General features: G+C 48.9%; 54 protein-coding genes, 1 pseudogene and 1 other annotated feature (3 of these 56 cut by a window edge). Of the genes and pseudogenes, 41 read left to right on the top strand and 14 right to left on the bottom strand.

All coding sequences use genetic code 11. The features are described 5' to 3' along the window. From wzc to ugd, 29 genes are all read left to right on the top strand, one after another. Positions 1-1,338 carry the 3' portion of a tyrosine-protein kinase Wzc gene (gene wzc / locus SK34_RS03075; RefSeq protein ID WP_048232343.1) on the top strand. 825 nt of this gene lie to the left of the window's left edge, so 1,338 of the gene's 2,163 nt are visible here — the last part of the coding sequence; its start codon lies beyond the left edge, outside the window; the stop codon is at positions 1,336-1,338. A 72-nt stretch (positions 1,339-1,410) separates the two neighbouring features. Beyond that, entirely contained in the window at positions 1,411-2,253 is an 843-nt protein-coding gene (wcaA, locus tag SK34_RS03070; protein WP_048233759.1) for a colanic acid biosynthesis glycosyltransferase WcaA, read from the top strand. A gap of 2 nt (positions 2,254-2,255) precedes the next feature. Beyond that, entirely contained in the window at positions 2,256-2,744 is a 489-nt protein-coding gene (wcaB, locus tag SK34_RS03065) for a colanic acid biosynthesis acetyltransferase WcaB (RefSeq protein ID WP_048232341.1), read from the top strand. Then, positions 2,741-3,958 carry a colanic acid biosynthesis glycosyltransferase WcaC gene (gene wcaC / locus SK34_RS03060; RefSeq protein WP_003844325.1) on the top strand — a complete coding sequence of 406 codons (1,218 nt, stop codon included), beginning with the start codon at positions 2,741-2,743 and terminating at the stop codon, positions 3,956-3,958. The genes wcaB and wcaC overlap by 4 nt, the downstream gene beginning before the upstream one ends. Next, positions 3,933-5,150: a colanic acid polymerase WcaD gene (gene wcaD, locus SK34_RS03055; RefSeq protein WP_048232340.1), complete on the top strand. Its 1,218-nt coding sequence runs from the start codon at positions 3,933-3,935 to the stop codon at positions 5,148-5,150. Before wcaC ends, wcaD begins: the two co-directional genes overlap by 26 nt. Positions 5,151-5,155: 5 nt before the next feature. Continuing rightward, the gene (wcaE, locus tag SK34_RS03050; protein ID WP_048232338.1) at positions 5,156-5,902 is read left to right on the top strand and encodes a colanic acid biosynthesis glycosyltransferase WcaE; all 747 of its coding nucleotides are present in this window, start codon (positions 5,156-5,158) and stop codon (positions 5,900-5,902) included. Between the two features lie 9 nt (positions 5,903-5,911). Next, the gene (wcaF, locus tag SK34_RS03045) at positions 5,912-6,466 is read left to right on the top strand and encodes a colanic acid biosynthesis acetyltransferase WcaF (RefSeq protein WP_003036750.1); all 555 of its coding nucleotides are present in this window, start codon (positions 5,912-5,914) and stop codon (positions 6,464-6,466) included. Positions 6,467-6,490: 24 nt separating this feature from the next. Further along, a complete protein-coding gene (gene gmd, locus SK34_RS03040; RefSeq protein WP_003036748.1) occupies positions 6,491-7,612 on the top strand; it encodes a GDP-mannose 4,6-dehydratase in 1,122 nt (373 codons plus the stop codon). A 2-nt stretch (positions 7,613-7,614) separates the two neighbouring features. After that, positions 7,615-8,580 (top strand): GDP-L-fucose synthase, encoded by a 966-nt coding sequence (fcl, locus tag SK34_RS03035; RefSeq protein WP_003841801.1) that lies wholly within the window; start codon positions 7,615-7,617, stop codon positions 8,578-8,580. Positions 8,581-8,582: 2 nt separating this feature from the next. Further along, positions 8,583-9,062 (top strand): GDP-mannose mannosyl hydrolase, encoded by a 480-nt coding sequence (locus SK34_RS03030; protein ID WP_048232336.1) that lies wholly within the window; start codon positions 8,583-8,585, stop codon positions 9,060-9,062. Then, positions 9,059-10,282 carry a colanic acid biosynthesis fucosyltransferase WcaI gene (gene wcaI / locus SK34_RS03025; protein WP_003844321.1) on the top strand — a complete coding sequence of 408 codons (1,224 nt, stop codon included), beginning with the start codon at positions 9,059-9,061 and terminating at the stop codon, positions 10,280-10,282. Before SK34_RS03030 ends, wcaI begins: the two co-directional genes overlap by 4 nt. 2 nt (positions 10,283-10,284) lie before the next feature. Then, positions 10,285-11,721 carry a mannose-1-phosphate guanyltransferase gene (gene cpsB, locus SK34_RS03020; RefSeq protein ID WP_003841806.1) on the top strand — a complete coding sequence of 479 codons (1,437 nt, stop codon included), beginning with the start codon at positions 10,285-10,287 and terminating at the stop codon, positions 11,719-11,721. A gap of 135 nt (positions 11,722-11,856) precedes the next feature. After that, complete coding sequence (gene cpsG, locus SK34_RS03015) at positions 11,857-13,227, top strand: colanic acid biosynthesis phosphomannomutase CpsG (RefSeq protein ID WP_048232334.1); 1,371 nt, start codon at positions 11,857-11,859, stop codon at positions 13,225-13,227. 54 nt (positions 13,228-13,281) lie between these two features. After that, the gene (gene wcaJ, locus SK34_RS03010) at positions 13,282-14,676 is read left to right on the top strand and encodes an undecaprenyl-phosphate glucose phosphotransferase (protein WP_048232331.1); all 1,395 of its coding nucleotides are present in this window, start codon (positions 13,282-13,284) and stop codon (positions 14,674-14,676) included. A 1-nt stretch (position 14,677) separates the two neighbouring features. Continuing rightward, entirely contained in the window at positions 14,678-16,156 is a 1,479-nt protein-coding gene (gene wzxC / locus SK34_RS03005) for a colanic acid undecaprenyl disphosphate flippase WzxC (RefSeq protein ID WP_048232329.1), read from the top strand. A gap of 23 nt (positions 16,157-16,179) precedes the next feature. Beyond that, positions 16,180-17,460, top strand: coding sequence for a colanic acid biosynthesis pyruvyl transferase WcaK (gene wcaK / locus SK34_RS03000; protein ID WP_048232327.1), 1,281 nt, complete (start codon positions 16,180-16,182; stop codon positions 17,458-17,460). After that, positions 17,457-18,677 carry a colanic acid biosynthesis glycosyltransferase WcaL gene (gene wcaL, locus SK34_RS02995; protein WP_048232325.1) on the top strand — a complete coding sequence of 407 codons (1,221 nt, stop codon included), beginning with the start codon at positions 17,457-17,459 and terminating at the stop codon, positions 18,675-18,677. The genes wcaK and wcaL overlap by 4 nt, the downstream gene beginning before the upstream one ends. An 11-nt stretch (positions 18,678-18,688) precedes the next feature. After that, the gene (wcaM, locus tag SK34_RS02990; protein WP_048232323.1) at positions 18,689-20,083 is read left to right on the top strand and encodes a colanic acid biosynthesis protein WcaM; all 1,395 of its coding nucleotides are present in this window, start codon (positions 18,689-18,691) and stop codon (positions 20,081-20,083) included. A 148-nt stretch (positions 20,084-20,231) separates the two neighbouring features. Continuing rightward, positions 20,232-21,227, top strand: a complete 996-nt coding sequence (locus tag SK34_RS02985; RefSeq protein WP_048232321.1) for an SDR family oxidoreductase — start codon at positions 20,232-20,234, stop codon at positions 21,225-21,227. A 236-nt stretch (positions 21,228-21,463) separates the two neighbouring features. Beyond that, complete coding sequence (gene galF / locus SK34_RS02980) at positions 21,464-22,357, top strand: UTP--glucose-1-phosphate uridylyltransferase GalF (RefSeq protein WP_048232319.1); 894 nt, start codon at positions 21,464-21,466, stop codon at positions 22,355-22,357. Between the two features lie 363 nt (positions 22,358-22,720). Then, positions 22,721-23,737, top strand: coding sequence for a glycosyltransferase (locus SK34_RS02975; protein WP_048232318.1), 1,017 nt, complete (start codon positions 22,721-22,723; stop codon positions 23,735-23,737). A gap of 174 nt (positions 23,738-23,911) precedes the next feature. Then, a complete protein-coding gene (locus tag SK34_RS02970; protein ID WP_048232316.1) occupies positions 23,912-25,168 on the top strand; it encodes a lipopolysaccharide biosynthesis protein in 1,257 nt (418 codons plus the stop codon). An 11-nt stretch (positions 25,169-25,179) separates the two neighbouring features. After that, complete coding sequence (locus SK34_RS02965; RefSeq protein WP_048232314.1) at positions 25,180-26,205, top strand: EpsG family protein; 1,026 nt, start codon at positions 25,180-25,182, stop codon at positions 26,203-26,205. 36 nt (positions 26,206-26,241) lie between these two features. Next, positions 26,242-27,033, top strand: a complete 792-nt coding sequence (locus tag SK34_RS02960) for a glycosyltransferase family 2 protein (protein ID WP_048232312.1) — start codon at positions 26,242-26,244, stop codon at positions 27,031-27,033. Further along, positions 27,030-28,127 carry a glycosyltransferase gene (locus SK34_RS02955; RefSeq protein ID WP_048232311.1) on the top strand — a complete coding sequence of 366 codons (1,098 nt, stop codon included), beginning with the start codon at positions 27,030-27,032 and terminating at the stop codon, positions 28,125-28,127. Before SK34_RS02960 ends, SK34_RS02955 begins: the two co-directional genes overlap by 4 nt. An 87-nt stretch (positions 28,128-28,214) precedes the next feature. Further along, complete coding sequence (locus tag SK34_RS02950) at positions 28,215-29,114, top strand: GNAT family N-acetyltransferase (protein ID WP_048232309.1); 900 nt, start codon at positions 28,215-28,217, stop codon at positions 29,112-29,114. 2 nt (positions 29,115-29,116) lie between these two features. Further along, complete coding sequence (locus tag SK34_RS02945) at positions 29,117-30,022, top strand: glucosamine inositolphosphorylceramide transferase family protein (RefSeq protein ID WP_048232307.1); 906 nt, start codon at positions 29,117-29,119, stop codon at positions 30,020-30,022. Between the two features lie 175 nt (positions 30,023-30,197). Beyond that, positions 30,198-31,604: an NADP-dependent phosphogluconate dehydrogenase gene (gene gndA, locus SK34_RS02940; protein WP_048232306.1), complete on the top strand. Its 1,407-nt coding sequence runs from the start codon at positions 30,198-30,200 to the stop codon at positions 31,602-31,604. Between the two features lie 197 nt (positions 31,605-31,801). After that, complete coding sequence (ugd, locus tag SK34_RS02935; RefSeq protein ID WP_048232304.1) at positions 31,802-32,968, top strand: UDP-glucose 6-dehydrogenase; 1,167 nt, start codon at positions 31,802-31,804, stop codon at positions 32,966-32,968. 58 nt (positions 32,969-33,026) lie between these two features. On the opposite strand, the gene SK34_RS02930 is transcribed toward ugd, so the two are convergent. Next, positions 33,027-34,031: an NAD-dependent epimerase gene (locus SK34_RS02930; RefSeq protein ID WP_032936743.1), complete on the bottom strand. Its 1,005-nt coding sequence runs from the start codon at positions 34,029-34,031 to the stop codon at positions 33,027-33,029. 399 nt (positions 34,032-34,430) lie between these two features. On the opposite strand from SK34_RS02930, the gene wzzB reads away from it, so the two are divergent. Continuing rightward, a complete protein-coding gene (wzzB, locus tag SK34_RS02925) occupies positions 34,431-35,414 on the top strand; it encodes an LPS O-antigen chain length determinant protein WzzB (protein WP_048232302.1) in 984 nt (327 codons plus the stop codon). Between the two features lie 60 nt (positions 35,415-35,474). On the opposite strand, the gene hisIE is transcribed toward wzzB, so the two are convergent. The 9 genes from hisIE to hisL all read right to left on the bottom strand — a co-directional run bounded on the left by hisIE (position 35,475) and on the right by hisL (position 42,705). Then, positions 35,475-36,086, bottom strand: a complete 612-nt coding sequence (gene hisIE, locus SK34_RS02920; protein ID WP_003838954.1) for a bifunctional phosphoribosyl-AMP cyclohydrolase/phosphoribosyl-ATP diphosphatase HisIE — start codon at positions 36,084-36,086, stop codon at positions 35,475-35,477. Further along, on the bottom strand, positions 36,080-36,856 hold the full coding sequence (gene hisF, locus SK34_RS02915; protein WP_019077116.1) for an imidazole glycerol phosphate synthase subunit HisF: 777 nt from the start codon (positions 36,854-36,856) through the stop codon (positions 36,080-36,082). Before hisF ends, hisIE begins: the two co-directional genes overlap by 7 nt. Next, on the bottom strand, positions 36,838-37,575 hold the full coding sequence (gene hisA, locus SK34_RS02910) for a 1-(5-phosphoribosyl)-5-[(5-phosphoribosylamino)methylideneamino]imidazole-4-carboxamide isomerase (RefSeq protein ID WP_003838958.1): 738 nt from the start codon (positions 37,573-37,575) through the stop codon (positions 36,838-36,840). The genes hisF and hisA overlap by 19 nt, the downstream gene beginning before the upstream one ends. Beyond that, positions 37,575-38,165 carry an imidazole glycerol phosphate synthase subunit HisH gene (gene hisH / locus SK34_RS02905; RefSeq protein WP_003030129.1) on the bottom strand — a complete coding sequence of 197 codons (591 nt, stop codon included), beginning with the start codon at positions 38,163-38,165 and terminating at the stop codon, positions 37,575-37,577. Before hisH ends, hisA begins: the two co-directional genes overlap by 1 nt. Beyond that, entirely contained in the window at positions 38,165-39,232 is a 1,068-nt protein-coding gene (hisB, locus tag SK34_RS02900) for a bifunctional histidinol-phosphatase/imidazoleglycerol-phosphate dehydratase HisB (protein WP_048232300.1), read from the bottom strand. Before hisB ends, hisH begins: the two co-directional genes overlap by 1 nt. Further along, a complete protein-coding gene (gene hisC / locus SK34_RS02895) occupies positions 39,229-40,308 on the bottom strand; it encodes a histidinol-phosphate transaminase (protein ID WP_048232298.1) in 1,080 nt (359 codons plus the stop codon). The genes hisB and hisC overlap by 4 nt, the downstream gene beginning before the upstream one ends. Continuing rightward, positions 40,305-41,609, bottom strand: coding sequence for a histidinol dehydrogenase (gene hisD, locus SK34_RS02890; RefSeq protein WP_032936752.1), 1,305 nt, complete (start codon positions 41,607-41,609; stop codon positions 40,305-40,307). Before hisD ends, hisC begins: the two co-directional genes overlap by 4 nt. Positions 41,610-41,614: 5 nt before the next feature. Next, positions 41,615-42,514 carry an ATP phosphoribosyltransferase gene (gene hisG, locus SK34_RS02885; RefSeq protein WP_003030161.1) on the bottom strand — a complete coding sequence of 300 codons (900 nt, stop codon included), beginning with the start codon at positions 42,512-42,514 and terminating at the stop codon, positions 41,615-41,617. 45 nt (positions 42,515-42,559) lie between these two features. Further along, positions 42,560-42,682 (bottom strand) — a sequence feature (His leader region). Beyond that, positions 42,658-42,705, bottom strand: a complete 48-nt coding sequence (gene hisL, locus SK34_RS24610) for a his operon leader peptide (RefSeq protein WP_100250077.1) — start codon at positions 42,703-42,705, stop codon at positions 42,658-42,660. Its footprint overlaps the feature before it by 25 nt. Before the next feature lie 174 nt (positions 42,706-42,879). Between hisL and SK34_RS02880 the strand changes: the two genes are divergently transcribed. From SK34_RS02880 to plaP, 4 genes and pseudogenes are all read left to right on the top strand, one after another. Next, entirely contained in the window at positions 42,880-43,704 is an 825-nt protein-coding gene (locus SK34_RS02880; RefSeq protein WP_003838968.1) for an SDR family oxidoreductase, read from the top strand. A 41-nt stretch (positions 43,705-43,745) separates the two neighbouring features. Next, positions 43,746-44,730 (top strand): annotated as a pseudogene (locus tag SK34_RS02875) (LysR family transcriptional regulator). A 162-nt stretch (positions 44,731-44,892) separates the two neighbouring features. Beyond that, positions 44,893-44,955, top strand: a complete 63-nt coding sequence (gene yoeI, locus SK34_RS25155; protein WP_099045591.1) for a membrane protein YoeI — start codon at positions 44,893-44,895, stop codon at positions 44,953-44,955. Then, on the top strand, positions 44,945-46,306 hold the full coding sequence (plaP, locus tag SK34_RS02870; protein ID WP_003030167.1) for a putrescine/proton symporter PlaP: 1,362 nt from the start codon (positions 44,945-44,947) through the stop codon (positions 46,304-46,306). The genes yoeI and plaP overlap by 11 nt, the downstream gene beginning before the upstream one ends. Positions 46,307-46,365: 59 nt before the next feature. Here plaP and sbcB read toward each other — a convergent pair whose 3' ends face one another. Beyond that, positions 46,366-47,790, bottom strand: a complete 1,425-nt coding sequence (sbcB, locus tag SK34_RS02865; protein ID WP_003838973.1) for an exodeoxyribonuclease I — start codon at positions 47,788-47,790, stop codon at positions 46,366-46,368. 400 nt (positions 47,791-48,190) lie between these two features. Here sbcB and phsA point away from each other — a divergent pair, with 400 nt between their 5' ends. The 7 genes from phsA (at position 48,191) to SK34_RS02830 (ending at position 55,464) form a co-directional block, all read left to right on the top strand. Then, positions 48,191-50,464, top strand: a complete 2,274-nt coding sequence (gene phsA, locus SK34_RS02860; RefSeq protein ID WP_048232295.1) for a thiosulfate reductase PhsA — start codon at positions 48,191-48,193, stop codon at positions 50,462-50,464. A 14-nt stretch (positions 50,465-50,478) separates the two neighbouring features. Further along, positions 50,479-51,057, top strand: a complete 579-nt coding sequence (phsB, locus tag SK34_RS02855) for a thiosulfate reductase electron transport protein PhsB (protein WP_003838976.1) — start codon at positions 50,479-50,481, stop codon at positions 51,055-51,057. Further along, positions 51,054-51,821 carry a thiosulfate reductase cytochrome B subunit gene (gene phsC / locus SK34_RS02850; RefSeq protein ID WP_003838979.1) on the top strand — a complete coding sequence of 256 codons (768 nt, stop codon included), beginning with the start codon at positions 51,054-51,056 and terminating at the stop codon, positions 51,819-51,821. Before phsB ends, phsC begins: the two co-directional genes overlap by 4 nt. A gap of 139 nt (positions 51,822-51,960) precedes the next feature. Beyond that, positions 51,961-53,133: a serine-type D-Ala-D-Ala carboxypeptidase DacD gene (gene dacD, locus SK34_RS02845; protein ID WP_032936755.1), complete on the top strand. Its 1,173-nt coding sequence runs from the start codon at positions 51,961-51,963 to the stop codon at positions 53,131-53,133. A 123-nt stretch (positions 53,134-53,256) separates the two neighbouring features. Beyond that, complete coding sequence (gene sbmC, locus SK34_RS02840) at positions 53,257-53,724, top strand: DNA gyrase inhibitor SbmC (protein WP_003838984.1); 468 nt, start codon at positions 53,257-53,259, stop codon at positions 53,722-53,724. 107 nt (positions 53,725-53,831) lie between these two features. Beyond that, positions 53,832-54,890 (top strand): FUSC family protein, encoded by a 1,059-nt coding sequence (locus tag SK34_RS02835; protein ID WP_003844262.1) that lies wholly within the window; start codon positions 53,832-53,834, stop codon positions 54,888-54,890. A gap of 238 nt (positions 54,891-55,128) precedes the next feature. Continuing rightward, the gene (locus SK34_RS02830; protein ID WP_003030187.1) at positions 55,129-55,464 is read left to right on the top strand and encodes a DUF496 family protein; all 336 of its coding nucleotides are present in this window, start codon (positions 55,129-55,131) and stop codon (positions 55,462-55,464) included. A 40-nt stretch (positions 55,465-55,504) separates the two neighbouring features. On the opposite strand, the gene SK34_RS02825 is transcribed toward SK34_RS02830, so the two are convergent. After that, entirely contained in the window at positions 55,505-56,371 is an 867-nt protein-coding gene (locus SK34_RS02825) for a GHMP family kinase ATP-binding protein (protein ID WP_048232292.1), read from the bottom strand. 92 nt (positions 56,372-56,463) lie between these two features. Beyond that, on the bottom strand, positions 56,464-57,671 hold the 3' portion of the coding sequence (locus SK34_RS02820) for an acetate/propionate family kinase (RefSeq protein ID WP_003030191.1). 7 nt of this gene lie beyond the right edge of the window; 1,208 of the gene's 1,215 nt are visible here — the last part of the coding sequence; its start codon lies off the right edge, out of view — the gene reads right to left on this strand; its stop codon occupies positions 56,464-56,466. Further along, positions 57,663-57,671: the 3' end of a propanediol utilization protein PduV gene (pduV, locus tag SK34_RS02815; RefSeq protein WP_003030195.1), read on the bottom strand. 444 nt of this gene lie beyond the right edge of the window; 9 of the gene's 453 nt are visible here — the last part of the coding sequence; its start codon lies beyond the right edge, outside the window; it ends in the stop codon at positions 57,663-57,665. The genes SK34_RS02820 and pduV overlap by 16 nt, the downstream gene beginning before the upstream one ends.

Genomic DNA, 57,671 nt, shown 5'->3' with positions numbered 1-57,671 from the left:
TTGCCCGAAGTGCGTAACCACCTGGATGTTGCTGAAAACAAGCTGAACGCCTTCCGTCAGGATAAAGACTCCGTGGATTTGCCGCTGGAAGCCAAAGCGGTGCTGGATTCGATGGTGAATATCGACGCGCAGTTGAATGAACTGACCTTTAAAGAAGCGGAGATTTCCAAGCTGTTCACCAAAGCGCACCCGGCGTACCGCACGCTGCTGGAAAAACGCCAGGCGCTGGAAGATGAGAAAAGTAAGCTGAACGGGCGTGTAACGGCGATGCCGAAAACACAGCAGGAAATTGTTCGCCTGACGCGTGATGTGGAGTCCGGTCAGCAGGTCTATATGCAGTTGCTGAACAAGCAACAGGAACTGAAGATTACCGAGGCCAGTACGGTCGGTGATGTGCGCATTGTCGATCCCGCGATTGCTCAGCCTGGCGTGCTGAAGCCGAAAACGGCGCTGATTATTCTCGGCAGTATCATTCTCGGTTTAATGCTTTCCGTGGTGGGCGTACTGCTGCGTTCTCTGTTTAATCGCGGTATTGAAAGCCCCCAGGCGCTGGAAGAGCATGGTATCAGCGTGTATGCCAGTATTCCGCTGTCTGAATGGCAAAAAGCGCGTGATAACGTTCAGACCATTAAAGGTGTGAAACGCTACAAGCAAAGCCAACTGCTGGCCGTTGGGAATCCAACGGATCTCGCCATAGAAGCGGTCCGTAGCCTGCGTACCAGCCTGCACTTTGCCATGATGCAGGCGCGTAACAACGTATTGATGCTGACCGGCGTCAGTCCGTCGATTGGGAAAACATTTGTCTGCGCTAACCTGGCGGCAGTTATTAGCCAGACTAACAAACGCGTGCTATTGATCGACTGCGACATGCGCAAAGGCTATACCCACGAACTGCTGGGGACCAATAATGTTAACGGCCTGTCTGAGATCCTCATTGGCAAAGGGGATATTTCATCCAGCGCTAAACCGACATCGATTCCGCATTTTGATCTGATCCCTCGCGGTCAAATTCCTCCCAATCCTTCCGAACTGTTGATGAGCGAGCGCTTCGGCGAACTGATTGCCTGGGCCAGTTCGCACTATGACCTGGTGTTGATTGACACCCCACCAATTCTGGCGGTGACCGATGCGGCTATCGTAGGGCGCCACGTCGGAACCACGCTGATGGTAGCGCGTTATGCGGTCAACACGCTGAAAGAGGTGGAAACCAGCCTGGGCCGCTTCGAGCAAAATGGCATTCAGGTGAAAGGGGTGATCCTCAACTCGATCTTCCGCCGCGCCAGCGGGTATCAGGATTACGGCTACTACGAATACGAATACACGTCGGATTCGAAATAACTAACAGCAACGCATATCGAATGTAGGCCTGATAAGCGTAGTGCCATCAGGCAACTTTTTTTGGAAACGAAAATGACCACAGAAAACCCGCTAATTTCAATTTACATGCCAACCTGGAACCGCCAGCAGCTGGCCATTCGGGCGATTAAATCGGTGTTGCGCCAGGACTATCCTCACTGGGAGATGATCATTGTGGATGATTGCTCTTCCTCCTATGAGCAGTTGCAGCAGTTTGTTGAGGAACTCAACGATCCGCGAGTGTCGTATACGCATAATTCCACCAACACCGGGGCCTGCGCGGTACGTAATCAGGCCATTATGCAGGCCAACGGGCAATACATTACGGGGATTGATGATGATGATGAATGGACGCCGAACCGACTGAGTGTATTTCTCAACTATCGCCATCATTTGGTCACGCGGGCGTTTCTGTATGCCAATGACTATGTCTGTGAGGGCGAAGTGTATTCGCAGCCGACCAGTCTGCCGCTCTATCCGAAGTCCGTTTATTCACGCCGCAGGTTTTATAAGCGCAACATCATTGGTAATCAGGTATTTACCTGGGCATGGCGGTTTAAAGCTTGTCTGTTCGATACCACGCTGAAAGCGGCGCAGGATTACGACATCTTCCTGCGCATGGTGGTGGCGTATGGCAAACCGTGGAAGGTCAAAGAGGCAACGCAGATCCTGCATGTAAATCACGGTGAGATGCGCATTACCTCATCGCCGAATAAATTCTCCGGCTACTTTCAGTTTTACCGCAAGCACAAAGGCAAATTTGACCGGGCCAGCAAGAAGTATCAGCTGTTTACCCTCTATCAGATCCGCAACAAACGGATGAACTGGCGCACGCTGCTGACGCTGCTTTCTGTTCGCAACAGTAAGCGTCTGGCCGACGGACTGCGAGGACGCTAATTATGCTGGAAGATTTACGCGTGAACGGCTGGAGTCTGCGCCCCTGCTGCATGGTGGTGGCCTATCGGATTGCCCATTTTTGCTCCGTCTGGCGTAAAAAAAACATCTTAAACAACCTGTGGGCCGCACCGGTACTGGTGATGTACCGCCTTATCACCGAATGCCTGTTTGGCTATGAAATTCAGGCAGCTGCATCAATCGGTCGTCGTTTCACCATCCATCATGGCTATGGGGTGGTTATCAATAAACACGTGGTTGTGGGGGATGATTTTACCCTACGTCACGGCGTCACCATCGGCAATCTTGGCACCAACGATTTGTCCTGCCCGGTAATCGGTAACAGCGTTGAGCTGGGGGCCAACGTCACTCTGCTTGGCGACGTTGCTATTGGCGATAACGTGACGATTGGTGCCGGGAGCGTCGTGGTGGATAGCGTTCCGGACAATGCGCAGGTTGTGGGCGAGAAGGCACGGGTGAAGGTAATAAAATGAAGATATTACAATTTAATGTGCGACTCGCAGAAGGTGGGGCGGCAGGCGTGGCGTTAGATTTGCATCTGAGGTCGCTGGAAAAAGGACTGTCGTCGCGTTTTGTCTATGGCTATGGCAAAGGCGGTAAAAAAAGCGCCAGCCATGCGAAATACCCGCAGGTTATCAAATATACGCCGCGCCTGACGTCGGCGGCGAACATTGCGCTGTTTCGTTTCGCGAACCGCGACATGTTCGGCAATCTCGACAAGCTATATCGTACGGTTACCCGCACTAACGGCCCGCTGGTACTGCATTTTCATGTGTTGCACAGCTACTGGTTGAACCTGGAAGAGGTAGTCTCCTTTTGCCAAAAAGTGAAAGCGCATAAACCGGATATCACCTTCGTCTGGACGCTGCACGATCACTGGAGTGTGACCGGGCGCTGTGCCTTTACCGATGGCTGCGAAGGCTGGAAAACTGGCTGTCTGCAATGCCCAACGCTTAGCAACTATCCGCCGGTAAAAATCGATAAAGCACATCAGCAGTTACCCGGTAAGCGGCAGATGTTTCGTGCGATGCTGGCGCTGGGTTGCCAGTTTATCTCGCCCAGTCAGCATGTGGCCGACGCATTCAACAGCCTGTATGGCGCGGGACGCTGCCGCATTATCAATAATGGCATTGATGTGGCAACTGAAACCATTCTTGCCGAACTACCCGCGATGCCTGAGGAGAGCGGTCGGCCGAAAATTGCCGTGGTGGCTCATGACCTGCGCTATGACGGCAAAACCAGTCAGCAACTGGTGCGAGCGATTACCGCGCTCGGAGACAAAATTGAGTTGCATACCTTCGGCAAATTTTCGCCATTTGCGGGAGATAACGTCATCAATCACGGTTTTGAGAGCGATAAGCGCACGTTGATGAGTGCGCTTAATCAGATGGATGGACTGGTGTTCAGCTCCCGTGTCGATAACTACCCGCTGATTCTGTGCGAAGCGCTGTCCATCGGCGTACCGGTAATAGCCACGCACAGCGATGCCGCGCAGGAAGTGCTGGCTAAATCAGGCGGAAAAACGTTCAGCGAAGCTGAAGTGTTGCAACTGGTGCAACTGAAAAAATCAGACATTGCGCAGGCGGTTTTTGACACGTCGCTTGCCGCATTTAGCCAGCGCAGCCGGTTGGCATACAGTGGACAACAGATGCTGGAGGAATATGTCTCGTTCTATCAGAATCTGTAGCTATCTGGTGCTACCGCTGCTTTATCTGCTGGTTAACGTCAAACTTGCTCAGCTTGGCGAGAGCTTCCCGATAACCCTCGTCACATTCTTACCTGTTCTGCTGTTGCTGTTTGTTGAACGCATCAATATCAAAAAGCTAATGATAGCGCTGGGTTTGGGGGGGGGGCTGACGGTATTTAACTATTTGTTTGGTCAGTCACTGGATGCCAGCAAGTATGTAACGTCCGCTATGCTGTTTATCTACACCGTGGTGATCATTGGCATGGTATGGAGTATTCGCTTCAAAACCATTTCGCCGCATAACTACATTAAAATCTTGCGCTTTTTCTGGCTGGTCGTGGGACTGGTGGTGGGGTTAGCTGCAGCTGAAATGGCACAGATAATTCTCAGCGGCGGCAGCAGTTTAATGGAAGTTATTTCGAAATATCTTATTTACAGTAACAGCTATGTTCTGAACTTTATTAAGTTTGGTGGGAAACGAACCACCGCGCTCTATTTCGAACCGGCATTCTTCGCTCTGGCGTTAATCTCAATTTGGCTCAGTATCAAACAGTTTGGTATCAAAACACCTAAGTCCGATGCTATGATTCTGGTAGGGATAATATTATCGGGATCGTTTTCAGGAGTAATGACGTTTATTTTGTTTTACCTCCTGGAATGGGCGTTTCAGTACCTAAATAAGGATGCGATAAAAAAGAAGCTACCTCTGGCGATAATCTCATTGAGCGTGTTTTTAGTTGGTGTGATATTTGCTTTTCCGTACATCGCAACGCGGCTTGGTGATTTAGGAACTGAAGGTTCGTCATCGTATTATCGTATCGTAGGACCATTAGTGATGGTCGGTTATTCATTACTGAACGTTGATGGCGTAGTGAGATTTGGCTCACTTTATGAATACGTCGCGTCATTCGGAATTTTTAACGGTGCAGATGTCGGTAAAACAATAGACAATGGCTTGTATCTGCTGATTATTTATTTTTCATGGTTCGCGGTGATATTAGCCCTATGGTACATGGGGAAGGTCATGAAAATGATGATCAATGCGTTTGGCGATAATCAGAATTATCGGGTTCAGCTTTATCTTTTTACACCATTGTCACTGTTTTTTACAGGTTCAGTATTTAGTCCGGAATACGCATTTTTAATTGTGTGTCCGTTTATTTTGCGCAAGGCGCTGAATATCGCGAGGTAACTCACATGCTGCTCAGTATCATTACCGTCGCCTTTCGCAATCTGGAAGGGATCGTCAAAACTCACGCGTCGCTGGCACATCTGGCGCAAGCGGGTGATATCAGTTTTGAGTGGATTGTTGTTGATGGCGGCTCCTCGGATGGTACGTCGGCGTTTCTTGAAGGACTCAGTGGGGAGCACCGGTTACGGTTTGTCAGCGAGCCGGATAACGGCATCTATGATGCGATGAACAAAGGCATCGCCATGGCGCGCGGGCGGTTTGCACTGTTCCTCAACTCCGGGGATATTCTGCACGCGAATGCGGCTTGTTTTATCCGCCAGCTAAAAATGCAGAGTGACCAAACTATGGTCATTGGCGATGCGTTGCTGGATTTCGGCAATGGCAACAAAATTAAGCGTCGGGCAAAACCGGGTTGGTATATTTATCACAGCCTGCCCGCCAGCCATCAGGCAATATTTTTTCCGCTCTCGGGACTGAATGTCTGGCATTATGATTTGCAATATAAAATATCGTCAGATTACGCGTTGGCAGCCAAATTATACAAGTCCGGTTACGCTTTTAAAAAGCTGCGCGGGTTGGTGTCGGAATTTTCTATGGGCGGAGTGTCAACGACGAATAATCTGGAATTGTGCCGGGATGCCAAAAAAGTACAGCGCCAGATATTACACATGCCAGGTTTTTGGACCGGTTTGTCAGAATGTTTACGTCTGCGCACAACCGATAAAACAAAAACCTTATATGGAAAAACGTAAGGGCACAGTATGCAAGACTTAAGCGGATTTAAAGTGCCTGGAGGTTTTCGCGGCGGCGGCGCTATTAAAGTGCAATTATGGTGGGCGGTGCAAGCAACATTATTTCGCTGGTCTCCACAGGTCATGTATCGCTGGCGTGCTTTTTTATTACGGATGTTTGGCGCAAAAATAGGAAAAAACGTAGTCATTCGGCCTTCAGTAAAAATTACTTATCCGTGGAAACTAACTCTGGGAGATTATGCCTGGGTGGGTGATGACGCGGTTTTATATACGTTAGGTGATATTACGATTGGGGCACACGCAGTTATTTCGCAAAAAAGTTATTTATGCACCGGGAGTCATGATTATGCCAGCCAACATTTTGATATTAACGCCACACCGATAGTGGTTGGCGATAAATGCTGGCTGGCGACAGATGTCTTTGTCGCGCCTGGCGTGACGATTGGCGATGGCACCGTCGTCGGGGCACGAAGCAGCGTATTTAAATCGCTGCCAGCAAATGTCATTTGTCGGGGAAATCCCGCAGTAGTCACGCGCGAACGCGTCGAGAAAGTTACTCCCTGAGGGGATCACTGAAGAGGTTATAACATGTCAAAAGTCGCTCTCATTACTGGCGTAACCGGGCAGGATGGTTCTTACCTGGCAGAACTCCTGCTGGAAAAAGGGTACGAAGTACACGGTATTAAGCGTCGCGCTTCATCATTCAACACCGAACGTGTGGACCACATCTACCAGGATCCGCATTCAGGCAATCCCAAATTTCATCTGCACTATGGCGATTTGACGGACTCCTCCAATCTGACCCGTATTTTACAGGAAGTCCAACCGGATGAAGTCTATAACCTGGGTGCCATGAGCCACGTTGCGGTGTCGTTTGATTCACCGGAATACACCGCAGACGTTGATGCGATCGGCACCTTGCGCTTGCTGGAGGCGATCCGCTTCCTTGGTCTGGAAAAAAAGACCCGTTTTTATCAGGCGTCCACCTCTGAGCTGTACGGTCTGGTTCAGGAAATCCCGCAGAAAGAGAGCACGCCGTTCTATCCGCGTTCACCGTATGCCGTTGCTAAGCTGTATGCCTACTGGATAACCGTCAACTACCGTGAGTCTTACGGGATGTATGCCTGTAACGGCATTCTGTTTAACCACGAGTCTCCGCGCCGCGGCGAAACCTTTGTCACTCGCAAAATTACCCGGGCGATCGCCAACATCGCTCAGGGGCTGGAGTCTTGCCTGTACCTGGGCAACATGGATTCACTGCGCGACTGGGGGCATGCCAAAGATTACGTCAGGATGCAGTGGATGATGCTGCAGCAGGATAAGCCAGAAGATTTCGTGATTGCCACCGGCGTGCAGTATTCCGTGCGCCAGTTTGTAGAAATGGCGGCAGCTCAACTGGGGATTAAATTGCGCTTTGAAGGTGAGGGCGTGAATGAAAAAGGCATCGTGGTTTCCGTGACCGGACATGATGCGCCGGGCGTGAAGCCAGGCGATGTCATGATTGCCGTTGACCCGCGCTACTTCCGTCCGGCTGAGGTGGAAACGCTGCTGGGCGATCCGGCCAAAGCACATGAAAAACTGGGCTGGAAACCGGAAATCACGCTGCGCCAGATGATCTCGGAAATGGTTGCTAACGATCTTGATGCGGCGAAGAAACATTCCCTGCTCAAGTCGCACGGTTACGAGGTTGCCATCGCGCTGGAGTACTGAGGATGAAGACACAACGTATTTTTGTGGCGGGCCATCGCGGGATGGTGGGGTCCGCCATCGTCAGACAATTGTCGCAGCGAAATAATGTGGAGCTGGTGCTGCGTACCCGCGACCAGCTTAATCTGCTGGACGCCAGTGCGGTGCAGGCGTTTTTTGCCGCTGAACGTATTGACCAGGTTTATCTGGCGGCGGCAAAAGTAGGAGGGATTGTGGCAAACAATACTTATCCTGCTGATTTTATTTATGAAAACATGATGATTGAGAGCAACATTATTCATGCTGCACATCTGCATAACGTGAATAAACTGTTGTTTCTCGGGTCATCCTGTATTTATCCCAAGCAAGCTACCCAGCCAATCGCCGAGAGTGAACTGTTGCAGGGGACACTTGAACCGACCAATGAGCCGTATGCGATTGCCAAAATTGCCGGTATCAAGCTGTGTGAATCGTATAACCGACAGTATGGCCGTGATTATCGCTCGGTGATGCCGACCAATCTGTATGGGCCGCATGACAACTTTCATCCGAGTAATTCGCATGTGATCCCGGCGCTGCTGCGCCGCTTTCATGAAGCTCGCGGGCAAAATGCGCCGGATGTGGTGGTATGGGGCAGCGGGACGCCAATGCGTGAATTTCTGCATGTCGACGATATGGCGGCGGCCAGTATCCACGTGATGGAGTTGGCTCAGGAAGTGTTGCAGGAATATACCCAGCCTATGCTGTCGCATATCAACGTGGGTACCGGCGTGGACTGCACCATCCGTGAACTGGCGCAGACTATTGCGGAGGTCGTGGGTTACAAGGGGCGCGTGGTGTTTGACGCCAGCAAACCGGACGGCACGCCGCGCAAATTGCTTGACGTTACGCGTCTGCATCAGTTGGGCTGGTATCACGAGATATCTCTGCAAGCGGGACTTGCCAGTACATATCAGTGGTTTCTTGAAAACCAGCAGCGTTACCGGGGGTAAGCATGTTTTTACGTCATGAGGATTTTTCCACCGTTGTACGTTCAACTCCGCTGATTTCCATCGATTTGATCGTGGAAAACGCCCACGGTGAATTTCTGCTTGGCAAGCGCCTCAATCGTCCTGCGCAGGGGTACTGGTTTGTGCCCGGCGGTCGGGTGCAAAAAGATGAACCGTTGCACGCGGCCTTTGAGCGGCTTACTGAAGCTGAGCTGGGGTTACGTTTACTGCTGTCCGCTGCGCAGTTTTACGGTGTCTGGCAGCACTTCTATGACGACAACTTTTCCGGGGAAGATTTCTCAACGCATTACATCGTGCTGGGATTTCGTCTGCGGGTGTCGGAAAACGACCTGCAACTGCCTGACCTTCAACATGACGCGTACCGCTGGCTGGCAATTGAAGAGATTCTGGCCACTGACCGCGTGCACGACAACAGCCGGGCTTACTTCTGTGAGAAGAGTCAGGCCGGAGCACCCGGGCTATGAAGATCCTTGTGTATGGCATCAACTATTCGCCGGAGTTGACCGGTATCGGTAAATACACCGGTGAAATGGTGGCGTGGATGGCGCAACAGGGGCATGACGTACGGGTGATCACTGCGCCGCCTTATTATCCGCAGTGGAAAGTCAACGGTCGCTATTCATCCTGGCGCTACCGTCGTGAAGAGGGCGATGCCATCGTCTGGCGTTGCCCGCTGTATGTGCCTGAGCAGCCCTCCACGCTCAAGCGTCTACTGCATTTAGGCAGTTTCGCCCTGAGCAGTTTCTTCCCGCTGCTGGCGCAGCGCCGCTGGAAGCCGGATCGCATCATTGGGGTAGTACCGACGCTGTTTTGTACGCCGGGAATGCGCCTGCTGGCGAAGCTGTCCGGGGCGCGCACGCTGCTGCATATTCAGGATTACGAAGTTGATGCCATGTTGGGACTTGGCATGGCGGGCAAAGGCAAGCGCGGTATGGTGGCAAAACTGGCCAGCGCTTTTGAGCGCAGTGGGCTGTTGAATATGGATCATATTTCGACCATTTCTCGCTCAATGATGAATAAAGCACAGGAAAAGGGCGTTGATGCACAGAAGGTTATTTTCTTTCCGAACTGGTCAGAAGTAGCGCGTTTTCGCGATGTGGACGCCGCCGATGCTCTGGCGTTGCGCCAGCAGCTGGGCTTGCCTGATGGAAAAAAAATCATTCTCTACTCTGGCAATATTGGTGAAAAGCAAGGACTGGAGAGTGTAATCGACGCAGCGGCCCTGTTGAGCGAGCGGCCCTGGCTGTTTGTGATTGTCGGGCAGGGCGGGGGTAAAGCGCGGCTGGAGAACATGACCAGCGAACGCGGCCTGAACAATGTGATGTTCTTTCCGCTGCAATCTTATGACGCGCTGCCTGCACTGCTCAAAATGGCGGACTGTCATCTGGTGGTACAAAAGCGCGGTGCGGCGGATGCCGTACTGCCCTCCAAACTGACCAATATCCTCGCCGTTGGTGGTAACGCTGTGATTACCGCCGAGCCGGAAACCGAGCTGGGGCAGCTCTGTAACATTGTTCCAGGCATCGCTGTATGCGTGGAGCCGGAATCGGTAAATGCGCTGGTTTGCGGTATCCAACAAGCGTTGAGGATGCCAAAAGTCAATACGGTGGCACGTGACTATGCCGAACGCACGCTGGATAAAGATAACGTGCTTAGCCAATTTATTGCTGATATTCGGGGTTAATGATGAGTCAAAGCAAACTCTTTCCGGTAGTGATGGCCGGTGGCTCGGGTAGCCGTTTATGGCCTCTGTCCCGCGTATTGTATCCAAAGCAGTTCCTGTGCCTGAAAGGTGATCTCACCATGCTGCAGACAACGATCTGTCGTCTGAATGGCGTGGAGTGTGAAAGCCCGGTGGTTATCTGTAATGAACAACACCGTTTCATCGTCGCGGAACAGCTACGGCAACTGCACAAGCTGACTGAGAACATTATTCTCGAACCCGCCGGACGTAACACGGCACCGGCGATAGCGCTGGCCGCACTGGCGGCAAAACGTCAAAGCCCGGAGGAAGATCCGCTGCTGCTGGTATTGGCGGCCGATCACATGATTGCCGACGAAGAGGCATTTCGCGAGGCGGTTCGCAATGCTATGCCCTATGCCAGTGCGGGTAAGCTGGTGACGTTTGGTATCGTGCCGGACCAGCCGGAAACGGGCTATGGCTATATCCGCCGTGGCGTGGTTTCGCCAACGAATACCGACGCCGTGGCGTTCGAAGTGGCGCAGTTTGTTGAAAAACCCAATCTGGAAACCGCGCAGGCTTATGTGGCGAACGGCGATTACTACTGGAACAGCGGCATGTTCTTGTTCCGCGCCGGACGTTACCTGGAAGAACTGGAAAAGTACCGCCCCGACATTCTTGAGGCTTGTGTGAATGCCATGAGTACGGTCGACCCCGATCTCGATTTTATCCGCGTTGATGAACAGGCGTTTCTCGCCTGTCCGGAAGAGTCTGTGGACTATGCGGTAATGGAACGTACGGCCGATGCGGTGGTAATGCCCATGAACGCAGGCTGGAGCGATGTTGGCTCCTGGTCATCGCTGTGGGAAATCAGCGCCCATACTGCTGAAGGCAATGTGCATCATGGCGACGTCATTAGCCACAAAACGGAGAACAGCTACGTGTATGCCGAATCTGGCCTGGTGACGACCGTCGGGGTGAAGGATCTGGTGGTGGTGCAGACCAAAGATGCGGTGCTGATAGCCGATCGCAACGCGGTGCAGGACGTCAAAAAAGTGGTGGAGCAAATTAAAGCTGACGGACGACATGAACACCATATTCACCGTGAAGTTTACCGTCCGTGGGGCAAGTACGACTCCATTGATGCCGGAGACCGTTACCAGGTGAAGCGAATTACCGTTAAACCCGGTGAAGGATTGTCCGTGCAGATGCATCATCACCGGGCTGAACACTGGGTGGTGGTGGCCGGTACCGCGAAAGTGACGATCAATGATGACATCAAACTGCTCGCTGAAAACGAGTCTGTCTATATTCCGCTTGGGGCGACCCATTGTCTGGAGAATCCCGGGAAAATCCCGCTCGATCTGATTGAAGTGCGCTCCGGATCTTACCTCGATGAGGATGATGTGGTGCGGTTTGCGGACAGATACGGGCGCGCCTGATGCAGGATGCGCCGCGCTTATCCGGCCTACAACACCGTAGGCCCGGTAAGCGAAGCGCGCCAGGAAATGCATTTAACACTCATTAAAAGGCTCATTAAGAGTCAGGGCCTCCTGTTGCCTGAAGAAGGGTAAATCATGACGAAATTAACCTGTTTCAAAGCCTACGATATTCGCGGCAGGCTGGGCGAAGAGCTGAATGAAGATATCGCGTGGCGTATTGGCCGCGCTTACGGCGAGTTCCTGAAGCCAAAAACGATTGTCCTCGGCGGTGATGTGCGCCTGACCAGCAAGACGCTAAAGCTGGCGCTGGCGAAAGGACTTCAGGATGCGGGGGTGGATGTGCTGGATATTGGCATGTCGGGTACCGAAGAGATTTATTTTGCCACCTTCCACCTGGGTATTGACGGCGGTATTGAAGTGACCGCCAGCCATAATCCGATGGATTACAACGGCATGAAGCTGGTGCGGGAAGGGGCACGGCCCATCAGCGGTGATACCGGTCTGCGCGACGTACAGCGCCTGGCGGAAGCCAACGACTTCCCGGCGGTTGATGAGACAAAACGTGGCCGCTACCAGCGTATTACTACCCGTGATGCCTACATTGACCACCTGCTGGGTTACATCAATCCCGCCAAACTGAAACCGATGAAGCTGGTGCTCAATTCCGGCAACGGCGCGGCAGGTCCGGTGGTTGACGCCATTGAAGCCCGTTTTAAAACATTGGGCGTGCCGGTCGAGTTCATCAAAATCCACAATACGCCGGATGGCAACTTCCCCAACGGTATTCCCAATCCTCTGCTGCCGGAATGCCGGGCTGACACGCGCAACGCGGTGATTGAACACGGCGCCGATATGGGGATTGCCTTCGACGGTGATTTTGACCGCTGCTTCCTGTTCGATGAAAAAGGTCAGTTCATTGAGGGCTACTACATTGTCGGCCTGCTGGCGGAGGCGTTTCTGGAGAAGAATCCGGGGGCGAAGATTATCCACGACCCGCGTCTGTCCTGGAACACAGTGGACGTGGTGACGGCGGCAGGCGGTAAACCGGTGATGTCAAAAACCGGACACGCGTTTATCAAAGAGCGGATGCGCCACGAAGATGCCGTCTACGGCGGTGAGATGAGTGCGCATCACTATTTCCGTGACTTTGCCTATTGTGACAGCGGCATGATCCCGTGGCTGCTGGTGGCGGAGCTGCTGTGTCTGAAAGGGCAGTCGCTGGGCGAACTGGTCCGCGACCGGATGGTGGCCTACCCGGCGAGTGGTGAAATAAACAGCACGCTGGCAGAGCCGGCTGCAGCGATTGCGCGCGTGGAGCAGCATTTTTCCCGTGAGGCGCTGACGGTGGACAGAACGGACGGTATCAGCATGTCGTTTGTCGACTGGCGCTTCAATTTACGCTCTTCCAATACCGAACCGGTGGTGCGCCTGAACGTGGAATCGCGCGGAGATATTCCGTTGATGGAAGCGCGAACGCGCACTCTTCTGGCGTTACTGAATCAGTAATGCTGGTGCTTCCTTTGCCCGATTCTGGGCAAAGGGTGACTAACAGGAACCACGATGACACATCTAAAGAAGCGCGAGCGCGCCAAAACCAATGCGTCGTTAATTTCGATGGTGCAACGCTTTTCAGATATCACCATCATGTTTGGCGGGTTGTGGGTAATCTGCGAATTAAGCGGTTTGCCTTTCCTGTACATGCACCTGCTGGTGGCGCTGATCACTCTGGTCGTTTTTCAGATGCTCGGTGGCATAACGGATTTTTATCGCTCCTGGCGTGGTGTCAAAATTACCACTGAGCTGGTGCTGTTGCTGCAAAACTGGACGCTAAGCCTGATTTTTTGCGCAGGTCTGATCGCCTTTAATAATGATTTTGATAACCGTCTCGCCGTCTGGCTGGCGTGGTATCTGCTATCCAGCGTTGGCCTGGTGTTGAGTCGTTCGTTTATTCGCTACGGCGCGGGATGGCTGCGTAATCGCGGTTACAACACTCGCCGGGTGGCAGTGGCAGGGGACCTGCCAGCTGGACAAATGCTACTGGACAGTTTTCGCCATGAACCGTGGCTGGGGCTTGAAGTAGCAGGTATCTATCACGACCCTATCCCTGGAAAAAACTCCCGCGACTGGGCCGGTAATCTGCAACAACTGGTGGATGACGCCAAAGCCTCACGCATTCATAACGTTTATATCGCCATGTCGATGAGCGATGGTGCCAGCGTCAAAAAATTAGTGCGCGAGCTGGCCGATACCACCTGTTCAGTGATCCTTATTCCTGATGTCTTTACCTTCAACATTCTGCATTCACGGATTGAAGAGATGAACGGCATTCCGGTGGTGCCGCTGTATGACACGCCACTCTCGGGAATTAATCGTCTGTTGAAGCGCGCGGAAGATATCGTGCTGGCTTCACTGATCCTGCTACTTATTTCCCCGGTGCTGTGTGGCATAGCACTACTGGTAAAACTGACCTCCAAAGGACCGGTGATTTTCCGCCAGACTCGCTATGGCATGGATGGGAAGCCGATCAAAGTCTGGAAGTTTCGCTCAATGAAAGTGATGGAAAACGATGCGGTGGTGACGCAGGCCACGCAAAACGATCCGCGCGTTACTCCTGTGGGGAATTTCCTGCGTCGGACGTCGCTTGATGAACTGCCGCAGTTTATTAACGTGCTCACCGGGGGGATGTCTATCGTCGGACCACGTCCGCATGCGGTGGCGCATAACGAACAGTACCGCCAACTGATTGAGGGATACATGTTACGCCATAAGGTGAAACCGGGTATTACCGGCTGGGCGCAAATCAACGGCTGGCGCGGTGAAACCGATACGCTGGAAAAAATGGAGAAACGTGTGGAGTTTGACCTCGAATACATTCGCGAGTGGAGCGTGTGGTTCGATATCAAAATTGTTTTTCTGACGATATTCAAAGGCTTTGTTAACAAAGCGGCGTATTAACATGAGCTTACGAGAAAAAACGCTTAATGGTGCAAAGTGGTCGGCGATTGCCACGGTGATCATTATTGGCCTCGGACTTATTCAGATGACTGTCCTGGCGCGAATTATTGATAACCACCAGTTCGGGTTGTTAACCGTGTCGCTGGTGATCATAGCGCTGGCCGATACGCTGTCGGATTTCGGTATCGCCAACTCAATTATTCAACGCAAAGAGATTGGTTATCTGGAGCTGACAACGCTGTACTGGCTCAACGTTGGGCTGGGGATCGTGGTCTGTGTGGCGATGTTTCTGCTTAGCGAGACGATTGCCAGCGTGCTCAATAATCCCGAACTGGCGCCGCTCATCAAAACCTTATCACTGGCGTTTGTGGTGATACCGCACGGGCAGCAGTTTCGCGCGCTGATGCAAAAAGAGCTGGCCTTCAACAAAATTGGCATGATTGAAACCAGTTCGGTGCTGGCTGGATTTACCTTTACCGTGGTCAGCGCCCATTTCTGGCCGCTCGCGCTGACGGCCATTCTTGGGTATCTGGTGAATAGTACGCTACGTACGCTGCTGTTCGGCTATTTTGGCCGCCGGATTTACCGTCCGGGGCTACATTTTTCGCTGGCATCCGTTTCGTCGAACCTGCGTTTTGGCGCATGGCTGACGGCAGACAGCATCATCAATTACATCAATACCAACCTTTCCACGCTGGTTTTAGCTCGCACGTTGGGAGCTGGCGTGGCGGGCGGATTCAATCTCGCCTGGAACGTGGCGGTTGTCCCGCCGATCAAACTGAACCCGATTATCACCCGCGTGCTGTTTCCGGCGTTTGCCAAAATCCAGGACGACAGCGAAAAACTACGGGTGAATTTTTACAAGCTGCTGTCAGTGGTTGGGATTATCAACTTCCCAGCGCTACTGGGACTGATGGTGGTGTCGAATAACGTGGTGCCGCTGGTATTCGGCGATAAGTGGAACGGCATTATTCCAGTCCTGCAATTGTTGTGCATTGTGGGTTTGCTGCGATCCGTGGGGAATCCAATAGGATCGCTCTTGATGGCGAAAGCCCGGGTCGATATCAGCTTCAAATTCAATGTTTTCAAAACCTTTTTGTTTATTCCTGCCATTTTCATTGGCGGTCATCTGGCGGGGGCGATTGGCGTGACGCTGGGCTTTTTGCTGGTTCAGGTGATTAATACGATCCTCAGCTACTTCGTGATGATCAAACCTGTTCTTGGCTCCAGCTACCGTCAGTACATGCTCAGCCTGTGGCTGCCGTTGTATCTCTCCTTACCAACCCTTGTGGTGAGCTATGCGTTGGGCTTAACCCTGCGTAACCAGGTGCCATTAAGCGCGCTGCTGGGGATCCAGATAGCGGCAGGAGCACTGGTGTTTGCGCTAATGATTGTGCTGTCGCGCCATCCGCTGGTGGTGGAAATAAAACGCCAACTCTGTCGCAGTGAAAAAATGAAAACCTTGCTCCGTGCGGGATAAGAACAACGTTTTAAGAGGTCATAATGAAATTACTAATTTTAGGCAACCATACCTGCGGGAACCGAGGGGATAGCGCGATCCTGCGCGGTTTGCTGGATGCCATTAACGCGTTGCGTCCCGAGACCGAAGTGGATGTGATGAGCCGTTACCCGGTGAGCTCTTCGTGGTTGCTAAACCGCCCGGTGATGGGCGACCCGCTGTATTTGCAGATGAAGCAACACAACAACGCAGCGGGTGTTATGGGGCGCGTGAAGAAAGTGCTGCGTCGTCGCTATCAGCATCAGGTACTGCTCTCGCGTGTTACCGATTCCGGTAATCTGCGCAATATCGCTATCGCCCAGGGCTTTACCGATTTTGTCCGTCTGCTGTCGCGCTATGACGCCATCATCCAGGTCGGCGGATCGTTCTTTGTCGATCTGTATGGCGTGCCGCAGTTTGAACATGCCCTGTGTTCGTTTATGGCGAAAAAACCGCTGTACATGATTGGTCACAGCGTGGGGCCATTCCAGGATGGGCAGTTTAATCAACTGGCGAACTACGTGTTTGGTCACTGTAATGCGTTGATTTTACGTGAATCCGTCAGTCTGGATCTGATGAAGCGCAGCGCAATTACCACGGATAAAGTCGAAACTGGCGTGGATACGGCCTGGCTGGTTGACAACCATCATGAGGATTTTGAGCCAGGTTATGCGGTACAGCACTGGTTAGACATGGCGGCTAAACAGAAGACCGTTGCCATTACATTGCGTGAGCTGGCTCCTTTTGATAAGCGTCTGGGGACAACGCAGCAGGCCTATGAGCAAGCCTTTTCCGGGGTGGTGAACCGCATCCTCGACGAAGGTTACCAGGTGATAGTGCTGTCAACTTGCACCGGTATTGATAGTTACAACAAAGATGACCGCATGGTGGCGTTAAACCTGCGCCAGTATGTTAACGATCCGGCCCGATATCACGTGGTGATGGATGAACTTAACGATCTGGAGATGGGGAAGATTCTGGGCGCATGCGATCTGACGGTGGGGACTCGCTTGCATTCTGCCATCATCTCGATGAATTTTATGACGCCTGCCATCGCCATTAACTACGAGCACAAATCGGCCGGGATCATGCAACAACTGGGGTTACCGGAGATGGCTGTTGATATTCGTCATCTTCTCGATGGCAGTCTCGAAGGGAAGGTTGCCGATACTCTCGGACAGTTACCTGAGCTGCGCATACGTCTCGGCGACGCGGTTATGCGCGAACGCGAACGTGGGGTACGCATGGTGCAGTCGGTTTTAACGCGTATTGAGGGGGAAAAATGAAGATTGGTTTTTTCCTGCTTAAATTTCCGCTCTCCTCCGAGACATTTGTACTCAATCAGATAACCGCATTTATCGATATGGGCTACGACGTGGAGATTGTCGCTTTGCAGAAGGGCGATCTTGAAAATACTCATGCCTCCTTTAATACCTACCGTCTGGGTGAAAAAACGCGCTGGTTGCTGAATGAACCGGAAAGCAAACTGGCGAAACTGAAATATAGGGCAGCGGCGGCTCTGCACGGTATTACCCGCGCAGCGACCTGGAAAGCGCTTAATGTTGCACGCTATGGTGAGGAGGCGCGCAATCTGATTTTGGCAGCTATTTGCGGCGGGAATCCGCGAGCGTTTGAGGCGGATGTTTTTATTGCTCATTTTGGGCCCGCAGGCGTAACGGCCGCCAAGCTGCGTGAGCTTGGGATGATCCGCGGAAAAATCGCCACGGTATTTCATGGGGTTGATGTTTCGCACCGGGGCGTTTTGGCCCGCTATACCCCTGAGTATCAGCAACTGTTTCAACGTGGAGATTTGATGTTACCCATCAGCAATCTCTGGGCCGGACGTTTAAAAAACATGGGATGTCCGCCGCAAAAAATTGCCGTCTCGCGTATGGGCATTGATATGACGCGTTTTACCCCTCGCCAACTAAAAGCACCAGCCGCACCGCTGGAAATAATCTCTGTCGCCCGGTTAACCGAGAAAAAAGGACTGCACCTCGCCATCGAAGCTTGTCGTCAGTTAAAAGAGCAAGGCATCTCATTTCGCTATCGCATTCTGGGGATTGGCCCGTGGGAGCGTCGATTGCGGACGCTGACCGAGCAATATCAGCTTGATGATGTGATTGAGATGCCCGGCTTTAAACCCAGTCATCAGGTAAAGGAGATGCTTGAACAGGCGGATGTATTTTTGCTGCCTTCGATCACCGGAAGAGACGGCGATATGGAAGGGATCCCGGTGGCATTGATGGAGGCGATGGCGGTGGGTATTCCGGTGATTTCCACCGTTCACAGCGGGATCCCGGAGCTGGTCGAGTCGGGTAAATCAGGCTGGCTGGCACCGGAAAACGACGCGCGGGCACTGGCAGAACGTTTAGCGGCATTTAGCCTGCTCGAAAGTAAGCAGGTACAGTCGATTGTGCAGTGTGCGCGCGAAAAAATTGAAAATGAATTTAATCAGTTAGCTATCAATAAACAGTTAGCCAGTCTGCTGCAAACGATGTAAATCGAGGTTGTATGTCAGAGAACAAACTCTCACGCCGTACTTTTCTGACGGCGGGCTCTGCGCTTGTCGTACTGCATACTCCCGTTGTTCGCGCGCTTGAATCATCGGGGAGCGTCAATATTCAGGATTACAACCCACAGGATTGGGTGGCCTCTTTCAGGCAGGCGTTCAAAGAAGGACAAACGGTAGTCGTACCATATGGACTGGAATGTGAGGATCTCAATACCGCTATCGTTATTCCTCCTGGCAAAACGCTCTTCATACAAGGGCGAATAAGTGGCAATGGCCGTGGGCGCTTTATTCTGCAGGATGGATGCAAAGTGGTGGGCGAGCAGGGCGGGAGCCTGAAGAATGTTACCCTGGATGTACGTGGTTCGGACTGTGTAATAAAAGGGATTGCCATGAGCGGTTTCGGTCCGGTGACGCAAATCTATATCGGCGGTAAAACTTCAAGGCTGATGCGTAATCTGATTATTGATGATATTACTGTCACACGCGCTAACTATGGGATTTTGCGTCAGGGTTTTCATAACCGAATGGATGGCGTAAAGATTACAAACTGCCGTTTTAGCGATCTACAGGGAGATGCCATTGAGTGGAATGTGGCTATCAACGACAGCAACATCCTCATTTCTGACCATGTCATTGAACGTATTAACTGTACCAATGGCAATGTGAACTGGGGCATCGGTATCGGGCTGGCGGGCAGTACCTATGACAATAGCTATCCCGATGAACTGGCGGTAAAAAACTTCGTGGTGGCGAACATCACCGGTACCGACTGTCGGCAGTTAGTTCATGTTGAGAACGGCAAACACTTTATCATTCGTAATATTACCGCGCGAAATATCACCCCGGATTTTAGTAAGAAAGCAGGCATTGATAATGCGACGGTTGCTATTTATGGATGTGATAACTTCGTAATTGATAATATCAATATGGAGAACAGCGCAGGTATGCTCATTGGTTATGGCGTCATCAAAGGTCGATATTTATCCATTCCACAAAACTTTAAGCTAAATAATATCCATCTCGATAACACCAAACGTGAATACAAATTACGCGGAATTCAGATCTCCTCTGGTAATGCAACGTCATTCGTGGCCATCACCAACGTGGAGATGAAGTGTGCCACGCTTGAGTTGCATAACCAACCGCAACACCTTTTTTTACGTAACGTCAGGGTGATGCAGCAATCGGGCACGGGGCCCGCACTTAAGATGCACTTCGATCTGCGCCAGGACGTACGCGGTAAGTTTATGGCTAAACAGGACACGCTACTCTCGCTGGCCAGTGTTCATGCAGTAAATGAAGTCGGGCAAAGTTCAGTTGACATTGACCGTATAAACCATCAGGTAGTGAATGTAGAAGCGGTGAATTTTCGACTACCGGGGCAGGGGAGGTAAGCCTGCTATAATCTTACTGGATATCATTGGCTAAAAGATTATAATCACTCAATTACTGTTAAAGCTGGGGCTGGGCAGCATTGACTACTCAGGGAAGACGCTCATCTTTATCATATGTTTCTTGTGTTACGAACAGACAAAGTGATTTATGAACGATAAAGTTTTGCTCATCGGTGCCTCCGGATTCGTGGGGACCAGACTCCTGGAAACGGCTGTAGCGGATTTTGATATTAAGAATCTGGATAAACAGCAAAGTCATTTCTATCCGCAAATCACGCAAATCGGTGATGTTCGCGACCAACAAGTTCTGGATCAGGCGCTGTCAGGCTATGACACAGTCGTGTTGTTAGCGGCTGAACACCGTGATGATGTCAGTCCTACTTCACTCTACTATGATGTGAATGTTCAGGGGACGCGCAATGTATTGGCCGCTATGGAGAAAAATGATGTTAAGAACATCATTTTCACCAGCTCTGTCGCCGTTTATGGTCTGAACAAAACCAACCCCGATGAAAATCATCCTCACGATCCCTTTAACCACTACGGTAAAAGTAAGTGGCAAGCTGAAGAAGTCCTGCGTGAATGGCATGCCAAAGCTCCAAATGAACGCTCGCTGACCATTATCCGCCCGACGGTTATCTTTGGCGAACGCAACCGCGGCAACGTTTATAATCTGCTGAAGCAAATCGCTGGCGGTAAGTTTATGATGGTTGGGGCGGGTACGAATTATAAATCAATGGCTTATGTGGGTAATATTGTTGAGTTTATCAAGTATAAACTGAAGAATGTGACTACTGGTTATGAGGTTTATAATTACGTTGATAAACCTGATCTGAGTATGAATCAACTGGTTACCGAAGTTGAACAGAGCTTAAGTAAAAAAATCCCCTCAGCACACTTACCTTACGCTTTAGGCATGTTAGGCGGTTATTGCTTTGATATTTTGGGCAAAGTGATGGGTAAAAAATATGCTGTTAGCTCTGTGCGCGTGAAGAAGTTCTGTGCCACGACACAGTTTGATGCAACCAAAGTTCATTCATCTGGTTTTGTTGCACCCTACACGCTGTCTCAGGGACTGGATCGCACTTTAAAATACGAATTTTTACATGATAAGAAAGATGACATCACGTTTGTCTCTGAGTGAATTTTGTTTATAGAGTATCAAGGCTCAGTTAACTATGATTCTTCGGAAATGATATAAAAACGACTCTATCTGTACGTTTCCGAGGAATCTGAGTTCACCTCGATGCTGGTGAAGTGTAGTGTTTGCACTCGGTTTACCTTAACCTGGTTATTTCGTGTTAAGGATGGAGCCAGCAATACTGGCTAACGTACGGCTAAAGTCTATACTTTATCAGCCGTTAAGAGGTAGGAGAGAGAATGACTAATTTGAAAGCAGTTATCCCGGTAGCGGGCCTGGGGATGCACATGTTGCCAGCCACAAAGGCAATCCCTAAAGAGATGCTGCCGATCGTAGACAAGCCGATGATTCAATACATTGTCGACGAAATTGTAGCTGCAGGTATCAAAGAAATCGTTCTGGTAACTCATGCGTCTAAGAATGCGGTTGAGAACCATTTCGACACATCTTACGAACTCGAATCATTACTTGAGCAGCGTGTTAAGCGCCAGCTATTGGCTGAGGTGCAGTCTATCTGTCCTCCTGGCGTGACTATTATGAACGTTCGCCAGGCTCAGTTACTGGGTCTGGGTCATTCAATTCTTTGTGCGCGCCCGATTATCGGGGATAACCCGTTTGTCGTCGTATTACCGGACGTCGTGCTGGATACTGCGAGCGCAGATCCACTGCGCTACAATTTGGCTGCGATGGTTGCTCGTTTTAATGAAACCGGGCGTAGTCAGGTGCTGGCAAAACGCATGGAAGGCGATCTTTCCGAGTACTCGGTTATTCAGACTAAAGAGCCTTTAGACAACGAAGGCAAAGTCAGCCGTATCGTTGAATTTATTGAAAAACCTGATCAGCCGCAGACGCTGGATTCCGATTTGATGGCAGTAGGGCGTTATGTGTTGTCTGCTGATATTTGGGCCGATTTAGAGCATACCCAACCTGGTGCATGGGGGCGTATTCAGTTGACGGATGCCATCGCGGAGCTGGCTAAAAAACAGTCTGTTGATGCCATGTTGATGACGGGTGACAGCTACGACTGCGGTAAAAAAATGGGCTACATGCAGGCGTTCGTTAAGTATGGTCTGCGTAACCTGAAAGAAGGTCCGAAGTTTCGTAAGAGTATTGAGAAATTGTTAAGCGAATAGGTCATCAAATATCTGCTTGATAATAAATTGTTAAACAAACGGTAGTGAACACCCTGAATATTAGTCTGGTTGCATATGGGGAGGCGCTGCCGTTTTTGTTTTGTACAATTTACTTAAAAGAGTAAGCTTAGGAAATATTCTTCGGAATGTAGTATTCTTTCTCTGTAGCGCTGTATTTGGTAAGAAAATTATTAAAAGGTTCTGTGTGAGGGCCGAACATCGAAGAGCAATGTGTGAAGTACTCTGGTAGCTTGTGAGCCAGGGGCGGTAGCGTGCAATAAGTTAAATAATTAAAGTCTGCAATAGATTTCAGCCACATACAGATACTATATAATCAACTAACCTTGATATTTAAAATAACACATGAAAAAAATAGCTTTTATTGTTACCAAGTCTGAAATCGGTGGAGCTCAGACTTGGACAAATGAGATGATGAAATTAGTAAAAAATGAAGGTTCTGTTTATTTGATAACCTCAGAGGATGGTTGGTTAACTGAACAAAATAACTTTGAGAAGGTCTTGATTTTACCTCAGCTTAAAAAACATTTCAGTTTCTCTGGATATATTTCCTTACTTAAATTTATAAGAAAGGAAAATATTGACGTTATGATCGCCAGTTCAGCAAATGCTGGTATTTATTCCAGAATGGCAAGGTTAATTTCCAAGTTTAAATGTATCTATGTATCACATGGATGGTCATGTATATACAATGGAGGGATGCTGAAATCTGTCTTTATAAAAATAGAAAAGTATCTATCATACATAACGGATGTTATTTGGTGTGTATCCAGAAGCGATGAAGATAAAGCTATAAGAATTATTGGTATTAACAAATGTAAGATCAAGACATTAACAAATTCAGTAGTGCAGATGAAAGAAAAAGAAGGTAATGATTGTCAGAAGAGAATTATCTTTGTGGGGCGTCTTACTTACCCCAAAAGACCTGATTTGCTTATTAATGTAGTAGCGAAGCATCCAGATATGAAGTTGGATATAGTAGGTGGGGGTGAATACCTAAAGACCCTAAAAGAAACTAACAAAGATATTTCTAATATCAATTTTGTGGGGGAAGTTAAAGGATTTAATAATTATTCTAATTATGACTTGTTTGTTTTGGTATCTGATAGTGAAGGATTACCGATGTCAGGTTTAGAAGCGCATACTGCAGGAATCCCACTTGTCTTAAGTAACGTTGGTGGATGTACTGAGTTAATAGAAGGCAATGGTCTCCTTGTTAACAATACCGAACAAGATGTTGAACGTAGTATCATTAGTATATTTGATAATTATGATGATTATTTACTTAAGTCACGAGAGGTAAAAGGGAAGTTTGTCTTTGACTCATATGCTGATGATTATAAGAAGCTGATATTAAATTAATGTATTCAATCTACTGTCTACTGTATTAATGATTTTCATGTAATATATTGTTGAGTGCTTTTGACAGTTTAATTCTGTTGTGGTTTTATTTAGAACCACATCCTTTAGCTGCTTTTATGAAAACAATACTATTATTAGAATGATTATTATATCCAAATAATAGGTTGCTAGTTTATGCTTAAGCGTATTTTCTTTTCTTCAGATATTTTTAAAAATATCATATGGCTTATTATTGAGAAAATGTACTTCGTTATTCTTGTTTTTCTTAGTGAGGCAATGATAAGCCGAAGTCTTGGTGTTACAGATTATGGTAAATGGGTTTACTCAGTAAATTGGGTTGTGGTTGTATCATCCGTAGCTCTTGTTGCTGGTAGTGAAGTTCTAATTCCAGCATTGAGCCGTCATAAAAAGATAGTCAATGAGCTTATTAGTGCTGCTTTTCTCATAAGGATGATAGGAGCCTTATTGGCTTTCATCTTTATATGGACATATGCTGTGTTTTTCGTTACAGACGAAGAAATAAAACGAATATTATATTGTTTGTCATTTGTTCTCCTGTTAAATGAACCATTTGGTGTCGTTACCAATTATTTACAATCGATTATAAAAATAAAAAGAGCAGTAATTTGTCGTTGTGTAGCTTTGGCTATCCGTGTGTTCTGTGTGATGCTCGCATTTCACACAGCGAATAATTACTATATATATTTCTCTCGAAGTGCCGAAACATTGGCCCTCGCTGTATTTTTAGGTGGCCTTTTTTTATTTTCAAAGCTAAAAATAACCCTCAATGCAACAGTGTTAAAAATAGTATTCTTCAGAGGCATTAAGCTATGGGTGCCTTTGGTAACTATGATGATTTATCTTAGGGTTGATCGTTTTTTTATCGAACATTATTTAACTTATGATTATCTTGCAATATATGGCGTATCTGTGCAGTTTTTGGAGCAGGCTTTTTTACTTTTAAGCATAATTGTCCAGTCTGTAGCTCCGAGATATTTATTTGCGACAGTCGATCGTATGACATTACAGCTTAATGTGAAAAAGTGTATATGGACAGTTGTTGCTGTTTCAACAGTAATTCAATTAGGCTGTTTATTAATCTTGAGTAAACTAATATTGCTGATCTTTGGTATGAAGTTTCAAATGTCAGGACAGATGGCGTTGATGTTACTACCAGCTATTACTTTCTATGGCATTGATTTAGTACTGATGCAAATCATGTATAGGTTTAGAGAAAACGGATTTATACTCTTCAAATGGACTTTTATGATGATTTTATCATGTACCTCGTATTATATTTGGCTTGGTCTTATGGGCCAGAAAAGTGTCTATCTCATTTATAATTTAAACTATTTAGTTATGGTTTTATTGACTTCTATTTATTATCTTGTTTTGATGAGAAGATCAAGTAAAGGTCATAAAAAGGAATAATGGTTGATTAAATGATTGTTAATGCTATATTTATACTGGTCGTTTTTTTTTCACTTCTGGAACTATTCTGTAGTAGAAAAAACTTCTTTATATTTTTAATTCCACTAGTCGCTATGGTCATCTTTGTTGGTATTAGAAGCGTTGGCGGAACTGATTACGATGTGTATAAGTTGTATTTTGAATCGATACCTGATGCTATATACTCTTATGGACTTGGCTATTTTGGATTAAACTATGTTGTTAAATTGTTCTGTGATGACTTTAATCTTTTAATTGCTGTTTCTGGTATGTCTGCAGTACTCATGCAAGGTTGGTATTTTTATAAAAACTCGAATAAACCAACTTTATGCTTGATGATGTTTTATGCAGTTAGTTTTATCTGGCTCGATATGGTTTTGATTAGACAGTCGATAGCTGCAGGTTTGCTATTGATTGCAGCAGATTTTTTCTTTAGAAGGAAAAATCTGCTGGCTCTTATATTTTTAACTTTTGCCACTATGTTTCACGAGGTTACAGTTGTAATAGCAATCGCTGGTGTTATTTTATATAAAACAAACTCAAGGCATTATATTAAAATTCTACTAGTTAGTGTAGTTTCATTATGGTGGATAAAGATAATTGTCGTTTATCTGAATCAAACCATTCTTCATAATGGTAATATTGAAGCATATTTGAGTGAGCCACCTTTTATTAGCGGTTCTTTACTAATCGATTTTTTGTTTGCTTGTTTTATATATTTCCTTTCAACAAATCAAAGAACGTTAATACATGAAAAAGAAAAGAAAATCTATCAGGTAATAATGGTTCTTGGAGTTGGTATTTTACTTGTTTCATACTTGCTGCCTGTTATGGCAAGGTTAAGCGAATATATTAAATTCTTTTATATACTAATGACCGTCAGTTATATATCAAGACAAGAAAAGATAGCAAATAAAGTGCTTTTGTTCGTTGCATTATTTATCTACTGTGCTGTTAGATTGAATGTCTTCTTAACTCATTTCGACGGTGGGTTTATCTATAGTACCTATATGGTTTAGATAGATAATAATTTGAAATTTTTATAGGTATCATTAATGGTTACGGTATTAACACCCGCATACAACAGAGCAAACACACTTGATAATTTGTATTATTCACTACAACAGCAAACCAATAAGAATTTTGAGTGGATAATTATTGATGATGGTAGTAGTGATGCGACTTCAGATAAAATTGAAGAATACAAGAAAAACTCCGATTTCGATATAGTAACTGCTTTTCAGGTCAATCAAGGAAAACCCAGTGCTATTAATCATGGATGCAGACTTTCAAGATGTGATTATATTTTAATTGTTGATAGTGATGATTGCTTAACTAATGATGCAATTGAATGGGTACTTAAAGGTATTAAAGAAGCTGAGGCTGAAGGAATTGAGTATTCTGGCGTTGGCTTCCGAAAAAGCGAATTTAATGGAACTTTATCAGGGATAGCATTCGATAATCATTCTCTTGATCATGCCTTGTATCTTAATGCGACTGATGCTTCAAATTTGCTAAAAGGTGAAATGGCATTTTGTTTCAAAAGAGATTTAATGCTGAAGATCCCATTTCCATTGCATGCTGGTGAAAAATTTGTACCGGAAGGCTTAATTTGGACGCAAATCACAGATTTTGCCTGTGTGAGATTTTATATCAATAAGGTTATCTATCTTTATGGTTATCTTGATGATGGTCTTACCATGAATTTTAAAAAACACCTTAAAAATAATTATAGAGGTTTTTCTGAGTATTACCGAAACCAATTTTATCGTGAAAGTAATTTGCTGAAAAAAGGAAAAATGCTCGTGCGATATATTCAGTGCAAATATTATGGGATGCTGAAATGAAAATTATTCAGATTATCACTGGACTGGGTATTGGCGGCGCTGAAAAAATCGTTAGTGATCTTTCAGAAAAACTAGTAAATAATCAACATGAAGTTTTAATTATCTCCTTGACTGGGGATAAGTTAATGAAAACTCCCTCAGAAGTAAACGTCATTGAAATGAATATGACCAAGGGAATAGTTTCAATTATAAAAACATACTGGGGTGTTCGTAAAATAATAAAGGAATTCAACCCTGATGTTGTGCATAGTCACATGTTTCATGCGAATATCTTTGCTCGATTAATTCGTCTGACGTTACCATTTAAAAAGTTGATATCTACCGCTCATAGCAATAATGAAGGTGGCTCCTTAAGGATGTTGGCATACAGACTTACTGATTCATTGGCTGAGATATCTACTAATGTTAGTGAAAAAGCAGTCAATGAATTTATTGCTAAGAAAGCTTCTAAGCTTGGACGAATGATACCGATCTATAATGGAGTGGATACTCATAAGTTTTGTTATAGTAGTAAAAACCGTAGAGTAATGAGGGAATTACTGAATATTCCTGATGATGCTCGCTTGATTATGACAGTTGGGAGACTGACAGAGGCAAAAGACTACCCGAATTTAATCAATGCTTTTGCATCGCTTGAATGCAAAAGTTCCACTTATCTTGCAATAATAGGTGATGGCGAACTAAATTCTAGCTTGAAGGAATTAGCGATAAACCTGAAAGTTGACAGTAATATTTTTTGGTTAGGTAAACAAAATAATATTGAAGAGTGGTTATCAGCATGCGATTTGTTTGTTTTGAGTTCTGTATGGGAAGGTTTTGGAATTGTACTCGCTGAAGCAATGGCATGTGAAAGGATTGTTATTGCTACAAACGTTGGTGGGGTGGAAGAGGTAGTTGGTGATGCTAATTTCTTAGTTCCGCCATCCCGATCTGACTTACTAATGCATAAAATAAAATCAATTTTAAATTTAAATAATGAAGAATTGTTGCACATTGGTACGCTGAATAGGGATAGAGTACAGCGGAATTTTTCCATTGATAATATAGTGGTGCAATGGGAGTCTATCTACATTAATACTAAAGGCATAAGCTGATTTTTTAAATATATGTGAGTAAATAATATAATCGCTTGGCTGTTTCTATCATTATTTATTTTTTAATTCATGTATTGGAGGAGGGGTATGATAATTGCTTTAGAAAAAGTTGACTTAAAACTAATTACTGAACTTAAAGTTTTTTATAAATGTTATTATACTGCAGATAATAAGATTTTTAATGAGATGTATTTGCCATGGCTCTTGCATAACAATCCGCATGGAGAAGGTATTAGCGTAAATATCAAAATTGACAATGAGCTTGTTGCAAATATGTTCTTGATTCCTGTGAGGCTAATTCAGGATGGCAATGAAAAATATGCTTACTATGCTACTGATGTTTTGACTCATCCACACCATCGTGATAAAAACCTTTTTGTGAAATTGATCCGTCGAAGCATTGAGTATTTGAAAGAGCAAAGTGCTTGTCTTATTGGTCATCCAAATAGTAATGCGCTACCGGGATGGAAAAGGACGAAAATGAATTTTCAGCCTATTATAAATTCTTTTTTATCTAAACCATCGCTATGCAATAAAAGAAAAGTCATTACAGACGTTGCACAAGTCAGAACGTCTGAAAAACAAGATATAATTAATATACTTTGTAGCAGTAGCAATTTAATAGTTGCTAGTGACATGGATTTTTTAACATGGCGCTATATAAATCATCCGGTTAAAAAGTATAATGTTGAATTTATTTACGATAAATTTAAACTTGTTGGTGTGATCGTTTCTGTAAAATTTAAAGGTATTATCGATAGGGTTATCCATTATATCGTAAATCCTGGCTCTGAAGGTAAAGTTTTCAATTCAAAAATTTGTCCAAGAATTTTTTCTTTCAGTGGGCTAGAAGAGGATGACAATTATAAGCAGTATTTTTATGACAGACGAATTGGCTCCAATATAAATTACTTTATGACAGATTTCAGTTCTGAATCTCCTTGTGCTGACGGTCGTCACATTTCATTTGCTGCTTGTGATAATTGATTATGAGTTTGTTAAATAAAATTTTCTATAAGTTATTCGGACAAGATATTTGGCGTATAGGTATCGCATCTTGCGACTTGTCGCTTGTTTTAGATGGAGAACTATCAAAACAGAAAGTTAAATGGCTTGATATTAATGTTAAAAGCGATTATGAAGCAGATCCATTCATATTTAAAATTTCTGAAGTATATTATGTTGCGTACGAAGATTTTAACTACATATCAGGTAATGCGAAGCTAAAGTGTATAGATCTAAATGGGAATGAGTATCCTTTTTTTGATGAGATAAATAAGAACTTAGGCCATAAGTCTTTTCCATATATATTTGAGGCCGAAGACGGTTTATATTGTATCCCGGAAGAAGGAGACCGTAATGGCATTTATCTATATAAATTTAATAGTGAATTAAAATGTTTTGAATTTGTTAGAAAGATATTGTGTGATGATATGTATGTTGACTCCTTTATTCATAATGTAAATGGCGTCTATTATTTATTTACTTCGACTATAAACGAGCCTTTCAAACAAAGATTGTTCTACTCTGATTCACTTCTAAATGATTTTGTCGAGCATAAAATGTCCCCTATTGTAAAAAACAGTAGGGTTGGGCGAAATGGAGGGGGTATGCTTTGCTTTGATGATAAGCTATACAGAGTATCTCAAAACTGTTCTAAAACATATGGCGGTAGTCTTGTTGTAAGTAAAATACTGTATATTAACCCAAGTGATTATAAAGAAAAAGAGCATATGGAGATTCTTCCATTGTCGCCTTACAATAATGGAATTCATACCCTATCAGTAAAAGATGAATATATTGTTTTCGACGGGAAAATAGTCAAATACAGATTTAGTAACGTATTTAGAAAATTAGCTTATAAGCTCAAAATTAGATTGCCGTTCAGGAATTGAGTTTTTGTCGTAGAAAATATGCGATATTCAACCTGCCAAACAATAATTATTTTTAAGTCAAAAAGAACCATAAGTGAACCTATCTCTATTCAGTGACATTAACCTGAGTTAACATCTAGAACACATTCAAGCCGCGCATACGTCGCGCGGTGACCACACCTGACAGGAGTATGTAATGTCCAAGCAACAGATCGGCGTCGTCGGTATGGCAGTGATGGGGCGCAACCTGGCGCTCAACATCGAAAGCCGTGGTTATACCGTCTCCATCTTCAACCGCTCCCGCGAGAAAACTGAAGAAGTTGTTGCCGAGAACCCGAGTAAGAAACTGGTTCCTTATTACACGGTGAAAGAGTTCGTCGAGTCTCTTGAAACCCCACGTCGTATCCTGTTAATGGTAAAAGCGGGTGCTGGCACCGATGCTGCCATTGATTCCCTGAAGCCGTATCTGGATAAAGGCGACATCATCATTGATGGTGGTAACACCTTCTTCCAGGACACTATTCGTCGTAACCGCGAACTGTCAGCCGAAGGCTTCAACTTCATCGGTACCGGTGTTTCCGGCGGTGAAGAGGGCGCACTGAAAGGCCCATCCATCATGCCAGGTGGTCAGAAAGAAGCGTACGAACTGGTTGCTCCTATCCTGACCAAGATTGCCGCGGTTGCTGAAGATGGCGAGCCGTGCGTGACCTATATCGGTGCCGATGGCGCGGGTCATTACGTGAAGATGGTGCACAACGGGATTGAATACGGCGATATGCAGCTGATTGCGGAAGCCTATTCTCTGCTGAAAGGCGGTCTGAACCTGTCTAACGAAGAGCTGGCAACTACTTTCACCGAGTGGAATGAAGGTGAGTTGAGCAGTTATCTGATCGACATCACCAAAGATATCTTCACCAAGAAAGACGAAGAGGGTAAATACCTTGTTGATGTGATCCTGGACGAAGCGGCGAACAAAGGCACCGGTAAATGGACCAGCCAGAGCTCTCTGGATCTGGGCGAACCGCTGTCGCTGATCACCGAATCCGTATTCGCTCGCTACATCTCTTCTCTGAAAGACCAGCGCGTTGCGGCATCTAAAGTGCTGTCTGGCCCGCAGGCTAAACTGGCTGGTGATAAAGCAGAGTTTGTTGAGAAGGTCCGTCGCGCGCTGTATTTGGGCAAAATCGTCTCTTATGCTCAGGGCTTCTCTCAACTGCGTGCCGCATCTGACGAATACAACTGGGATCTGAACTACGGCGAAATTGCGAAGATCTTCCGCGCGGGCTGCATCATTCGTGCGCAATTCCTGCAGAAAATCACCGACGCCTATGCTGAAAACAAAGGTATCGCGAACCTGCTGCTGGCTCCGTATTTCAAAAATATCGCTGACGAATATCAGCAAGCGCTACGTGATGTAGTGGCTTATGCTGTGCAGAACGGTATTCCGGTACCGACCTTCTCTGCAGCGATAGCCTACTACGACAGCTACCGCTCTGCGGTACTGCCGGCTAACCTGATCCAGGCCCAGCGCGACTACTTTGGTGCACATACGTATAAACGCACCGATAAAGAAGGCGTGTTCCATACCGAATGGCTGGATTAATCTGATTTAGTCAAACTGTGAATCCAGGCCCGGAGCGCTCCTCCGGGCTTTTTTATTGCCAAAAAATGGGATTCAGTCAGGTCTGATATCCGGTGTTGTAGCAAATCACGATATACTGGTGCGATGCAGAGCGATGCGCCACGTTATTGGCAGCGTGTTCACCCTCAAATGTTCAACCGGAAGAAGTTACACAGCGAATGAAGATAACTATCTCAGGAACAGGTTATGTAGGTTTGTCGAACGGTATTCTGATTGCCCAGCACCACGAAGTGGTCGCTCTGGATATCGTTCCGACGAAGGTCGAGATGCTGAATCAGAAAAAATCGCCGATCGTTGATAAGGAGATCGAAGAATATCTGGCGACAAAACAGCTGAATTTCCGTGCAACGACCGATAAGTATGATGCTTACCGCGACGCGGACTACGTTATCATCGCGACACCGACTGATTACGATCCGACAACTAACTACTTTAACACTTCGAGCGTCGAGTCAGTGATCCGCGATGTGGTCGAAATCAACCCAAATGCGGTGATGGTAATTAAATCAACGATTCCGGTTGGCTTTACGAACTCTATTAAAGAACAGTTGGGTATCGACAATATTTTCTTTTCGCCAGAATTCCTGCGTGAAGGTCGTGCGCTACACGACAACTTGCATCCGTCCCGTATCGTTATTGGTGAACGTTCCGAACGAGCCGAGCGTTTTGCCGCGTTGCTGCAGGAAGGTGCGGTTAAAAAAGACATTCCGACGCTGTTTACCGACTCTACTGAAGCCGAAGCCATCAAGTTGTTCGCTAACACCTATCTGGCGTTACGTGTGGCCTACTTTAACGAGCTGGATAGCTATGCAGAAAGTCTTGGCTTGAACTCACGGCAGATTATTGAAGGTGTGTGCCTGGATCCGCGTATCGGTAATCACTACAACAATCCATCATTCGGCTATGGCGGCTACTGTCTGCCGAAAGATACTAAGCAGTTGCTGGCTAACTACGCGTCTGTACCGAATAACATTATTGGCGCGATCGTTGATGCTAACCGTACGCGTAAGGACTTCATTGCAGATTCTATTCTTGCGCGTAAGCCTAAGGTGGTCGGCGTGTACCGTTTGATCATGAAAAGTGGTTCCGATAATTTTCGGGCATCATCTATTCAGGGCATCATGAAGCGCATTAAAGCCAAGGGTGTGCCCGTTATTATTTATGAACCCGTGATGGAGGAAGATGAATTTTTCCACTCTCGGGTAGTGCGTGATCTTAATTCGTTCAAAAATGAAGCGGATATTATTATTTCTAACCGCATGACGTCAGAATTAGCTGATGTTGCCGATAAAGTTTATACCCGCGATTTGTTTGGTAGTGATTAATCTCGTCTCCATAAAAAAGGCCTTATAAAAGGCCTTTTTATTTTAATCAGGTCAGTAATTAAACTTTGTAGAAATTACGATACCAGTCAACAAAGTTCTTCACCCCATCTTTTACCGTGGTTTCAGGTTTAAAACCAATTACCTCATACAGTGCTTTAGTGTCTGCGCTGGTTTCCAGTACATCACCTGGCTGTAGTGGTAGCATGTTTTTCTTCGCTTCAATACCCAGAGCATCTTCCAAAGCCTGGATATAGTCCATTAGCTCAACCGGTGAACTATTGCCGATATTGTAGACGCGCCAGGGCGCAATGCTGGCTGCTGGCGTGCCTGTTTCAACGGTCCATTGTGTGTCTGCGTGTGGAATGACATCCTGCAGGCGAATGATCGCTTCTGCGATATCATCGATATAGGTAAAGTCACGCTTCATTTTGCCGTAGTTATAGACGTCAATACTTTTCCCTTCCAGCATCGCTTTGGTGAACTTGAACAGCGCCATATCCGGTCGACCCCATGGGCCGTACACGGTGAAAAAACGCAACCCGGTGGTGGGCAATCCGTACAGGTGGGAATAAGTATGAGCCATCAGCTCGTTGGCTTTTTTGGTTGCTGCATACAGCGACACGGGATGATCGACGGAATCATCCGTAGAGAAAGGCATTTTGCGATTCAGGCCGTAAACTGAACTGGATGAGGCATAGAGTAAATGCTGAATTTTATTATGGCGACACCCTTCCAGTATGTTCAGAAAGCCTGTGAGATTTGAGTCTGCATAGGCATGCGGGTTTTCGAGTGAATAACGTACGCCAGCCTGGGCGGCGAGATGAATTACGCGTTCAAAATGCCCGGATGCGAAGAGTTCAGTCATGCCTTCGCGGTCGGCTAAATCAATTTTATTAAACTGGAAACCAGGCTGCGCAAGTAATTCCAGACGAGCTTGTTTAAGACTGACGTCGTAGTAATCGTTCAGATTATCAATACCGACTACTTGATGGCCAGCCTCAAGGAGGCGTTTGCTAACGTGGAAGCCGATGAAACCAGCGGCACCCGTAACCAGGTATTTCATGTTTATTCCTCTTTTTGGCTAAATAATAGCCAGGCACCAACAGGCGCTACTAAAAAGTGGAATGATACCGTTAGATGGTAAAAAAGCTAATTGTTATATTTTTTACGCTTACCATCTTTACTGGTTAGACGGTAAGTATTCACGACATGAATTCATTAAAATGAATTGTAAAGTGCAACGATTGGCGGGCATGAAATTTGATTATTGCTGTTTTTTTGCTCATGAAAGTGTTCTTTGAGTATTTACACTTTTGTTTAATCGTATTGATTTTCAGTAGTGATTGAAATACCAATCAAAATCCCTCAAACAATTTGATTTTTTTATCATTAATCCTATGGCATTGCCTCAATTTATAGCTAAACTAATCCCAGTTTAAGTCTTTCCTTATCTAGGGTTTCTATGTCTGTAAGTGATAACAACATGTCCGGGAGCAGTCATGATCCGGAACAGATTGATCTGATTGATTTACTAGTACAGTTGTGGCGCGGGAAAGTAACAATCGTTATTGCGATTGTTATTGCCATAGTGCTTGCTGTGGGCTATCTGGCAGTTGCTAAGGAGAAATGGACCTCTACAGCAATTATCACTCAACCGGATGTTGGTCAGATAGCCACATATAACAACGCCCTCAACGTGTTGTATGGTGTCAGCGCCCCTAAGGTTACTGAGTTACAGGCAAACGTGATTGGCCGTTTTAGCACGTCATTTTCTGCATTGGCGGAAACGCTGGATAATCAGGAAAAGCCTGAAAAACTATCGATTGAGCAGTCTGTAAAAGGGCAACCATTACCGTTGGCGGTTTCTTATGTGGGTGGCTCACCAGAAGACGCTCAGCGTCAACTCGCCATATACATTCAACAAACAGATGAAAAGGTTGCCAAAGAGCTGGAACTTGACCTGGTTGATAACATCAAATTGCAAACAACTACGTTGCAAGACTCTCTGAAAACTCAGGAAGTGGTCGCTCAGGAGCAAAAAGATCTGCGAATCAAGCAAATCCAGGAAGCGCTGCGGTATGCAGTGCAGGCGGGTGTGACCAAGCCGCAGATTCAGCAAACTCAGGATGTTACGCAGGACAGCATGTTCCTGTTGGGTAGCGATGCCCTGAAGTCCATGATTGAGCACGAATCTACGCGTCCGTTGATATTATCTGACAATTATTTCCAGACAAAACAAAAACTGTTGGATATTGAAAGCCTTAAGCTTGATGGGGCTGAGTTACACGCCTACCGCTACGTGATGAAACCAACGTTACCGGTTCGTCGTGACAGTCCGAAAAAAGCGATTACCCTGGTGCTGGCGGTTCTGCTCGGCGGGATGATTGGGGCTGGCGTGGTGCTGGGGCGAAATGCTCTGCGTGGTTACAACGCAAAAGCAGAGTAAACCTGAACCTGACAACAAAAAACCGGGCAGTGCCCGGTTTTTTCATATCTGCTCTGCAACTTACTGATGACGCTTACGTAAATTCTCAATCACCGTCGTCAGGTCAAGGTCCTGATCCTGCAGCAGCACCAGCAGGTGATACATCAGATCAGAGGCTTCGTTTGTCAGCTCAAAGCGGTCGTTCACCGTCGCAGCCAGCGCGGTTTCTACGCCTTCTTCACCCACTTTCTGTGCGATGCGTTTGGTGCCGCTGGCATACAGTTTCGCGGTGTAGGAACTGGCTGGGTCAGCGGTTTTACGTTCGGCCAGCAGTTGCTCAAGCTGATACAAGAACAGCCACTGGTGGCTGGCGTCGCCAAAGCAGCTTGAAGTCCCTTTATGGCAGGTCGGGCCAATCGGGTTAACCAGCACTAGCAGAGTGTCGTTGTCGCAGTCAGGCGCAATGCTCACCACATTCAGGAAGTGACCGGATGTTTCTCCTTTGGTCCACAGGCGCTGCTTAGTCCGCGAGAAAAAGGTCACTTTGCCGCTTTCGAGCGTTTTATCCAGCGCTTCCGGGTTCATATAACCCAGCATCAGCACCTCACCGGAAACCGCATGCTGCACGACGACTGGCATCAGCCCGTCGGTTTTTTCCCAGTCCAGCTCGCGGCATTGTTGCTTCGTTAACATATCCTGATCTCCACGCCCTGTGTTGCCAGGTACGCTTTTAATTCGCCAATATTGATAATTTGTTTGTGGAAGACGGAGGCGGCAAGCGCGCCGTCAACGTCGGCATCCCGGAAGGCTTCGAGAAAGTGTTCCATGGTGCCCGCGCCGCCGGAGGCAATCAGCGGGACGTGGCAAACGTCACGTACTTTTTTCAACTGTTCCAGGTCATAACCGTTACGTACGCCGTCCTGATTCATCATGTTCAGGACGATTTCGCCCGCGCCGCGTTTTTGGACTTCCTGCACCCAGTCCAGTGTTTCCCACTGCGTGACGCGGGTACGGCTTTCATCCCCGGTATACTGATTAACGTGATATTTGCCGGTTTCGGCGTCATACCAGGTATCAATGCCCACCACGATGCACTGCACGCCAAAGCGATCCGCCAGACGGGTGATAAGTTCCGGTTCGGCCAGCGCCGGGGAGTTGATGGAGATTTTGTCCGCCCCGAAAGAGAGGATACGTGCCGCATCGTCGATGGATTTAATGCCACCGGCAACACAGAACGGAATATCGATCACTTCCGCCACGCGTGATACCCAGCTTTTATCCACTACGCGGCCATCGCTGGAAGCGGTGATATCGTAGAACACCAGTTCATCTGCGCCTTCATCGGCATAGCGTTTTGCCAGTGGGACAATGTCGCCAATAATCTCGTGATTGCGGAACTGAACGCCTTTTACTACCTGCCCATCGCGGACGTCCAGACAAGGAATTATGCGTTTTGCCAGCATTGTATGGCCTCCTCAACGGTGAACTTTCCTTCCAGCAAGGCTCGTCCGACGATAACACCACGAACACCGGTCCCGCGCAGGGCCGCTACGTCCTCGATTCCACCAATACCACCAGATGACTGAAACGCCACCTGCGGATATTTGGCGCACACTTCTTCATAAAGCGCGACGTTTGAACCTGCCAGCGTACCGTCGCGGGAAATATCGGTGCACAGCACGTGTTTCAGGCCGACGGGTAAATAGGTCTCAACCAGTTCTTCCAGTGAAACCCCGGAATCTTCCTGCCAGCCGCTAACCGCCACCTGTTTGTTCCCGCGCTCGTCAATACGAACGTCCAGTGCCAGCACCAGCGCGTCGGCACCAAAACGAGCAAACCAGCTTTTGACGACTTCGGGAGATTTTACCGCCGTCGAACCCACCACTACACGCGCAACACCAGCGTTAAGCAGCGCTTCAACATCCGCTTCGGTACGCACGCCGCCGCCAACCTGCACTGGAACGTTGACGCCAGCGACCAGCGTTTTAATCAGCGGGATCTGGCGCTGCGCCGGGTCTTTCGCGCCGGTTAAATCAACCAGGTGCAGTACTTCGGCCCCCTGAGCGGCGTAATCTTGCAAACGGGGGAGCGGATCGTTGCCGTAATCACGTTGCGTTGCGTAATCGCCCTGATGAAGACGCACTACCGTGCCGTCGATTAAATCTAATGCCGGAATAATCATTACATCTCCAGAAAGTTTTTCAGCAACTGCGCCCCAGCCGCGCCCGAACGTTCAGGGTGGAACTGCACGCCAAAGAAATTGTCCTTTTGTACTGCCGCGGTAAACGGTTCACCGTAATGACACTGGGCGATGGTCCACGGGTTTACCGGCATAGCATAGCTGTGAACAAAGTAGAAATACGCGCCATCTTCAATGCCCTGGAACAGACGATTTCCCGCCTGCGGATAGACGCGATTCCAGCCCATGTGCGGCAGCGGCAGACCGAAATCGGTCATCTTCGGGACATCCTGCTCAATAATGCCCAGCAGGGATACGCCGTTACTCTCTTCGCTGCGACGGCCCAGCAGTTGCATGCCTAAGCAGATCCCCAGCACTGGTTGCGTACAGGCTTTGATCAGCTCAATCAGTTCACGCTCGTGCAACTGGTCCATCGCCGCCTGGGCGGTACCGACGCCCGGCAGAAACAGTTTATCGGCGCGCAGCACCACGTCCGGGTCACGGCTGACAACCGGGTCGTATCCGTGGCGTGCGACGGCGGATTTTACCGAATGCAGGTTGGCGCAACCGGTGTCCAGAATCACCACATTCATTACAGCACTCCTTTTGAGGAGGGCAGCGTGTCGCCTTCTACACGAATTGCCTGACGCAGAGTACGGCCAAAGGCTTTAAACAGGCTCTCCACACGGTGGTGGTCATTTTTGCCTTTGGTTTTCAGGTGCAGGGTGACGCCCATGGTGTAAGAGAGTGAGCGGAAGAAGTGTTCGATCATCTCTGTGCTCAGATCGCCAACGCGCTGGTAGGTAAACTCCGCGCGGTATTCCAGGTGCGGGCGGCCGGAGATATCCAGTGCGCAACGCGCCAGGCACTCGTCCATCGGCAGCACAAAACCAAAACGATTGATGCCGCGTTTATCGCCTAATGCCAGCTTTAAAGCTTCACCCAGCGCCAGACCGGTATCTTCAACGGTGTGGTGATCGTCTATATACAGATCGCCCTTGACGGCAATCTCCATGCGAAAACCGCCATGGGTGGCGATTTGATCCAGCATATGGTCAAAGAATCCCACGCCTGTGTTGATTTTGCTTTGGCCTTCACGGTCCAGCCAGACTTTGACGTCAATCTGCGTTTCTTTAGTATTACGCTCAACGTGTGCGTAGCGGTCACGTTTGGTCAGCTGCTCGCCGATCATCGCCCAGTTCAGGGTGTCGCGATGGTAACGCAATCCGCTAATGCCCATGTTTTCAGCGAGCTGAATATCGGTCGCCCGGTCGCCAATGACGTAGCTGTTCGCCATATCCATGGCCTGTTCAACCAGAAACGGTTCAACCAGCTTCACTTTTGGCTTACGGCAATCGCACTCGTCCGCTGGCAGGTGCGGGCAAATCAGTACCTCATCAAATGTCACACCCTGAGAGGTGAAAATTTGCATCATCAGGTTATGCGGACCGTCAAAATCAGCCTGTGGGAAACTCTGCGTTCCGAGTCCATCCTGGTTAGTGATCATAACCAGCTTAAAACCTGCTTTTTGCAGTTTCAGCAAAACGGGAACAACTTCCGGCTCGAAGGCGAGTTTGTCAAAGCGATCGACCTGAAAGTCACTTGGCGGTTCGGAAATCAGGGTTCCATCACGGTCAATAAAAAGATACTTCTGGCTCATACTTGCTCCGCACGTAAGGCGTCAATGACGCGCTGGCTCTCTTCACGGGTTCCGACAGTAATTCGCAGGCAGCCGCTTAACGAAGGTTGTTTATTCTGATCTCGTAAGATAATGCCCTGATCCCACAAAGATTTAAATACGCTACTTGATGCGGTGAAGCGCGCCAGAACATAGTTGGTTTCAGAGTCGAAAACCTGTTCTACACAGCGAATCGTTTTCAGGTTATCTACCAGATACTGACGCTCTTCCAGGATCTGCTCTACGCGTTTACGCATGGCGGAAATCCCTTGCGGCGTCAGGGCCTGGGCGGCGATATCTGCTACCGGCGTAGAGAGTGGGTAAGGGGCAATCACCTTTAACAGCAGATTGATAACCTCTGCATTCGCCAGCGTAAACCCGCAGCGTAAACCGGCGAGAGCAAACGCTTTTGACAACGTGCGTAATATCACCAGATGCGGATACTCAGACAGCCAGCCTGCGAGCGTGGCCTGCGGGCAAAACTCAATATAGGCCTCATCAGCGACCACAATAGCTTTACCCTGCGTCATTTCGAGCAGTGAACGCAGATCCTGCGGGTTAATCAACTGGCCGGTTGGGTTATTAGGGCTGCAAACGTAGACCACCTTCACGCCATCAATCTTGTCCGCGATGCCTTGCAAATCCAGCTGCCAGTTATCAAGGGTCGGAACGGTGCGGCATTCGACGCCAATCGTTTCGGCGCTGACGCTGTACATGCCGTAAGTCGGCGGGCAGTAGAGAATGGCATCTTTACCGGGTTCGCAAAACGCGCGCACCAGCAGCTCGATCCCTTCATCTGCGCCGCGGCTGACCAGCACCTGATCCGGTTTGACGCCAGCATACTGCGCGTAATTCTCAATCACCGCTTTCGGCTGACACTCCGGGTAGCGGTTCAGCGTTTGTTGACTGAGATGGAACTCCACGGCGGTGGGATATTCATTCGCGTTGAGCCAGACATCGCCGTTACCGCCGAGACGACGGGCAGACTGATAGGGCGTTAATTCGCGAACATTCTTACGGGCTAAATCAGTGACGCTGAGAAAGTTGTCAGTGCTCATGCTTGCTCCTTCAGGGCGTTAACGCGCAGGGTAACGGCATTTTTGTGGGCGGTCAGTAGCTCAGCCGCGGCCAGGGTTTCAATGGTGGCGGCCAGCGCAGAGAAACCTTGTGGTGTTAATTCCTGTACGGTCATGCGTTTCTGGAAATCAGCGAGCCCCAGACTGGAACAGGTTGCGGTATAACCGTAGGTTGGCAGCACGTGGTTGGTACCGGAAGCGTAGTCGCCTGCGGATTCCGGCGACCAGTCGCCGAGGAACACCGAACCGGCGCTGGTGATCTCATCAACCAGTTCACGTGCGTTGCGGGTCTGAATAATCAGATGTTCCGGGCCGTAGGCGTTAGAAATGGCCACGCACTGCGCCAGATCTTTGGCGATAATCAGCCGACTGGCACTGAGCGCCTGGCGGGCGGTCTCAGCGCGGGAAAGCTCAGCGAGCTGGCGCTCTACGGCTTTGGCAACGCCTTCGGCAAGCGTAGCGTCTGGCGTCAGTAGGATAACCTGCGAGTCGGGGCCGTGTTCTGCCTGAGAAAGCAGGTCGGAGGCAACAAAGTCCGGCGTCGCGCCGCTGTCGGCGATAACCAGCACTTCGGACGGGCCAGCAGGCATGTCGATGGCCGCGCCGTCAAGACGCTGGCTGACCTGACGTTTGGCTTCGGTCACATACGCATTGCCCGGCCCGAAGATTTTATCGACCTTAGGAATGGATTCGGTGCCCAACGCCAGCGCGGCAATAGCCTGCGCGCCGCCCACATTAAACACCTCTTTTACACCACACAGTTGCGCGGCGTAGAGAATTTCATCGGCAATCGGCGGCGGTGAGCACAGCACCACTTTTTTGCAGCCGGCGATGCGCGCCGGGGTCGCCAGCATTAATACGGTAGAGAACAGCGGCGCTGAACCTCCAGGAATATACAGGCCCACGGAAGCGATAGGGCGGGTAACCTGCTGGCAGCGCACACCCGGCTGAGTTTCGATATCCACCGGCGGCAGGATCTGAGCGGTGTGGAAAGTATCAATATTACGCACCGCTGCCTGCATAGCTTGTTTCAGTTCGTCGCTCAGGCGACTACTGGCTTGCTGAATTTCTTCCTCGGTGACGCGCAGCGCGCCGACCTCGGTTTTATCAAACTTCGCGCTGTATTCACGCAGCGCCCGGTCGCCGTTATTTTTGACGTTCTCAAGGATCTCGGCCACCGTACGGCTGATGCTTTCCGAGGCGGAAATAGCCGGGCGCATCAGCAGTTCGCGTTGCTGCTCGGGGCTACAGCTATTCCAGTCAATCAGGGTATTGAAGCTCATGGCTATCACTCCATCATCTTCTCAATTGGCAGCACCAGAATTGAGCTGGCACCGAGCGCTTTCAGTTTTTCCATCGTTTCCCAGAACAGGGTTTCGCTGCTGACCATGTGCATGGCAACACGCTGCTGGTCGCCGGCCAGCGGCAGAATGGTCGGACGCTCAGCGCCAGGCAGCAGGGCGATAACTTCGTCCAGACGCTCGCTCGGCGCGTGCATCATAATGTATTTGGATTCACGAGCCTGAATAACGCCCTGAATACGGGTCAGCAATTTGTCGATCAGTTGTTGCTTGGCGTCGGCCATTTCGCCGTCGCGCTGAATCAGGCAGGCTTTAGAGCGGTAAATGACTTCCACTTCACGCAGACCGTTGGCTTCAAGCGTTGCGCCGGTGGACACCAGATCACAAATCGCGTCGGCCAGACCCGCACGGGGAGCGACTTCTACAGAGCCGTTTAACAGACAGGATTTAAACGACACCCCTTTTTGATCGAGATAACGTTTGAGCAGGTGTGGGTAAGAGGTAGCGATACGCTTACCGTTCAGCGCTGCCGGGCCATCCCAGGCTTCATCAACCGGGGTTGCCAGCGAGAGACGGCAGCCGCCGAAGTCCAGACGACGCAGGGTAAAATAGCGAGGGTCTTCACCCTGTGCGCGGCGGTTGAGCAGTTCCTCTTCGAGAACGTTTTCCCCGATGATGCCGAGGTCAACAACGCCATCCATCACCAGACCCGGTATATCGTCATCACGTACGCGCAGAATATCGATAGGCATATTCTCTGCCATTGCAATCAGGCGCTGGGTGTGAAGATTAATTTTAATACCGCAACGGGCCAGCAATTCGCGTGAATCATCGCTTAAACGGCCAGATTTCTGCATAGCTATGCGTAAACGGGTGTTGTCTAACATTCTTTATTCCTCGTTATCCTGTCTGAATCAGTTTGGGTCACGCACAAAAAAAAGCCCCCGGAAGAAATCTTCCGGGGGCTTTCTCATACGCTCATGCACCGCTGGAAGATTTAAATGTCTCCCAGCACACATCGCCTGAAAGACTAGTCAGGATGATGGTGATGATGGTGTTTGAATTGAGCGCGTGTCATAAATTTTCTCGATGAATGTTTATTCATTTGATGTCTTTTAACCTAAACCACTTTAGCTACGGAAAGCAAGGGCTTTTTTTGATCATTAATTCATTTCATATTGATACTATGAATTGTCAGCCACCGTGGGCTGGCGTAGCCTTGCGTTATAGGCCAAAAGTCAGGAGAGAAGGCATGAAAAAGGTCGCAATTGTCGGATTAGGTTGGTTAGGCATGCCGTTAGCCATGTCGCTGGCGGCGAGAGGCTGGCAGGTTACCGGCAGCAAAACCACATTGGATGGGGTGGAAGCGGCCCGCATGAGCGGTATCGAGAGTTACTCGCTGCGCCTGGAACCTGAACTGGTCTGTGAGGCTGACGATCTCGACGCACTGATGGACGCCGATGCGTTGGTTATTACGCTGCCTGCACGCCGTAGCGGTCCTGGGGAAGCATTTTACCTGCAGGCAATGCAGGAACTGGTCGACAGCGCGCTGGCGTATCGGATCCCGCGAATTATTTTTACCAGTTCGACGTCAGTCTATGGTGACGTTCAAGGAATAGTGAAAGAGGGGACGCCGCGTAATCCGGTCACGGCAAGTGGCCGTGTTCTGAAAGAACTTGAAGACTGGTTGCACAATTTACCTGGCACGTCGGTGGATATTTTGCGTCTGGCCGGGTTAGTTGGTCCGGGAAGACATCCTGGTCGCTTCTTTGCCGGCAAGACGGCGCCAGACGGACATCATGGCGTCAATCTGGTGCATCTGGACGATGTGGTTTCTGCCATCACGTTACTGCTGCAAGCGCCTAAAGGGGGACACATCTATAATATATGTGCGCCTATGCATCCGGCGCGTAACGTGTTCTATCCGCAGATGGCCCGCCAGTTGGGGATGGAGCCGCCGGAATTTCGCGACGGTACGGATAACGGTAAAGGTAAAGTCATTGATGGCAACCGTATTTGTAATGAGCTTGGGTTTGAGTACCAGTATCCTGATCCGCTGGTGATGCCGATGGAGTGACAAGCCAGCAGAGTGCCGCTGTATACCGCCAGGGGGCGAGTATGAAACCACTGCTGGACGTTCTTATCATCCTCGATGCCTTAGAAAAAGAGGGCAGTTTCGCGGCGGCGTCGGCAAAATTATTTAAGACGCCGTCTGCGCTTAGCTACACCGTCCATAAGCTGGAAAGCGATCTTAATATTCAGATACTCGATCGCAGCGGGCACCGGGCTAAGTTCACCCGCACCGGACAGATGCTGCTGGAAAAGGGGCGGGAGGTGCTGCATACCGTCCGTGAACTCGAAAAGCAGGCCATTAAACTACACGAAGGCTGGGAGAATGAACTGGTTATTGGCGTAGATGATACCTTTCCCTTTTCATTGCTGGCCCCACTCATCGAGTCTTTCTATCAACACCACAGCGTGACGCGTCTGAAATTTATCAATGGCGTGCTGGGCGGCTCATGGGATGCCCTAATTCAGGGCCGGGCGGATATTATTGTCGGTGCCATGCATGAACCCCCTGCAGCGAGCGAATTTGGCTTTGCACGGCTGGGGGTTCTGGAACAGGTGTTTGTGGTTGCGCCGCATCACCCGCTGGCGCAGGAACAGGAACCGTTAAATCGTCGCACTATTCGCCGTTTTCGCGCCATTGTAGTGGGCGACAATGCGCAGCATGCCAATGTCTCAGGTTCTCAGGTGCTTGACGATCAGGAAGCCATTACCGTTTTTGACTTCAAAACCAAGCTGGAACTACAAATCAGCGGCCTGGGATGTGGCTATATTCCGCGCTATCTGGCGCAGCGATTTCTGGAGAGCGGCGCACTGATTGAGAAAAAAGTGGTCGCGCAAATTGTCCTTGAACCCGTGTGGATAGGCTGGAATGAACAGACCGCCGGGTTGGCCAGTGCCTGGTGGCGAGATGAAATTTTAGCAAATAGTGCTATTGCGGGGGTGTATGTTAAAACGGCTGCTGACAAATCAATCAGTTAAGAAAAAATATTCTTTTGTGGCCACTTCAATCTCTTGTTATTTCTCCCCAATTTAGTGCAAAATACGCCGCTTGCAAAAAATGACATTAACCGACGTTTTAATACGCGTCGGTTATTTTTTTGCATCAAACCAATCATTCATAAAAGAGGCCGGGCTTCGTACCGGATAGATACTTACTTAAAAATCGACAGTTGTTGTCGCTGAGGATTAACAAAAAATGGGGCAATTTTTTGCTTACGCGACGGTTTTCGCCGTAATGGGGGATAACCATGTCGCATAACGCTACTCCAAACACCTCTCGCGTGGAATTACGTAAAACGCTTACGCTGGTTCCGGTTGTCATGATGGGCCTTGCCTATATGCAGCCGATGACGCTGTTCGATACATTCGGTATCGTATCAGGAATGACCGATGGTCACGTCCCGACAGCTTACGCCTTTGCACTGATCGCCATCCTTTTTACCGCACTGAGCTACGGTAAACTGGTACGCCGCTATCCGTCTGCAGGCTCTGCCTACACTTACGCCCAGAAATCCATTAGCCCGACCGTTGGCTTTATGGTGGGTTGGTCATCACTGCTGGACTACCTGTTCGCCCCGATGATCAACATTCTGTTGGCGAAAATTTATTTTGAAGCGCTGGTGCCCTCGATTCCATCGTGGATGTTCGTGGTGGCGCTGGTGGCCTTTATGACCGCCTTCAACCTGCGCAGCCTCAAATCCGTTGCGAATTTCAACACCGTGATCGTGTTGTTGCAGGTGGTGCTGATTGCGGTGATCCTCGGCATGGTCGTTTATGGCGTGTTCGAAGGGGAAGGTGCCGGTACGCTGGCGAGCAGTCGCCCATTCTGGTCCGGTGATGCGCACGTGATCCCGATGATCACCGGTGCGACCATCCTGTGCTTCTCGTTCACCGGTTTTGACGGTATCAGCAACCTGTCAGAAGAAACCAAAGACGCTGAGCGCGTGATCCCGCGTGCGATTTTCCTGACTGCGCTGATTGGTGGCCTGATCTTTATCGTCTCCACCTATCTGCTGCAGTTGTACTTCCCGGATATTTCGCGCTTTAAGGATCCAGATGCTTCGCAGCCGGAAATCATGCTGTATGTTGCCGGTAAGTTCTTCCAGGTCGGCGCGCTGATTTTCTCTACCATTACCGTACTGGCGTCCGGTATGGCGGCGCATGCAGGCGTTGCGCGTCTGATGTACGTGATGGGTCGTGACGGCGTATTCCCGAAAAGCTTCTTCGGTTATGTACACCCGAAATGGCGTACTCCGTCCATGAACATCATTCTGGTTGGGGCGATTGCTCTGTTGGCAATCAACTTCGACCTGGTGATGGCGACGGCGCTGATTAACTTTGGTGCGCTGGTGGCATTTACCTTCGTTAACCTGTCGGTAATCTCCCAGTTCTGGATCCGTGAGAAGCGTAACAAGACGCTGAAAGATCACTTCCAGTACCTGTTCCTGCCAATGTGCGGTGCGCTGACCGTTGGCGCGCTGTGGGTGAACCTGGAAGAAAGCTCAATGGTCCTGGGCCTGATCTGGGCGGGTATCGGTCTGATCTACCTTGCTTGCGTGACCAAAAGCTTCCGCAACCCGGTCCCACAGTACGACGAAGATATCGCGTAATAACTGCATTTAGCTGAAAAAAAACGGAGACATGTTCTCCGTTTTTTTATACGTGGGATTTATACAATCTCTTCGGCATACTGCCAGAGTGATTTCAGCAGCATCAACTTTTCTTTGTTATCCGCATATTGCTGGCTCAATAGCTGCAATTCATTGGCATAATTTTGCAAAAACTCCGGTGTGAATACCTGGCGACGATGGTCCAGCCAGCGCTGCTGTTCAGCTTCGTCCAGCGTTCCCGGGAAGTTACGTGCACGGTAATTAAACAACAGTTTTTCAATGCGCTTATCGACAAAGGAGATATCCAGCGCCGGTAAATTGCGTGGTTCGGTTTCCAGAACGATTTTCATCGCCGCACGGTCAGCATCGCTGAAAAAGCCGTTGTACAGTTGGGCATCCACGTTATCTGATGGAGTAAAGGGTTCCGCATCGGCAAAGATCGCGACCACTTTGTCGCGTATCTGCGGGTTTTCGCGCAGAACTTTAAGATTATCCAGACAATGCTGGCGGTTAATGCCAAGGCGGTCGGCGTCTTCCGGACGCAGGGTATTCGCCTGTGCCAGTACCGGGCATTTGTTGATGTGCACCAATTTAACCGGTACGGCCGGGTTATCACCCAGATCTGCTTTAGACGTGTAGAGCCGCTCGCGCAGGGCGTCGCTGTCGAGTTCGAGCAGCGGCGAAATATCACCAGCTAAGTCGACCATAATAACCGCGTTACGATTCTCCGGATGCCACGCCAATGGCGCCACCCAACTGGTGTTACCGCGCCATGCGCCGAACATACCAGAGACATGGACCAGCGGTTTCATTTGCGGGACATCAACCAGTGCGGCCAGCTTGTGCTTATTACGATGGCTGTAGAGATAATCAAACAGACGCGGCTGGCGCGACTTCACTAATTGCGCCATTGCGATCGTGGCGTATACGTCCGCCATCGCATCGTGAGCATTGGCATGCTCAATACCGTTGGCTTTAGTCAAATGCTCCAGGCGGAAGCTGGGTAAGCCGTCGTCGTTTTCCGGCCAGTTAATGCCTTCAGGGCGCAGGGCATAGCAGGCGCGCATCACATCCAGCAGATCCCAGCGCGAATTATCGTTCTGCCAACTCCAGGCATAGGGATCGTAGAAATTACGATACAGGATGTTGCGCGTCACCTCATCATCGAAGCGCACGTTGTTATAGCCCAGGATACAGGTTTTCGGCACGGTGAACAGGGCGTGGATGCGCGCGGCAAAAGCGGCTTCATTCTCTCCCTTTTCACGTGCTTCCTGCGGTGTGATACCCGTAATCAACACCGCCTCAGGCTGCGGCAGATAATCGTCCGCGGGTTTGCAATAAAAGACTTCTGGTTCACCGATGATGTTGAAATCATTATCTGTGCGGATAGCCGCAAATTGCGCGGGTCTGTCCAGCGCCGGATGGGTGCCAAAGGTCTCGTAATCGTGGAAGAGAAAACCAGGTTGCTGCTTGCCGTCATTCATTGTTCAGTTATGTCCGGGATCAATTTAGCGCTCGTCCAAGAATACCAAAAAATAGTGAGATAATCAGCTATGGTATTATCGAAGCTGGATTGTGTACGCAATAAAGTTGAGATAAACAGGACTTTTATAGAATTAATTAATAAATTCCGCACTGTTAAAATAAATTACGGAAATAAAATATCTTGGAGTTGCGGATTTGTAAACAATCTAATTGATAACCATTATTGTTATTTTCTTCTTCTTTTATTGTGTTCTGGAAACTTTAAAAGTCTTTTATAAACAAAGAGTTTTTATTTGTGTCAATTCGCTGTCATGCATTGTAATGAAATGTGATTGATGTAAAAAATAAATATTCTAAACGCCATATAATCATTGGATATATCTAATAACAGGAGGTTATATGAGCATTAGTCGGCGTAATTTTTTGCGAGGAGTAGGTATAGGTTGCTCTGCCTGCGCGATAGGAAGTTTTCCGCCAGGCGCACTGGCGCGTATTTCTCCAGAGAGCATTAAGGGGAAAACATCCCTGACGCCAAGTTTGTGTGAAATGTGTTCTTATCGTTGCCCGATACAGGCACAGGTAATTAATAATAAAACGGTTTTTATTCAAGGGAACCCTAATGCGCCCCAGCAAGGGACACGTGTCTGCGCTCGTGGCGGCAGCGGCGTTAGCCTGGTCAACGACCCGCACCGTATTGTTAAACCCATGAAACGCACAGGACCTCGCGGGAGCGGAGAATGGCAGGTTATTAGCTGGGAACAAGCGTATAAAGAAATTGCCGAAAAAATGACGGCAATCAAAACGCAGCATGGTCCTCAGGGCGTCGTGTTTTCTTCTAAATCCGGTTCGCTTTCAGGGCATTTATTTCAACTGGCGACGGCTTTCGGATCGCCAAACACCTTTACGCACGCGTCGACATGCCCGGCCGGAAAATCGATTGCCGCCAAAGTGATGATGGGCGGCGATTTGGCCATGGATATCGCCAATACCCGTTATATGGTCTCTTTTGGTCACAACCTTTATGAAGGAATTGAGGTTGCCGAAACGCATGAACTGATGATGGCGCAGGAAAAGGGCGCAAAAATGGTCAGCTTCGACCCTCGTCTGTCCGTCTTCTCCAGCAAGGCGGATGAATGGCATGCGCTCAAACCGGGCGGCGACTTGCCGGTGTTGATGGCCATGTGTCACGTCATGATCAATGAAAAATTGTATGACGCGGACTTCGTTGCGCGCTACACCACAGGGTTTGACCAACTGGCAGAAGCAGTACAAGAGACCACGCCGGAATGGGCGCAAAAGCAAGCTGATGTGCCTGCTGATGTCATTGTTCGGGTCACCCGAGAAATGGCCGCCTGCGCGCCTCATGCTATCGTCAGCCCGGGCCATCGTGCGACGTTCTCGCAAGAAGAAATTGATATGCGGCGCATGATTTTTACCCTCAATGTGCTGCTTGGCAATATTGAGCGTGAAGGCGGTTTATACCAGAAAAAAGCGGCGGCAACTTATAATAAGCTGGCCGGAGAGAAGGTCGCTCCGGTGCTGGCAAAACCCGATGTCAAATTACCCAAGCCAACGGCGCAGCGTATCGATCTGGTAGCCCCGCAGTTTAAGTACATCGCGGCGGGCGGTGGTGTGGTGCAAAGCATCATTGATGCTGTGTTAAACCAGACGCCTTATCCGGTGAAGGGATGGATTATGTCCCGACACAACCCTTTCCAAACCGTTACCTGCCGACCGGATCTGGTCAAAACCGTTGAACAGCTCGACCTTGTGGTCAGTTGTGATGTTTATCTAAGCGAAAGCGCGGCGTATGCCGACTACCTTTTGCCTGAATGTACTTACCTTGAGCGCGATGAAGAAGTTTCAGACATGTCGGGTCTGAATCCAGCCTATGCCCTGCGCCAGCAGGTAGTAGAACCTATTGGTGATGCGCGTCCAAGCTGGCAAATCTGGAAAGAGCTGGCCGTGCAGTTAGGCCTTGGGCAATTCTACCCATGGCAGGATATGCAAACGCGTCAGTTATACCAGCTTAATGGCGATCATGCGCTGTCTGCTGAACTGCGTGAGAAAGGGTATCGGGAGTGGGGTGTTCCGTTACTGCTGCGTGAACCTGAAGCGGTGCGTCAGTTTGTGGAACGCTATCCGGGCGCGGTGTCGGTTGACAGCGACGGTACCTATGGCGAGCAACTGCGCTTTAAATCCCCTTCAGGAAAAATAGAGCTTTATTCTGAAGAGCTGGAGACGCTCCTGCCTGGCTACGGTATTCCGCGCGCGCGCAATTTTGCGCTCAAAGGCGATAGTGAGCTCTATTTTATCCAGGGAAAAGTGGCGGTTCATACCAACGGTGCGACGCAATACGTGCCACTGCTTAGCGAGTTGATGTGGGACAACGCGGTGTGGATCCACCCGCAAACGGCCCGTGAAAAAGGCATCAAAAGCGGCGATGACATCTGGCTGGAAAATGCGACCGGCAAGGAAAAAGGCAAAGCGCTGGTCACCGCCGGAATTCGGCCCGATACGCTGTTTGTTTATATGGGGTTTGGCGCCAAGGCGGGAGCCAAAACCGCGGCGACAACGCACGGTATCCATTGCGGTAATTTGCTTCCGCATGTCACCAGTCCGGTTTCCGGTACAGTGGTGCACACCGCTGGCGTTACGCTTCGTCGGGCATGAGAAAGGAGAACATCATGAATCAAGCAACAAACCCTTATGTCATGCTGCATGACGAGAAACGCTGTATCGGCTGTCAGGCATGTACGGTTGCCTGCAAAGTTTTGAATGACGTGCCAGAGGGATTTAGCCGTCTACAGGTGCAGATCCGTTCACCTGAACATGAACCCGAGGTGCTATCCCACTTCCAGTTTGTTCGCGTTTCCTGTCAGCATTGTGAAGATGCGCCGTGTGTCAGCGTTTGTCCGACCGGTGCGTCATTTCGCGACGAAAATGGCATTGTGCAAGTGGATAAGTCTCGCTGTATTGGCTGTGACTATTGCGTTGCCGCTTGTCCGTTCCACGTTCGTTATCTCAATCCGCAAACGGGAATTGCCGACAAATGTAACTTCTGTGCAGATACCCGACTGGAGACTGGACAATCGCCCGCCTGCGTTTCCGTTTGCCCGACGGATGCGCTGAAATTTGGTCGTCGTGACGACCCGGAAATTCAGCACTGGATAAATCAAAAAGAGGTTTATCGCCAGCAGGATACGCGTAGCGGCCCGGTGAGTGTTTATCGGCGTAAAGAGATCCATCAGGAGGGTAAAGCATGAATTCTATCTGGGGAGCAGAGCTTAACTATGCGCCGGACTACTGGCCGCTGTGGCTCATTTATGCAGGCGTTGTTATTGTGCTGATGATTGCGGGCCTGGTTATACACGCGCTGTTACGTCGGATGTTGTCACCCAAAACAGCTACTGGAGAAGAACATCGGGATTACCTCTATTCGCTGGCAGTTCGCCGCTGGCACTGGGGTAATGCGCTGCTTTTTATCCTGCTTCTGCTGAGTGGCCTGTTTGGGCACTTCTCTGTCGGACCGGTGGCATTGATGGTGCAGGTACATACCTGGTGCGGTTTCGCCCTGTTGGCCTTCTGGGTTGGTTTTGTGCTAATCAACGCAACCAGCGGCAACGGTTGTCATTATCGGGTGAAGTTTAACGGGTTGATATCACGCTGCTTGTTGCAAACGCGCTTTTATCTGTATGGCATCATGAAAGGTGAGCCGCACCCGTTTGCAGCAACGGCAGAGAGTAAATTCAACCCGCTACAACAGTTGGCTTATCTGGCCATCATGTATGCGCTGGTTCCGCTGTTGATCATTACCGGGTTGTTATGTCTCTACCCGCAGGTAATAGGGGCAGGGCCTGTGATGCTGGTGCTGCATATGGTGTTGGCGATTGTCGGCTTACTGTTCATCTGTGCACATATTTACCTGTGCACGCTGGGTGACACACCGGGGCAAATTTTCCGCAGCATGATAGATGGCTATCATCGTCATCGCAGCCATCACGCAGAGACAGCACCGCGCAAAGGCTAATGCCCGCCGCGGTTGATATCTGAAAACCTTTCCTTACAGCAAGAAAATGTGCCTTATGTCACATTTTCTTGCAATTTATCCATGTTTGTTCGCCAGAACTTCCGTAAAAAGAACGGCTATTTTTCCATTTCCTGAGGACATGCTGTTGAAACGCCGTTTGTTTATTGCCGCTTCACTCTTTGCGATGAGTTTTTCGCCCGCGTACGCGACCGAGGTCGTAAGCTTTTCCCCACAGCCACCTGCGATTAATGCCGGAGCGTGGGTATTAATGGATTACACCACGGGCCAAATCCTGACAGCCGGAAATGAACACCAGCAGCGCAACCCTGCCAGCCTGACCAAGCTGATGACTGGTTATGTTGTCGATCGCGCAATCGACAGCAAGCGTATTAGTCCGACAGATATTGTCACCGTTGGGCGCGACGCCTGGGCGAAAGATAATCCGGTATTCGTCGGTTCATCCTTAATGTTCCTGAAAGAAGGGGATCGCGTTTCTGTACGCGACCTGAGTCGCGGGTTAATTGTTGATTCCGGTAATGATGCCTGTGTGGCGCTGGCGGATTACATCGCCGGAGGGCAGCCACAGTTTGTCGCGATGATGAACAACTATGTGCAAAAGCTGAACCTGCGTGACACGCATTTTGAAACGGTACATGGTCTGGATGCGCCAGGTCAGCATAGCTCAGCTTACGATCTGGCCGTGCTGTCGCGAGCTATCATCCATGGAGAGCCGGATTTCTACCATATGTACAGTGAAAAAAGCCTTACCTGGAACGGAATCACGCAGCAAAACCGTAACGGTTTGTTGTGGGATAAAACCATGAACGTCGACGGTCTGAAGACTGGGCATACCTCCGGCGCTGGATTCAACCTGATTGCTTCTGCTGTTGATGGGCAGCGCCGCCTGATTGCGGTTGTGATGGGGGCGGAGAGTGCGAAAGGACGTGAAGACCAGGCGAGAAAATTGCTGCAATGGGGACAAAAGAACTTCGATACCGTGCAGGTTTTACGTAGCGGTAAGCAGGTCGGTATTGAACGGATCTGGTATGGCGATAAAGAAAAAATTAGCCTTGGCACAGAGCAGGATTTCTGGATGGCCCTGCCTAAAGCCGAAGTCGCGAATATCAAGGCAAAATATGTTCTTGATAAGAAAGAACTGGTCGCCCCCATCGCTGCCCATCAACGTGTGGGGGAAATTGAACTCTACGATCGGGATAAACTGGTGGCGCACTGGCCTCTGGTTACGCTGGAGTCTGTCAACGAAGGTGGCGTCTTCTCGCGTCTGAGCGATTACTTCCGCCATAAGGCGTAGTTTTTCCTGATGTGCCTGACTGGCAAGAGTGCGAATCTGCTCACATAATAATCACTGATTCCTTGTGGCCGTCATACCTAAAAATTACACTGTATATAAATACAGTGTAATAACGGAGGTTATATGGAGTACGAGATAAAGCAGGTCGAGAAACGCATAATTGCCGGTTTCCATATGGTTGGACCGTGGGAACAAACGGTAAAGCAAGGTTTCGAACAGTTAATGATGTGGGTCGACGGTAAGCAGATCGTACCGCTGGAATGGATAGCCGTTTATTACGACAATCCTGACGTTGTTCCGGCGGAAAAACTGCGTTGTGATACCGTGGTGTCTGTGCCTGAAGGTTTTGAGATCCCGGAAAACAGTGAAGGGGTGATCCAGACCGAGCTGGCAGGTGGCGACTATGCTATAGCCGTTGCGCGCGTTGAAAATCATGACTTCGCGACGCCGTGGTATCAGTTTTTTGAGCGCCTGATGCAGGATTCGACGTATGCGATAGCCGCTAAACCCTGTTTTGAAGTTTATCTGAACAACGGCATGGAGGACGGTTACTGGGACATTGAAATGTACGTGCCGGTACAGTTGAAGTAACTGTTTTTGGTGTAAATCAGGATGAATGTCCTGGTCATCAGGATGATGTTTTCACCGTAAAAACAGGTACAATTCGCTTCTTTGCTATTCCCTGACGGAGTGCATGAGTGCGTGCAGATAAGTCGCTGAGTCCTTTTGAAATTCGTTTGTATCGTCATTATCGTGTGGTGCATGGCATTCGCATTGCGCTGGCGTTTCTTCTTACTTTTCTGTTGGTACGCCTGTTAAACATTCCCGAAGGTACATGGCCTCTGATCACGCTGGTGGTGATTATGGGGCCAATTTCTTTTTGGGGTAACGTTGTTCCCAGAGCGTTTGAGCGTATAGGCGGAACAATCCTGGGCTCGGTGCTTGGATTGATTGCCCTGCGTCTGGAACTCTTTTCGCTTCCGCTAATGCTGATCTGGTGCGCGGTGGCGATGTTTCTCTGTGGCTGGTTGGCGTTGGGTAAAAGGCCGTATCAGGCGCTGCTGATTGGCATTACGCTTGCCGTGGTCGTGGGGGCGCCTGCCGGAGATATGAATACCGCGTTATGGCGCGGTGGCGACGTTATTTTGGGTTCGTTACTGGCGATGCTGTTTACCGGCATCTGGCCGCAGCGGGCATTTATACACTGGCGTATCCAATTGGCACATTGTGTGACGGGATACAATCGGGTGTATCAGGCCGCGCTATCCCCTAATTTGCTTGAGCAACCGCGGCTTGAGAAGCATTTACAGCAGCTCTTAAGCGACGTTGTCAAAATGCGCGGACTCATCGTTCCCGCCAGTAAAGAAACCCGTATTCAAAAATCAATTTTTGAGGCTATTCAAACGGTTAACCGCAATCTGGTCTGCATGCTTGAACTGCAAATTAATGCGCTTTGGGCCAGCCGCACCAGCCACTTTGTCATGCTGAATGCGCAAACTTTACGTGAAACTCAGCTCAGGACGCAGCAGGCGCTACTGACCATAACCCACGCCTTGTACGAAGGGAATCCGCAGCCGGTGCTTGCCAATACGGAAAAGCTCAATGACACCGTGGCGGAGTTGCGTCAGCTCATTGCTGAGCATAAAGGCGATAATGTCGCAGAAACGCCCATTCACGGCTACGTTTGGTTGAACATGGAAATGGCGCGACAGCTGGAGTTGCTCTCACATTTAATCTGTCGCGCGCTGCGCAAATAAAGAGCAGATGAGGCGATAGGTTCTACTGCTGCTTCGATTCAGCAAAGATTAGAGGTATGATACTGAAAAAGGCTAAAACCATTGGTAACTGCAATGGCTTTACCCTCGATAATTCAGGTTTCAACCATGCATTGTCGATGCAGATGCAACTTGAAGTATGGCGGGCATGAAAGTAATGTTGACCCACTTTAGCCGTTGTTTTAACGAATCCGAATCTCACATTATCAGGGGTGTAAAAATGGAAACTACCAAGCCTTCTTTCCAGGACGTGCTGGAATTTGTTCGTCTGTTCCGTCGTAAAAACAAACTGCAACGTGAAATTCAGGACGTTGAGAAAAAGATCCGTGACAACCAGAAACGCGTTCTGCTGTTGGACAACCTGAGCGACTACATCAAGCCTGGAATGAGCGTGGAAGCGATTCAGGGCATTATCGCCAGCATGAAAAGCGATTATGAAGATCGTGTTGATGATTACATCATCAAAAACGCTGAGATCTCTAAAGAGCGCCGCGACATCTCTAAAAAGCTGAAAGCGATGGGCGAAGTGAAAAACGCCGATGCGAAAGCTGAGTAACGATTTTATGCTCGTTTGGGTCGCTGCTTAGCGGCGGCCCTTATTGCAGTTCGACCCCGCCAGTTACCATCCGCAACAAATGTTGTTCCGGCCAGTGCACTGTCAATTTTTTCTGCGTCAGCATCCATTTAATGTAGTCCACATCATGACGCCTTCTGTCGAGCATCAGACCGACGACGCTGCCGCTGTGCGCGACGTTGACACCGTATAAATCACATTCTTCTACCAGTGCTAATAGTGAATCAAAATCTGGTTTAGGTAACAGTAACTGGCTGGCGATCGCGCTCAGCGTGGCGGCTTCGCCCATCCGATAAGGGTTTTGACTGATACAGGCTTCCTGTACCTTTTCCCATGCGCGTTTCAGTGCTGGGGCGCCCGCCAGTAGCCCTGACTGACGTGGAGTACGGTGATAATCAGCAGTAAGCAAGATTTCCGGACTTTCGAGAACCAGCAGATCGAGTTGAGGCTGGGATTCACAGGCAATTTGCGTGGAGGCGTCGTTATGATCGAACAGCGTAAGCTGGCGGAAAACGGTGCTGTCGGTAGGTTCCAGCGAAACGCAAAGCTGCGCCAGAGTGGATTCGTCTAGCTGATGCCCCAGATACTGTGCCGTGGCGATTGCCGTGGCGGCGATATCCGCTGTGCTGCTGGCCATCCCTTTAGCGACAGGAATGGTTGACTGGACATCTATTCGGATATCCTGACTCATGTGTGCCGGGTATTGCCAGTGCAGCAATAACCTCTCAACCATTGCTCGCGAAAGTGGACGTTCATCTGTCAGCGGTGAACCTGAAGTGACCTCAACGGTGCTATACCATTCAACCGGGCAGGAGACCAATTTCTCACTGCCCAGAATCCAGCCCTGGATAAGTTCTCCGCACGATGCGGGACATTGCGCAACAGCCACGTCTTCACCTATGTGATCAGCAATCCTCGGCGCATAGTGTCATGGCGATCGCGCTATTACCATGATTTGCCGCAATTTGAGGTGCTGCAGTATTATGCAGGAATGCCCAATGTCACAGTTTCAGATATCGCTAAACGCATAACGTCTTGCGCAATCATTAGCTCTTCATTGGTATTAATCACTGCTACTTTGACCATCGCATTTTCCGTTTGAATGAAGGTGGCATTACGCTGATTTTTTTCCTCATCAACGGCCAGACCCAGGAAATTCAGGTTACGGCAAATCGCAGCGCGCGCCCGTGCGGAGTTTTCGCCAATACCACCGGTAAACACCAGGGCATCCAGACCGCCCATCTGCATAATATAGCTACCAATGGTGGCACGAATGCGCTCAGCAAAAAGCGTCAACGCCAGCGCAGCCTGGTGATTGCCTGTATCTGCGGCATGTTCAACGTCGCGGTAGTCAGGTGAGATGCCAGAAACACCGAGCAATCCGGACTCATTGTTGAGCAATTGATTGAGCTGCTGCGGTGTTTTGCCTTCTCGCAGGGCTATCCAGGGCAAAATGGATGGATCAATATCGCCACTTCGCGTGCCCATCATCACGCCAGACTGTGGTGTAAAGCCCATTGACGTATTCACCGATTGTCCGCCTTTGATGGCGCAGATGCTGCTGCCGTTGCCCAGATGACAACAAACAACGCGCAGGGCGCTGAGTGGCACACCCAGTTTTTCAGCAAGCTGTGAGCTAACGTATTTGTGGCTGGTACCATGAAAACCGTAACGACGAATACCCAACTCGACATAGTAACGCCAGGGCAGGGGATAGATGAAAGAAGGCTCATCAAGCGTTTGATGAAACGCGGTGTCGAACACCGCAACGGCTGGCGTTTTGGGCAATAGCTGGCGGAATACCGCGATCCCCAACGCATTTACCGGGTTATGCAGAGGGGCCAGTTCCGCGAGGCGCTCGATTTCTGCCAGCGTTTCATCAGTTACCAGCGCGGAGTCTTTAAAGGATTCCCCGCCGTGTGCGACGCGGTGGCCAACGCCGTCGATCTCTTCCAGACTGCTGATAATGTGGTGGTTGAGCAGTTTTTCCAGAAGCAACGTTACGGCTTCACGGTGATCGGCTACGGGCAAAGTCTCCTGCCATTTCTGCGCTGGCGTTTTTAGGGTGACCTGTGCATCAGACAAACCGATACGTTCTATCAACCCCTGGCAGATCATTTCACCCTGCGGCATCGCCAGTAGTTGAAACTTAAGCGAGGAACTACCTGCATTAATGGCCATTATTTTGT

The organism is Citrobacter sp. MGH104 (assembly GCF_001034485.1).
GTDB lineage: Bacteria > Pseudomonadota > Gammaproteobacteria > Enterobacterales > Enterobacteriaceae > Citrobacter > Citrobacter freundii.
Note: the sequence above shows the minus strand (reverse complement) of the source record. Positions and strands in the feature narration are given on the sequence as shown.

What these genes read in the sequence shown, in the direction of transcription:
- wcaB (WP_048232341.1), top strand. Translation starts at nt 2,256, where the DNA reads ATGCTGGAAGATTTACGCGTGAACGGCTGGAGTCTGCGCCCCTGCTGC.
- gmd (WP_003036748.1), top strand. Translation starts at nt 6,491, where the DNA reads ATGTCAAAAGTCGCTCTCATTACTGGCGTAACCGGGCAGGATGGTTCT.
- dacD (WP_032936755.1), top strand. Translation starts at nt 51,961, where the DNA reads ATGCTGTTGAAACGCCGTTTGTTTATTGCCGCTTCACTCTTTGCGATG.
- hisA (WP_003838958.1), bottom strand. Translation starts at nt 37,575, where the DNA reads ATGATTATTCCGGCATTAGATTTAATCGACGGCACGGTAGTGCGTCTT.
- fcl (WP_003841801.1), top strand. Translation starts at nt 7,615, where the DNA reads ATGAAGACACAACGTATTTTTGTGGCGGGCCATCGCGGGATGGTGGGG.
- wcaK (WP_048232327.1), top strand. Translation starts at nt 16,180, where the DNA reads ATGAAATTACTAATTTTAGGCAACCATACCTGCGGGAACCGAGGGGAT.
- plaP (WP_003030167.1), top strand. Translation starts at nt 44,945, where the DNA reads ATGTCGCATAACGCTACTCCAAACACCTCTCGCGTGGAATTACGTAAA.
- SK34_RS02975 (WP_048232318.1), top strand. Translation starts at nt 22,721, where the DNA reads ATGAAAAAAATAGCTTTTATTGTTACCAAGTCTGAAATCGGTGGAGCT.
- gndA (WP_048232306.1), top strand. Translation starts at nt 30,198, where the DNA reads ATGTCCAAGCAACAGATCGGCGTCGTCGGTATGGCAGTGATGGGGCGC.
- wcaM (WP_048232323.1), top strand. Translation starts at nt 18,689, where the DNA reads ATGTCAGAGAACAAACTCTCACGCCGTACTTTTCTGACGGCGGGCTCT.
- ugd (WP_048232304.1), top strand. Translation starts at nt 31,802, where the DNA reads ATGAAGATAACTATCTCAGGAACAGGTTATGTAGGTTTGTCGAACGGT.
- SK34_RS02955 (WP_048232311.1), top strand. Translation starts at nt 27,030, where the DNA reads ATGAAAATTATTCAGATTATCACTGGACTGGGTATTGGCGGCGCTGAA.
- hisIE (WP_003838954.1), bottom strand. Translation starts at nt 36,086, where the DNA reads ATGTTAACGAAGCAACAATGCCGCGAGCTGGACTGGGAAAAAACCGAC.
- wcaL (WP_048232325.1), top strand. Translation starts at nt 17,457, where the DNA reads ATGAAGATTGGTTTTTTCCTGCTTAAATTTCCGCTCTCCTCCGAGACA.
- SK34_RS02830 (WP_003030187.1), top strand. Translation starts at nt 55,129, where the DNA reads ATGGAAACTACCAAGCCTTCTTTCCAGGACGTGCTGGAATTTGTTCGT.
- wzzB (WP_048232302.1), top strand. Translation starts at nt 34,431, where the DNA reads ATGTCTGTAAGTGATAACAACATGTCCGGGAGCAGTCATGATCCGGAA.
- sbmC (WP_003838984.1), top strand. Translation starts at nt 53,257, where the DNA reads ATGGAGTACGAGATAAAGCAGGTCGAGAAACGCATAATTGCCGGTTTC.
- wcaI (WP_003844321.1), top strand. Translation starts at nt 9,059, where the DNA reads ATGAAGATCCTTGTGTATGGCATCAACTATTCGCCGGAGTTGACCGGT.
- SK34_RS02970 (WP_048232316.1), top strand. Translation starts at nt 23,912, where the DNA reads ATGCTTAAGCGTATTTTCTTTTCTTCAGATATTTTTAAAAATATCATA.
- hisC (WP_048232298.1), bottom strand. Translation starts at nt 40,308, where the DNA reads ATGAGCACTGACAACTTTCTCAGCGTCACTGATTTAGCCCGTAAGAAT.
- SK34_RS02930 (WP_032936743.1), bottom strand. Translation starts at nt 34,031, where the DNA reads ATGAAATACCTGGTTACGGGTGCCGCTGGTTTCATCGGCTTCCACGTT.
- SK34_RS02945 (WP_048232307.1), top strand. Translation starts at nt 29,117, where the DNA reads ATGAGTTTGTTAAATAAAATTTTCTATAAGTTATTCGGACAAGATATT.
- wcaJ (WP_048232331.1), top strand. Translation starts at nt 13,282, where the DNA reads ATGACACATCTAAAGAAGCGCGAGCGCGCCAAAACCAATGCGTCGTTA.
- phsA (WP_048232295.1), top strand. Translation starts at nt 48,191, where the DNA reads ATGAGCATTAGTCGGCGTAATTTTTTGCGAGGAGTAGGTATAGGTTGC.
- wcaE (WP_048232338.1), top strand. Translation starts at nt 5,156, where the DNA reads ATGCTGCTCAGTATCATTACCGTCGCCTTTCGCAATCTGGAAGGGATC.
- cpsG (WP_048232334.1), top strand. Translation starts at nt 11,857, where the DNA reads ATGACGAAATTAACCTGTTTCAAAGCCTACGATATTCGCGGCAGGCTG.
- galF (WP_048232319.1), top strand. Translation starts at nt 21,464, where the DNA reads ATGACTAATTTGAAAGCAGTTATCCCGGTAGCGGGCCTGGGGATGCAC.
- SK34_RS02950 (WP_048232309.1), top strand. Translation starts at nt 28,215, where the DNA reads ATGATAATTGCTTTAGAAAAAGTTGACTTAAAACTAATTACTGAACTT.
- wcaF (WP_003036750.1), top strand. Translation starts at nt 5,912, where the DNA reads ATGCAAGACTTAAGCGGATTTAAAGTGCCTGGAGGTTTTCGCGGCGGC.
- hisF (WP_019077116.1), bottom strand. Translation starts at nt 36,856, where the DNA reads ATGCTGGCAAAACGCATAATTCCTTGTCTGGACGTCCGCGATGGGCAG.
- hisH (WP_003030129.1), bottom strand. Translation starts at nt 38,165, where the DNA reads ATGAATGTGGTGATTCTGGACACCGGTTGCGCCAACCTGCATTCGGTA.
- SK34_RS02880 (WP_003838968.1), top strand. Translation starts at nt 42,880, where the DNA reads ATGAAAAAGGTCGCAATTGTCGGATTAGGTTGGTTAGGCATGCCGTTA.
- SK34_RS02960 (WP_048232312.1), top strand. Translation starts at nt 26,242, where the DNA reads ATGGTTACGGTATTAACACCCGCATACAACAGAGCAAACACACTTGAT.
- SK34_RS02985 (WP_048232321.1), top strand. Translation starts at nt 20,232, where the DNA reads ATGAACGATAAAGTTTTGCTCATCGGTGCCTCCGGATTCGTGGGGACC.
- wcaA (WP_048233759.1), top strand. Translation starts at nt 1,411, where the DNA reads ATGACCACAGAAAACCCGCTAATTTCAATTTACATGCCAACCTGGAAC.
- phsC (WP_003838979.1), top strand. Translation starts at nt 51,054, where the DNA reads ATGAATTCTATCTGGGGAGCAGAGCTTAACTATGCGCCGGACTACTGG.
- cpsB (WP_003841806.1), top strand. Translation starts at nt 10,285, where the DNA reads ATGAGTCAAAGCAAACTCTTTCCGGTAGTGATGGCCGGTGGCTCGGGT.
- wzxC (WP_048232329.1), top strand. Translation starts at nt 14,678, where the DNA reads ATGAGCTTACGAGAAAAAACGCTTAATGGTGCAAAGTGGTCGGCGATT.
- hisG (WP_003030161.1), bottom strand. Translation starts at nt 42,514, where the DNA reads ATGTTAGACAACACCCGTTTACGCATAGCTATGCAGAAATCTGGCCGT.
- SK34_RS03030 (WP_048232336.1), top strand. Translation starts at nt 8,583, where the DNA reads ATGTTTTTACGTCATGAGGATTTTTCCACCGTTGTACGTTCAACTCCG.
- sbcB (WP_003838973.1), bottom strand. Translation starts at nt 47,790, where the DNA reads ATGAATGACGGCAAGCAGCAACCTGGTTTTCTCTTCCACGATTACGAG.
- hisD (WP_032936752.1), bottom strand. Translation starts at nt 41,609, where the DNA reads ATGAGCTTCAATACCCTGATTGACTGGAATAGCTGTAGCCCCGAGCAG.
- wcaD (WP_048232340.1), top strand. Translation starts at nt 3,933, where the DNA reads ATGTCTCGTTCTATCAGAATCTGTAGCTATCTGGTGCTACCGCTGCTT.
- phsB (WP_003838976.1), top strand. Translation starts at nt 50,479, where the DNA reads ATGAATCAAGCAACAAACCCTTATGTCATGCTGCATGACGAGAAACGC.
- hisB (WP_048232300.1), bottom strand. Translation starts at nt 39,232, where the DNA reads ATGAGCCAGAAGTATCTTTTTATTGACCGTGATGGAACCCTGATTTCC.
- wcaC (WP_003844325.1), top strand. Translation starts at nt 2,741, where the DNA reads ATGAAGATATTACAATTTAATGTGCGACTCGCAGAAGGTGGGGCGGCA.
- SK34_RS02965 (WP_048232314.1), top strand. Translation starts at nt 25,180, where the DNA reads ATGATTGTTAATGCTATATTTATACTGGTCGTTTTTTTTTCACTTCTG.